The organism is Klebsiella sp. NPDC088457, assembly GCF_044900465.1.
GTDB lineage: Bacteria > Pseudomonadota > Gammaproteobacteria > Enterobacterales > Enterobacteriaceae > Klebsiella.
Map to the genome: position 1 here is coordinate 56,569 of NZ_JBJDNH010000014.1, position 56,497 is coordinate 113,065.

The 56,497-nt window shown below is 58.5% G+C and carries 56 protein-coding genes and 1 pseudogene (2 of these 57 running past the window's edge); 21 read left to right on the forward strand and 36 right to left on the reverse strand.

Annotation, left to right across the window (positions count from 1 at the left end; genetic code table 11):
- From ACI2JR_RS11105 to ACI2JR_RS11120, 4 genes are all read right to left on the reverse strand, one after another.
- Positions 1-93: the 5' portion of an ABC transporter ATP-binding protein gene (locus ACI2JR_RS11105; RefSeq protein WP_132724958.1), read on the reverse strand. 744 nt of this gene lie to the left of the window's left edge; only the first 93 of its 837 coding nucleotides appear in the window; its start codon is at positions 91-93; its stop codon lies off the left edge, out of view.
- Positions 94-97: 4 nt separating this feature from the next.
- A complete protein-coding gene (locus ACI2JR_RS11110; protein ID WP_132724960.1) occupies positions 98-517 on the reverse strand; it encodes a TraR/DksA C4-type zinc finger protein in 420 nt (139 codons plus the stop codon).
- A 47-nt stretch (positions 518-564) separates the two neighbouring features.
- Positions 565-1,758: a CobW family GTP-binding protein gene (locus tag ACI2JR_RS11115; protein WP_132724962.1), complete on the reverse strand. Its 1,194-nt coding sequence runs from the start codon at positions 1,756-1,758 to the stop codon at positions 565-567.
- Positions 1,759-1,936: 178 nt separating this feature from the next.
- Positions 1,937-2,917 carry an AraC family transcriptional regulator gene (locus ACI2JR_RS11120; RefSeq protein ID WP_132724964.1) on the reverse strand — a complete coding sequence of 327 codons (981 nt, stop codon included), beginning with the start codon at positions 2,915-2,917 and terminating at the stop codon, positions 1,937-1,939.
- Between the two features lie 79 nt (positions 2,918-2,996).
- Here ACI2JR_RS11120 and ACI2JR_RS11125 point away from each other — a divergent pair, with 79 nt between their 5' ends.
- Positions 2,997-3,956, forward strand: a complete 960-nt coding sequence (locus ACI2JR_RS11125) for an oxidoreductase (protein WP_462478545.1) — start codon at positions 2,997-2,999, stop codon at positions 3,954-3,956.
- Positions 3,957-3,981: 25 nt separating this feature from the next.
- Entirely contained in the window at positions 3,982-5,049 is a 1,068-nt protein-coding gene (locus ACI2JR_RS11130; RefSeq protein ID WP_132724968.1) for an aldo/keto reductase, read from the forward strand.
- Between the two features lie 52 nt (positions 5,050-5,101).
- Here ACI2JR_RS11130 and ACI2JR_RS11135 read toward each other — a convergent pair whose 3' ends face one another.
- The 5 genes from ACI2JR_RS11135 to ACI2JR_RS11155 all read right to left on the reverse strand — a co-directional run bounded on the left by ACI2JR_RS11135 (position 5,102) and on the right by ACI2JR_RS11155 (position 8,950).
- Positions 5,102-5,851, reverse strand: coding sequence for an anti-sigma factor family protein (locus tag ACI2JR_RS11135; RefSeq protein ID WP_132724970.1), 750 nt, complete (start codon positions 5,849-5,851; stop codon positions 5,102-5,104).
- On the reverse strand, positions 5,848-6,354 hold the full coding sequence (locus tag ACI2JR_RS11140) for an RNA polymerase sigma factor (RefSeq protein ID WP_132724972.1): 507 nt from the start codon (positions 6,352-6,354) through the stop codon (positions 5,848-5,850). Before ACI2JR_RS11140 ends, ACI2JR_RS11135 begins: the two co-directional genes overlap by 4 nt.
- Positions 6,355-6,357: 3 nt before the next feature.
- The gene (locus ACI2JR_RS11145) at positions 6,358-6,909 is read right to left on the reverse strand and encodes a cytochrome b (RefSeq protein WP_132724973.1); all 552 of its coding nucleotides are present in this window, start codon (positions 6,907-6,909) and stop codon (positions 6,358-6,360) included.
- Positions 6,906-7,964 carry a catalase family peroxidase gene (locus ACI2JR_RS11150; RefSeq protein WP_462478546.1) on the reverse strand — a complete coding sequence of 353 codons (1,059 nt, stop codon included), beginning with the start codon at positions 7,962-7,964 and terminating at the stop codon, positions 6,906-6,908. Before ACI2JR_RS11150 ends, ACI2JR_RS11145 begins: the two co-directional genes overlap by 4 nt.
- A 116-nt stretch (positions 7,965-8,080) precedes the next feature.
- Positions 8,081-8,950 carry a LysR family transcriptional regulator gene (locus ACI2JR_RS11155; RefSeq protein WP_462478547.1) on the reverse strand — a complete coding sequence of 290 codons (870 nt, stop codon included), beginning with the start codon at positions 8,948-8,950 and terminating at the stop codon, positions 8,081-8,083.
- A 116-nt stretch (positions 8,951-9,066) separates the two neighbouring features.
- Here ACI2JR_RS11155 and ACI2JR_RS11160 point away from each other — a divergent pair, with 116 nt between their 5' ends.
- A complete protein-coding gene (locus ACI2JR_RS11160) occupies positions 9,067-10,596 on the forward strand; it encodes an MFS transporter (protein WP_462478548.1) in 1,530 nt (509 codons plus the stop codon).
- On the forward strand, positions 10,589-11,368 hold the full coding sequence (locus tag ACI2JR_RS11165; RefSeq protein ID WP_462478549.1) for a metallophosphoesterase family protein: 780 nt from the start codon (positions 10,589-10,591) through the stop codon (positions 11,366-11,368). The genes ACI2JR_RS11160 and ACI2JR_RS11165 overlap by 8 nt, the downstream gene beginning before the upstream one ends.
- Positions 11,369-11,375: 7 nt before the next feature.
- On the opposite strand, the gene ACI2JR_RS11170 is transcribed toward ACI2JR_RS11165, so the two are convergent.
- The 5 genes from ACI2JR_RS11170 to ACI2JR_RS11190 are packed head-to-tail and all read right to left on the reverse strand — an operon-like array spanning position 11,376 to position 15,730.
- Complete coding sequence (locus ACI2JR_RS11170) at positions 11,376-12,119, reverse strand: ABC transporter permease (RefSeq protein ID WP_462478550.1); 744 nt, start codon at positions 12,117-12,119, stop codon at positions 11,376-11,378.
- Entirely contained in the window at positions 12,116-13,306 is a 1,191-nt protein-coding gene (locus ACI2JR_RS11175) for an ABC transporter substrate-binding protein (protein WP_462478551.1), read from the reverse strand. The genes ACI2JR_RS11170 and ACI2JR_RS11175 overlap by 4 nt, the downstream gene beginning before the upstream one ends.
- A complete protein-coding gene (locus ACI2JR_RS11180) occupies positions 13,290-14,090 on the reverse strand; it encodes an ABC transporter ATP-binding protein (protein WP_462478552.1) in 801 nt (266 codons plus the stop codon). Before ACI2JR_RS11180 ends, ACI2JR_RS11175 begins: the two co-directional genes overlap by 17 nt.
- Positions 14,087-15,145 (reverse strand): acyl-CoA dehydrogenase family protein, encoded by a 1,059-nt coding sequence (locus ACI2JR_RS11185; protein ID WP_462478553.1) that lies wholly within the window; start codon positions 15,143-15,145, stop codon positions 14,087-14,089. Before ACI2JR_RS11185 ends, ACI2JR_RS11180 begins: the two co-directional genes overlap by 4 nt.
- Before the next feature lie 33 nt (positions 15,146-15,178).
- Positions 15,179-15,730, reverse strand: a complete 552-nt coding sequence (locus ACI2JR_RS11190; protein ID WP_132724990.1) for a carboxymuconolactone decarboxylase family protein — start codon at positions 15,728-15,730, stop codon at positions 15,179-15,181.
- A gap of 109 nt (positions 15,731-15,839) precedes the next feature.
- Here ACI2JR_RS11190 and ACI2JR_RS11195 point away from each other — a divergent pair, with 109 nt between their 5' ends.
- Together ACI2JR_RS11195 and ACI2JR_RS11200 are read left to right on the forward strand one after the other, a co-directional pair.
- Positions 15,840-16,778 carry an AraC family transcriptional regulator gene (locus ACI2JR_RS11195; RefSeq protein ID WP_462478554.1) on the forward strand — a complete coding sequence of 313 codons (939 nt, stop codon included), beginning with the start codon at positions 15,840-15,842 and terminating at the stop codon, positions 16,776-16,778.
- Positions 16,779-16,872: 94 nt separating this feature from the next.
- Positions 16,873-17,136: a hypothetical protein gene (locus ACI2JR_RS11200; RefSeq protein ID WP_132724994.1), complete on the forward strand. Its 264-nt coding sequence runs from the start codon at positions 16,873-16,875 to the stop codon at positions 17,134-17,136.
- A gap of 58 nt (positions 17,137-17,194) precedes the next feature.
- Here ACI2JR_RS11200 and cyoD read toward each other — a convergent pair whose 3' ends face one another.
- Genes cyoD through cyoA form a run of 4 tightly spaced genes read right to left on the reverse strand, consistent with a single transcriptional unit; the run spans position 17,195 to position 21,029 of the window.
- The gene (gene cyoD / locus ACI2JR_RS11205) at positions 17,195-17,530 is read right to left on the reverse strand and encodes a cytochrome o ubiquinol oxidase subunit IV (protein ID WP_132724996.1); all 336 of its coding nucleotides are present in this window, start codon (positions 17,528-17,530) and stop codon (positions 17,195-17,197) included.
- A 1-nt stretch (position 17,531) separates the two neighbouring features.
- Positions 17,532-18,137 carry a cytochrome o ubiquinol oxidase subunit III gene (gene cyoC, locus ACI2JR_RS11210; RefSeq protein WP_132724998.1) on the reverse strand — a complete coding sequence of 202 codons (606 nt, stop codon included), beginning with the start codon at positions 18,135-18,137 and terminating at the stop codon, positions 17,532-17,534.
- 3 nt (positions 18,138-18,140) lie between these two features.
- The gene (gene cyoB, locus ACI2JR_RS11215; RefSeq protein WP_462478555.1) at positions 18,141-20,114 is read right to left on the reverse strand and encodes a cytochrome o ubiquinol oxidase subunit I; all 1,974 of its coding nucleotides are present in this window, start codon (positions 20,112-20,114) and stop codon (positions 18,141-18,143) included.
- A 3-nt stretch (positions 20,115-20,117) separates the two neighbouring features.
- Positions 20,118-21,029 (reverse strand): ubiquinol oxidase subunit II, encoded by a 912-nt coding sequence (gene cyoA, locus ACI2JR_RS11220; RefSeq protein ID WP_462478556.1) that lies wholly within the window; start codon positions 21,027-21,029, stop codon positions 20,118-20,120.
- A 276-nt stretch (positions 21,030-21,305) separates the two neighbouring features.
- Here cyoA and ACI2JR_RS11225 point away from each other — a divergent pair, with 276 nt between their 5' ends.
- The 4 genes from ACI2JR_RS11225 (at position 21,306) to ACI2JR_RS11240 (ending at position 25,972) form a co-directional block, all read left to right on the forward strand.
- Entirely contained in the window at positions 21,306-22,703 is a 1,398-nt protein-coding gene (locus ACI2JR_RS11225) for a PLP-dependent aminotransferase family protein (protein WP_462478557.1), read from the forward strand.
- A 216-nt stretch (positions 22,704-22,919) separates the two neighbouring features.
- Positions 22,920-23,297 (forward strand): helix-turn-helix domain-containing protein, encoded by a 378-nt coding sequence (locus ACI2JR_RS11230; protein ID WP_132725006.1) that lies wholly within the window; start codon positions 22,920-22,922, stop codon positions 23,295-23,297.
- 262 nt (positions 23,298-23,559) lie between these two features.
- The gene (cysI, locus tag ACI2JR_RS11235) at positions 23,560-25,254 is read left to right on the forward strand and encodes an assimilatory sulfite reductase (NADPH) hemoprotein subunit (protein WP_462478592.1); all 1,695 of its coding nucleotides are present in this window, start codon (positions 23,560-23,562) and stop codon (positions 25,252-25,254) included.
- A 1-nt stretch (position 25,255) separates the two neighbouring features.
- A complete protein-coding gene (locus ACI2JR_RS11240; protein WP_462478558.1) occupies positions 25,256-25,972 on the forward strand; it encodes a glutamine amidotransferase in 717 nt (238 codons plus the stop codon).
- 21 nt (positions 25,973-25,993) lie between these two features.
- Here the strand turns inward: ACI2JR_RS11240 and ACI2JR_RS11245 are convergent, their stop codons facing one another.
- The 16 genes from ACI2JR_RS11245 to ACI2JR_RS11320 form a co-directional block, all read right to left on the reverse strand.
- A complete protein-coding gene (locus ACI2JR_RS11245) occupies positions 25,994-27,310 on the reverse strand; it encodes a PQQ-dependent sugar dehydrogenase (protein ID WP_462478559.1) in 1,317 nt (438 codons plus the stop codon).
- A 3-nt stretch (positions 27,311-27,313) separates the two neighbouring features.
- Positions 27,314-27,748: a DUF2231 domain-containing protein gene (locus ACI2JR_RS11250; protein ID WP_132725012.1), complete on the reverse strand. Its 435-nt coding sequence runs from the start codon at positions 27,746-27,748 to the stop codon at positions 27,314-27,316.
- A 95-nt stretch (positions 27,749-27,843) separates the two neighbouring features.
- Positions 27,844-28,767 (reverse strand): TIGR03571 family LLM class oxidoreductase, encoded by a 924-nt coding sequence (locus ACI2JR_RS11255; RefSeq protein WP_462478560.1) that lies wholly within the window; start codon positions 28,765-28,767, stop codon positions 27,844-27,846.
- 362 nt (positions 28,768-29,129) lie between these two features.
- The gene (locus ACI2JR_RS11260) at positions 29,130-29,915 is read right to left on the reverse strand and encodes an ABC transporter ATP-binding protein (RefSeq protein WP_462478561.1); all 786 of its coding nucleotides are present in this window, start codon (positions 29,913-29,915) and stop codon (positions 29,130-29,132) included.
- The gene (locus ACI2JR_RS11265) at positions 29,900-30,697 is read right to left on the reverse strand and encodes an ABC transporter permease (protein ID WP_462478562.1); all 798 of its coding nucleotides are present in this window, start codon (positions 30,695-30,697) and stop codon (positions 29,900-29,902) included. Before ACI2JR_RS11265 ends, ACI2JR_RS11260 begins: the two co-directional genes overlap by 16 nt.
- The gene (locus ACI2JR_RS11270) at positions 30,694-31,530 is read right to left on the reverse strand and encodes an ABC transporter permease (RefSeq protein ID WP_132725020.1); all 837 of its coding nucleotides are present in this window, start codon (positions 31,528-31,530) and stop codon (positions 30,694-30,696) included. Before ACI2JR_RS11270 ends, ACI2JR_RS11265 begins: the two co-directional genes overlap by 4 nt.
- Positions 31,527-31,889 (reverse strand): 4Fe-4S dicluster domain-containing protein, encoded by a 363-nt coding sequence (locus tag ACI2JR_RS11275; protein WP_132725022.1) that lies wholly within the window; start codon positions 31,887-31,889, stop codon positions 31,527-31,529. Before ACI2JR_RS11275 ends, ACI2JR_RS11270 begins: the two co-directional genes overlap by 4 nt.
- Entirely contained in the window at positions 31,890-33,503 is a 1,614-nt protein-coding gene (locus tag ACI2JR_RS11280) for an FAD-binding protein (protein ID WP_462478563.1), read from the reverse strand.
- Positions 33,487-34,578 carry an ABC transporter substrate-binding protein gene (locus tag ACI2JR_RS11285; RefSeq protein WP_132725026.1) on the reverse strand — a complete coding sequence of 364 codons (1,092 nt, stop codon included), beginning with the start codon at positions 34,576-34,578 and terminating at the stop codon, positions 33,487-33,489. The genes ACI2JR_RS11280 and ACI2JR_RS11285 overlap by 17 nt, the downstream gene beginning before the upstream one ends.
- A gap of 329 nt (positions 34,579-34,907) precedes the next feature.
- Positions 34,908-35,267 (reverse strand): hypothetical protein, encoded by a 360-nt coding sequence (locus ACI2JR_RS11290; protein ID WP_462478564.1) that lies wholly within the window; start codon positions 35,265-35,267, stop codon positions 34,908-34,910.
- A gap of 130 nt (positions 35,268-35,397) precedes the next feature.
- Positions 35,398-35,649 (reverse strand): hypothetical protein, encoded by a 252-nt coding sequence (locus ACI2JR_RS11295; protein WP_132725030.1) that lies wholly within the window; start codon positions 35,647-35,649, stop codon positions 35,398-35,400.
- Between the two features lie 340 nt (positions 35,650-35,989).
- Positions 35,990-37,333 (reverse strand): fimbrial protein, encoded by a 1,344-nt coding sequence (locus tag ACI2JR_RS11300; RefSeq protein WP_462478565.1) that lies wholly within the window; start codon positions 37,331-37,333, stop codon positions 35,990-35,992.
- Entirely contained in the window at positions 37,330-38,046 is a 717-nt protein-coding gene (locus ACI2JR_RS11305; protein ID WP_462478566.1) for a molecular chaperone, read from the reverse strand. Before ACI2JR_RS11305 ends, ACI2JR_RS11300 begins: the two co-directional genes overlap by 4 nt.
- 37 nt (positions 38,047-38,083) lie before the next feature.
- Complete coding sequence (locus tag ACI2JR_RS11310) at positions 38,084-40,690, reverse strand: fimbria/pilus outer membrane usher protein (RefSeq protein WP_462478567.1); 2,607 nt, start codon at positions 40,688-40,690, stop codon at positions 38,084-38,086.
- 102 nt (positions 40,691-40,792) lie between these two features.
- Positions 40,793-41,374 (reverse strand): fimbrial protein, encoded by a 582-nt coding sequence (locus ACI2JR_RS11315; protein ID WP_462478568.1) that lies wholly within the window; start codon positions 41,372-41,374, stop codon positions 40,793-40,795.
- Positions 41,375-41,409: 35 nt separating this feature from the next.
- Positions 41,410-42,030, reverse strand: coding sequence for a hypothetical protein (locus tag ACI2JR_RS11320; protein WP_462478569.1), 621 nt, complete (start codon positions 42,028-42,030; stop codon positions 41,410-41,412).
- Between the two features lie 1,249 nt (positions 42,031-43,279).
- On the opposite strand from ACI2JR_RS11320, the gene ACI2JR_RS11325 reads away from it, so the two are divergent.
- From ACI2JR_RS11325 to ACI2JR_RS11360, 8 genes and pseudogenes are all read left to right on the forward strand, one after another.
- On the forward strand, positions 43,280-43,777 hold the full coding sequence (locus ACI2JR_RS11325; protein WP_462478570.1) for an RNA polymerase sigma factor: 498 nt from the start codon (positions 43,280-43,282) through the stop codon (positions 43,775-43,777).
- On the forward strand, positions 43,774-44,817 hold the full coding sequence (locus ACI2JR_RS11330) for a FecR family protein (protein WP_462478571.1): 1,044 nt from the start codon (positions 43,774-43,776) through the stop codon (positions 44,815-44,817). Before ACI2JR_RS11325 ends, ACI2JR_RS11330 begins: the two co-directional genes overlap by 4 nt.
- A 73-nt stretch (positions 44,818-44,890) precedes the next feature.
- Entirely contained in the window at positions 44,891-47,233 is a 2,343-nt protein-coding gene (locus tag ACI2JR_RS11335; RefSeq protein ID WP_462478572.1) for a TonB-dependent siderophore receptor, read from the forward strand.
- Positions 47,233-47,418 carry a hypothetical protein gene (locus tag ACI2JR_RS11340; protein ID WP_462478573.1) on the forward strand — a complete coding sequence of 62 codons (186 nt, stop codon included), beginning with the start codon at positions 47,233-47,235 and terminating at the stop codon, positions 47,416-47,418. The genes ACI2JR_RS11335 and ACI2JR_RS11340 overlap by 1 nt, the downstream gene beginning before the upstream one ends.
- A 39-nt stretch (positions 47,419-47,457) precedes the next feature.
- Entirely contained in the window at positions 47,458-48,120 is a 663-nt protein-coding gene (locus tag ACI2JR_RS11345) for an ABC transporter substrate-binding protein (RefSeq protein WP_462478574.1), read from the forward strand.
- On the forward strand, positions 48,117-50,036 hold the full coding sequence (fhuB, locus tag ACI2JR_RS11350) for a Fe(3+)-hydroxamate ABC transporter permease FhuB (RefSeq protein ID WP_462478575.1): 1,920 nt from the start codon (positions 48,117-48,119) through the stop codon (positions 50,034-50,036). The genes ACI2JR_RS11345 and fhuB overlap by 4 nt, the downstream gene beginning before the upstream one ends.
- A gap of 112 nt (positions 50,037-50,148) precedes the next feature.
- The gene (locus tag ACI2JR_RS11355) at positions 50,149-50,541 is read left to right on the forward strand and encodes a VOC family protein (RefSeq protein ID WP_462478576.1); all 393 of its coding nucleotides are present in this window, start codon (positions 50,149-50,151) and stop codon (positions 50,539-50,541) included.
- A 191-nt stretch (positions 50,542-50,732) separates the two neighbouring features.
- A pseudogene (locus ACI2JR_RS11360) lies at positions 50,733-51,005 on the forward strand (nucleoside recognition domain-containing protein); the annotation flags it as partial.
- A 498-nt stretch (positions 51,006-51,503) separates the two neighbouring features.
- On the opposite strand, the gene ACI2JR_RS11365 reads toward ACI2JR_RS11360, so the two are convergent.
- The gene (locus tag ACI2JR_RS11365; RefSeq protein ID WP_462478577.1) at positions 51,504-53,171 is read right to left on the reverse strand and encodes an alpha/beta hydrolase; all 1,668 of its coding nucleotides are present in this window, start codon (positions 53,169-53,171) and stop codon (positions 51,504-51,506) included.
- A gap of 171 nt (positions 53,172-53,342) precedes the next feature.
- Between ACI2JR_RS11365 and ACI2JR_RS11370 the strand changes: the two genes are divergently transcribed.
- The 3 genes from ACI2JR_RS11370 (at position 53,343) to ACI2JR_RS11380 (ending at position 56,165) form a co-directional block, all read left to right on the forward strand.
- Positions 53,343-53,588: a histidine kinase gene (locus tag ACI2JR_RS11370; protein WP_132725058.1), complete on the forward strand. Its 246-nt coding sequence runs from the start codon at positions 53,343-53,345 to the stop codon at positions 53,586-53,588.
- Positions 53,589-53,727: 139 nt separating this feature from the next.
- Positions 53,728-55,182 (forward strand): AMP nucleosidase, encoded by a 1,455-nt coding sequence (locus tag ACI2JR_RS11375; RefSeq protein ID WP_132725060.1) that lies wholly within the window; start codon positions 53,728-53,730, stop codon positions 55,180-55,182.
- Between the two features lie 179 nt (positions 55,183-55,361).
- Positions 55,362-56,165 (forward strand): HAD-IIB family hydrolase, encoded by an 804-nt coding sequence (locus tag ACI2JR_RS11380; protein WP_462478578.1) that lies wholly within the window; start codon positions 55,362-55,364, stop codon positions 56,163-56,165.
- 89 nt (positions 56,166-56,254) lie between these two features.
- Here ACI2JR_RS11380 and ACI2JR_RS11385 read toward each other — a convergent pair whose 3' ends face one another.
- Positions 56,255-56,497: the 3' portion of a MerR family transcriptional regulator gene (locus ACI2JR_RS11385; RefSeq protein WP_462478579.1), read on the reverse strand. Its footprint extends 183 nt past the window's final position; only the last 243 of its 426 coding nucleotides appear in the window; its start codon lies off the right edge, out of view; its stop codon occupies positions 56,255-56,257.

Here is a 56,497-nt window from a genome sequence, read left to right on the forward strand (position 1 = left end):
GGGCCGCAGTAGCGATGAAATGTTGACGCGCAGAACCTTCTCCGGGAGCGCGCCGGGAGTGACCGAGGGTAAAAGACGCAAACCTTCCTCCATGCCCTTAGCGGCGATATAACGTTTCCAGCCGTTCCTGCCTGGCCCGCGCATCGACGCTCAGTTCGGCGGTCGGCCGCAGCATTAACCGTGGGAGGCCAATAGCTTCCCCCGTTTCCCGGCAGTAGCCATACTCGCCATGTTTCAGGCGCTGCAGCGCCCGATCGCATTGCAGCAGCAGCCTGCTGTGGCGTTCGATGTGGCGTAACAGCAGCCGCAGAGTTTCTTCCCGCGCGGCCATATCGCCCTCATCGCCCGGGTCATCGGCTAACTGCAGCTGCTTTTTCAACCCGGCAATATGTTCCAGCAGTTGCGCACGCTCATCGTGCAGCAGCGCGGCGAAGAACGCCCGCTGCCGCGCGTTCATATACTCCTCTGGCGGCATGGCCAGGATCTGCTTTTTCTCTTCCGGTAATGGTTTACTCATTGTGTACTCATTCATCTCTCCCTCCGGGTCACGCTCCTGCATATCGCTTACGCCTGTAGTCGCGCCACACGCCTGGGCCAGGGGTCGGCGAAGGTGCCCCCCGCCGCCCAGTGGTCAATTTCCGCCTCCGTCAGAAAACAGCGTTTCAGCGCCGCGACAAAGGGCTCGAGCTCGCTGCGCTGTCCGATCACCGTCAGCCGGCAGCGTCGGTCGCCGAAACGGCCCGGCCACTGCTGGTGTAACTGCCGGCGCAGCACCTCCCGTTCTTCTGCCGTCAGCCGCGGATCCGCATGCGTCAGCACCCCGGCCTTCCAGTAGCTGACAAACCCCAGGCTGATGCTGCCCGCCGCCTGATTCCACAGCAGCGCCAAATCATCCCGGCTCGGTAGCCAGAAGAAGCCTTTGCTGCGATGTATTCCGGTGCCCAGGAACCGGTGGTAGGTATCCCATAGACGCTGGGGATGAAAAGGCCGGTCGTCTTCCAGCACCCGCGCTGCTATGGCGTGAGATTGTTCCCCCCCGCTTTCGAGGTCGTCCTCCAGCTCGGCAATCAGCGTGGCGACCCGCTCAAAATCATATTCCGACGCGGCGAATACGTCGGCGAGCGGTAAATTGCCCCAGGGTACGGCCAGGACGGAAACATAGGGGTTGATGACATGCAGGCTCTTCGCCATGGCGGCAATGTGTGCAAAAGGCAGGCGATCGTTTTTGGTCAACAGCAGGTGACTACAGAACAATACCTGCTCCGCCAGCAGGTTTTCGGTTCCCCGGCGCCCGCGCCGCAGATTCTCCTGCCACGCGGTGAGCAAGGTCTCGCCGTCAGCAAAATCATCGTGCAGCATCACGGAATCAACCAGCGTGAACAGCCCTTTCAGGCTGACCCGCGGATGGTCGCGCAGGTACTTCACCAGCGGCAGCGGATGGCTGCTCCCTGAAGTTTCCAGCAAAATATGAGCGGGCCGGCGGTGGGATAGCAGCTGTTTCAGCGCGGCGTCCAGTTTCTGTATGCCGCTGGCGCTACTGATGCTGTCGGCGGAAATAGTGACGAAATTGTGCCGATCCGCGCCGACAATGTCGGTACCGGCAATCAACACGCCATCGATATCCAGTTCACTCATGTCGTTAACAATGACGCACACCGAAAGCTGCCGCCGGTGCGCCTGCGCCAGTAAACGAGTTAACAGCGTGGTTTTCCCCGCGCCGAGAAAACCGTTCAGGATCGTCAGGGGGACTCTTTCCATGCATTTCTCTCAACCGCAAACCGGCGCTGGCGCGTCCAATCCCGCCAGCCGCCGATAAGATTTCATATGTTATGATATAACATAACATTTAATAATGAGAGAGAGCAACCATGGCGCAGGAATGGCGGTCATCACGAGAAAAGTGCCATCACCCGGCGTCAGCCCGGCCGCGCGGCGATTAAAAATCGCCGCTATCCGATGCGGCGGAGGGCGTCTGTTCAGGCGTTTCACCCGATGCGCCCCGGCGATAATAGCCGGGCGCCACGGCCATCACCCGCTTAAAGGCGCTGCTGAACGCGCTTTCGGAAGCGTACCCGACCTTCATCGCCACCTCGGCGATCGCCTCCCCCGCCAGCAGCTCGCGGCGCGCCAGATACATGCGCCACCGCGTCAAATAGGCCAGCGGCGGCATCCCCATCTGTTCACGAAACCTCACCGCCAGCGAGGTTCTCGACATTCCGGCGTGCTTCGCGAGGCTGTGCAGGCTCCAGCGGCGGGAGGGCTCGCCATGAATGCAGCTGAGCGCCAGGGAGAGCCGCGGGTCGGCAAAACCTTTCAACCACCCCTTATCGTCCTCCGGGGCGTGAGCAAGCCAGGCCCGTAATGTCTGGGTGAAGAGCAGCTGCGTCAGTCCGGCGATCGCGCTTGCTCGCCCTGGACGGTGGCTGGCCATTTCGCTCACCAGTTGCCTAAGCAGCCAGGAGAGCGGCTCGGCTTCAACGGCGCCGCCGCGAACGTGGATCAGCGGCGGCAGCCCGCTCAACAGCAGCGCCTGGCGGTCGGCATCCAGCCGGACTTTGCCGCCCAGCATGGTGAAATCCTGCCCGTGGCCCAGGCAATACCGATCGTCGTCGTCTCGTGCGATCGGCGCCGTCCCGGCGCCGGGTATCAACCCGGCGTCACTGGCCAGCGTCAGGGTACGCGTACCGTTGGTAATCAGGACGTCGCCGGTCTCCGCCAGCCGCGGCGGGGACGTATCGTCCAGCGAATACCAGCAGCGCCCTTGGGTTAGCGCACAGAACTTAATCGCATCCAGATTGGCAAAACGGCGCGCCCACGTCCCGCCGGCCACCAGTCGCCCGGACAGATCACACTCAACCTGCAGGAAATCCAGCAGATCGGAGAGCGGGTCGGGGGGTAAATTTGAACTATCACGCATAAAAATTGCACTTTCACGGCTTCATCGTTCAGTGAGGACACTCTAGCATGTGCTAACCCCTTCGTCCCGGAGAATCATTATGTCCACCCCGCAATCGCCTATAGCTTCAGGTTTTAGCGCTACCTCCACCCCCGAGGAGGTGATGCGTCACATTGACCTTCGCGGGAAATACGCCATCGTGACCGGCGGTCACTCAGGCATTGGCCTGGAAACCGTCAGGGCGCTGCGCGCCGCTGGCGCCAGAGTGATGGCTCCCGCCCGCGATGTCGCCAAAGCGCGGGCTGCCCTTGCCGATATGCCGGACGTCATGGTGCAGCCGCTGGATCTGATGGACCCGGCCGCTATTGACCGTTTTGCCGATGCGGTGCTCGCCGGTACCGATACCGTCGACATTCTGCTGAATAATGCCGGTATCATGGCTCCGCCGCTCACCCGCGACGCGCGCGGCTACGAAGCGCAGTTTTCCACCAACCATCTCGGGCATTTCCAGCTGACGCTGCGGCTCTGGCAGGCGCTTGCCGCCGCGGGGAACGCGCGCGTCGTCGCCTTATCTTCTTTGGGTCACCGCTATTCGCCGATCTGCTTCGAGGATAGCCAGTATACGCAGCGGCCCTACGATCCCTGGCGCGCCTATGGCCAGTCCAAAACGGCCAACTCCCTGTTTGCCGTCCATCTCGACAGACTGGGGCGCGAGTCCGGCATTCGCGCTTTCGCGGTGCATCCCGGCAGAATCCCCGCCACGCAGCTAAGCCGCTTTATGACCCCGGAGGAGAAGGCGGCGGTGGCCCAGGCGGCGCAGGTTGGCCCGGACTTTGTCCCCTCGCCGCTGAAAACCCTTGCCCAGGGGGCGTCCACCAGCCTGTGGGCCGCCACCAGCCCGCAACTGGCCGGAATGGGCGGCGTCTACTGCGCCGACTGCAATATTGCGGCGCGGGTTGCCGACGATAGCCCCGACGTCAGCGGCGTGCGCCGCTGGGCGATAGATCCCCGGCAGGCCAAGCGCCTGTGGGATCTGTCGCTGACGCTGATCGGACAATAATTTTCTACGCACACAGGAGAACGTTATGCCTCTCAATCACTACATTACGTTGGGGCGTTCCGGGCTGCGGGTCAGCCCATACTGCCTCGGAACCATGACCTTTGGCGAAGACTTTGGCTGGGGAGCCAGCCCGCAAGAGTCGTTTGCCATGCTTGACGAGTACAGAAGCCGCGGCGGCAACTTTGTCGACACCGCCAATATCTACACCGCCGGCCACTCGGAGCAGATTGTCGGCGACTACATTAAGCACCGTGCGCTACGGCGCGATGAGCTGGTGCTGAGCACAAAATTCTACTGTAACCTCTTTCCCGGCGACCCAAACGGCGGAGGCGCGGGGCGTAAAGCGCTGATCCAGCAGTGCGAAGCCTCGCTGCAACGCCTGCAGAGCGACTATATCGATATCTACTGGCTGCATAACTGGGATCGCGCCGCGCCTGTTGAAGAAACGCTGCGTGGGCTCGACGATCTCGTTACGGCCGGTAAAATTCGCTATGTGGGATTCTCAGATATTCCGGCGTGGAAGACGGCACAAGCGCAGACGATTGCCCGCTTTCGCGGCTGGGCGCCGATTATTGCCCTTCAGCTTGAATATTCTCTGCTGGAACGCACGAGCGAGGGAGAGCTGTTCCCGCTGGCACAGGAGATGGGCATGGGGATCCTGCCCTGGTCGCCGCTGAAGAGCGGCTTCCTGAGCGGCAAATTCCGCCGCGACGGTGAAGGCAACGTCGATACCCGACGCACTAACATGGTTGGCGTGCCCGCCCCGGCGGATTACGCGGTGATTGACACGGTGGCCGATATCGCCTCGGCGCTTAACGTCAGCCCGGCGGCGGTGGCGCTGGCCTGGGTCCGCTCGCAGCCGGGGGTCAGCTCGACGCTGATCGGCGCCCGGCGGCTCGATCAGCTGCAAACTAACCTCGATTCGCTTGAGGTGACGCTGTCGGCAGAACAGCTCACCCGGCTCAGCGAGATCTCAAGACCCACGCTGAATTTCCCGGCCGACAACAACGCCACACTGGCGCCGATGCTCGCCTTCTCCGGCATGACGGTAGACGGTCAAACGGTGCCTTCGTTCACCCCGCACGCCTCCTGAGCGAGGGCGTAAGCCAATCCACCGGCGCGGCGGACCAACCGCGCCGGTGGGTTTAGCCCATTTCGCTGCTAATGGCCTCGCGTAACGCCGGTAAATTTTCCCCGCTAACCGGGCTCACCACCGCATAGTTGTAATGGCTGTCGCTCCAGTATTGCGCGACCAGACCATCGCTCTGCCGCGCCCCTTTGCTCAGGTGGGTCGCCTGATGGCGAATATACCAGGCGATCCGCTCCCCACCGGCGGTTTCATAAAGCACTAACGCCGATGCCCCCTGCTCGCTGGCCATCAGCCGGGCGCCGATCAGCGTAAAGCCATAGCGTTCAAGATTCGGCGGGAGCGTGCCGTTGATAAAGTAGCGCCGCAGCCAGTTTTCCAGCATCGGCGGCTGGCTGGTGCGGATATCCATACTGGCGAGCTGCGGGCGATCGCCAAACAGTTTATAGGCCTGTACCGCGTCTTCCATCGGCAATGCCCGCGATTGAACGTGTTCTTTAAGCTGCCAGCCGCCGAAGCTTCCCGTCCCCAATGCCATCACCAGGGCAAAGGCCAGCGTAAGGCGCTGAATACGCCGCTGCCGCAGACGAAAACGCAGTATCGTTGGGTCAGAATTGACTGACAGATAACGGATATCGGTTCGGTTCACGGCGCGTTGCAGACGCAGCTTATCCTGTCGCCATCCTTCCACCTCCCGGGCCATGGCGGGATGCTCGCGTAGCCAGGCTTCTATTTCCCGGTTGGTCCGTTCGTCGGTTTCACCATCTAACCAGGCGTGAAACAGGCTTTCATCAGGCAGATTGCTCATTTTAATCTCCTTAGCACTACCGGCGCCGCGTGCTCCTCAGTCAACTTCCGCAGCTGCTTGCGGGCTCTGGATAGGCGCGACATCACCGTTCCGGGAGGGATATTGAGCGCCTCGGCGGCATCCCGGTAGCTCATCTCCTCCACGCTGACCAACAGGAGCAACGCCCGGCTCTCCGCGGGTAAATGCGCAAACAGCGCCAGCATTTCATCAGCCATCACGCTGTTTTCACCGGTGATCTCCGTTTTATCTTCCCCCTGAAAAAACGTCAGCAGCTTTTGCCAGCGCTTGCGCCTTCGCTCTCCGTCAACAAACTGGTGCCAGAGAATCGAGAACAGCCAGGTGCGCAGATGCCGCACCTCATCCCTGTGAGCCGGGCCATCCAGCGCTTTGATCAGCGTATTCTGCACCAGATCCTCCGCGGCCATGACGTCCCGCGTCAACCATAGCGCAAAGCGCTGCAAATGCGGGAGCAGTTCGCGAATATCATCATCGCTAAGCAGCATCGTTCACCCTCCCGGGCGCCGACGAACGCCGCTCATGCTGCTGAATACCCCGTCACGCAGGATCAATCCATGTAGCAGCGCCGCCGCGACATGCGCCAGCACAACGGCGAACAAAGCAAACGCCAGCAGGGTGTGTAAAGGACGCAAAATGACGTACAGATCGATATTCACCGGCAGCAATGCGGGTAACACGACCCCACTCCACAGCGTGACGGGATAGCCGGCGGCGGAAAGCATCGCCCAGCCGACCAGCGGTTGGGCAACCATCAATAGATAAAGCGCCAGGTGGGAAAGATAGGCCATCCTTTTTTGCCAGTGGGGCAAAGTGCCCGGCAACGCCGGCGCGCCATAGCGCCAGCGGAGAAAAATACGCAGCAGCACCAATACGCCGATGGCGGCGCCAAGGGGTTTATGCACGGCAAGTAATAGCGAGTGGCTGGATGACACCGTTGAGACCATCGCCACGCCAATAAACAACATCGCCAGTATCGCCAGCGCCATCAGCCAGTGAACAAGGCGCAGCAGCGGATGAAAGGTCGTCGCCTGAGTTTTCATGAACGCTTCTCCTGACCCTGACGGGCTTCTTCGGTCATACGCAGATTAAACGATTTGGCATAAGCCGCAGAGCGGGCGTTGAGCAACGGATCGTCGGAACCGGCAATCCCGTCCGGCAGGATCAGCGGGTCGTAATTAATATTGTTACACGCGCCCCCCTGCTGATCTTCAGCCTGGTGAATCACCACGGTCCCCGCCACCAGCGAGGGATTCTCCTGCGGCCAGGCTTTCGTCGCATCGTTTATCGGGTCTCCCGGCTGAGCGACGGTAATCAGCAGATCCCAGGATAACGGTCCCGCGGCCAGACGGGTTTTCAGATCGCTGGCAAGATAGTTTTTATCCTCTTTGTCCTGCGCTGAAACAGGCTGCCACGGGGAGTGCGGCACCAGGCTCCAGCGCACAAAGTGGCTTTGATTCTGCGCATCAATAAAGCGGAACGCATTTAAGCTATTGTATCGTTCCTGCGCCCAGCTGGCGGCCAGGACATGCGTTTTAGCCCACTGGAAGAAGGGTTTCGCTTCCGGGTGCGCCTGCATAAAGTGCTGCATTTTCTGTGGATCGGGTTTTCCGCTCGCCGCCTGCGGGCGGGTAGCGATTTGTTGGTCATAAAATCCCTGCGGGGTGGAGACGCTAAAGAAAGGCAGCGCATTCATGCCGCTGCGCCACTGCTCGCCATCCGGCAGGTGGAACGCCAGGGCGAAACTTCTCACCGGCACAGCGTAATCCGGCGCACCCGGGTTACCACCAGCGATCGCCAGCCGGCCGGTCACCGGCACGTTTCCCGGGCGAAAGACGACCGCTCGCGAAAGCGTTGCGGCCTTGCCGTTGGAGATAAACTCGCCGCTCACACAAACGCCTTTGGCATGATTGCGGCGAAAACCGGGATGCACGCCGCCATTTTTTTCCAGCACCTCGATGAGCGTATTCGCCGAGAGCCGGTTCGGCGTCAGCCAGCCTCCGGCCCAGACAAAGAGCAGCAGCAGGGCCGCAGGTATGGCGCCGACGAGCAGCAACAGGAGAGTTTTATGAGCAAAAACGCGGTCGGGTGTTTTCATCTTAGAAGCTCGGTTACGATAGAGTCTCCATAAGACGAACGGGGAACGGGTTTATTCCCCCGGGACGCAATTTTTTTATCCCGGCATCTCGCCCCCTGCCACGCCGCCGCGCTCCGCTATGCCGTTTGCGCCATCGCCATAAACTTTTTAATGACCGGCGCACGTTCGCGTTTGCGATACAGCAGCCAGATTGCCGAGGGAATATCCGGTGCGGCGATCTCCCGATAGACCACTTCGCGCAGAGAGATTGCCTGGCTGAGGATCACCGGCACCACCGCCACGCCGTTGCCGAGCGCCACGTTGGCCAGCACTTCCGTCAGGCTGCCCGCCCGCAGAGTGTTGTTCAGCATAAATCCGCCGCGGCGCGCCACCTCCCGGGTACCGGAGACCTGCTCGGGTAAAATAAAGGTTTCTGCGCCCAGGTCGGCAGGGTCAACGCTGGCTTCACCTGTCGTCAGCGGATGGGTCGCCGGCAGAGCCAGGCAAAAACGGTCCTGCTGTATATTAATATGGGCCACCTCGGCGGGTAGCGCGACCGGCGCACGCACCAGCGCCACATCAATTTTTCCCTCGACCAGCGCGGAAGCCATACCGTCCATCGCCATTTCATGAGCCTGGACAAAGACATCGGGATGACGCTGTCGAAAATGAGCGACCTTCTGACTCAGGCTACCCGACATCAGCGCCGACGCGACGTAACCGACGCGGATATAACCCCGTTCGCCGCGCGCGGCGCTAAGCGTTCGCTCCCGGGCCTGGTTGGCATGGGCCAGCGTCATCTGAGCCTCTTCAAGGAGCACCTCACCAGCCTGGGTCAGCTGGACGCGTCTTTTGCTGCGTACAAACAGCGGCGCGCCGAGCTCTCGCTCCAGCTGGCTTATCTGCACCGAAAGCGTCGGCACCGCAATATTCAGTGACTCCGCCGCCGCGCCAAAATGCAGCGTATTAGCCACTTCGACAAAATAACGCAGATGACGAAGCTCCATATTCTCTCCAGATTATTAGGTATTACCTAATAATAATCCCATTCTGTGAAATTGATACTGCGGGCGGCGCGGGCGATCCTGAGAGCCTTCATTCCCCTCTCATTTCAGGAGTCCTGATGGCCCATCACTCTTCCGTCGAAGCGGTTAAATCGCCGGGTTCGGTTCTGCTGGTCGCCTCGCTCGGCTGCGCCATCACGGTGGTCGATACCAATATCGTCGGCGTAGTGCTGCCGACGATCGCCCAGGGGCTCGGCGCCACTTTCTCCGCGATGGAGTGGGTTATCGGCGCCTATGTCCTCTGTTTCTCCTCGCTCCTGCTGCCCGCCGGTTCGCTGGCGGATCGTTTTGGCCGCCGGAAAGTGCTGTTGTGGGGGATCGCGCTTTTTACCCTGTCATCGCTGGCCTGTGGGGCCGCGCCAACGGTGAGGTGGCTCAATTTTGCCCGCGCGGCGCAGGGCGTCGGTTCGGCGCTCCTGCTCGCCCCCGCCCTGGCGATTATCGGTCATACCTATCGCCTCCCCGCGGAGCGCAACCGCGCGTGGGCCATCTGGGGAGGGATAATGGGCATCACTATGGTGCTGGCGCCCCTGGCGGGCGGCGTTATCAGCGCCCTGCTTGGCTGGCGATGGGCCTTTTATATCAATATCCCCATCTGCCTGCTGCTGGCCCTGCTGGTCTTGCGGGTGATTGAGGAATCGCGTCACCCTGATGCCGGAAAACTGGATATCCCCGGCATCGTGCTATTTATCGCCGCGATGTTTATGCTTACCTGGGCCTTCATTCTCGCCCCGGAACGCGGCCTGCTCAGCCCTGAAACGCTGCTGCGCCTCGCCTGCAGCCTGTGCTTTTTTGGCGGTTTTGCCTTCGTCGAAAAACGGCAACGCGCGCCAATGCTGGATCTGCGCCTGTTTCGTTCCCTGCCCTTTATCGGCGCGGTGCTGGCGATGTTCGCCTACGCCGCCACCGCCCAGGTCATGACCTCGCTCTTGCCGCTGCTGTTACAAAATGTCGAAGGTAAATCAGCGCTCCACGCCGGTATCGGCATGCTCCCTTTCGCCCTCGCGATGCTGGTCTTTCCCGTCGTGGGGCGCTGGTTGGCGCATTACCTCGCCGCCCGCTGGCTGCTGGCGATCGGGCTGCTGCTGGTGGCGACAGGAAATCTGCTGATCGCCTTCGCCGTCCAGCAGCAGATGAGCGGGCTTGTCGCCGGCGGGATGATGCTCCTCGGCAGCGGCGGCGGAATGCTGAACGGCGAAACGCAAAAGGCGATTATGGGCACCGTCCCACACCAGCGGGCCGGGATGGCTTCCGGGATCAGCACCACGGCGCGATTTTCCGGGATCCTGCTCGGGTTCGCCATTCTGTGCGCTATCCTGGCCAGCAGCCTGCGCCACATGCTGATCGCCTCCCTGCAGGCAAATCACCTGCCCCTGCATCAGGAGGCGCTAGCCCGGCTGGTTACCGGCGATATCGCGCGGGCGCTGGTGAGCTATCCTCCGCAGCAGGCCGGGATGCTGCGGGAACTGATGCATAACGCTTACCGCAGCGGCTTTGCGGCGCTGCTGATCGGCGCGGCGCTGTTCGCGTTCTGCTCGGCGCTCTTTGTGATGTGGTCAATGAACATGAAGGGGAAAGCCCATGGTTGATTTTACCTTCGCCGCGTTCAGCGATGTACATGCCAACCTGCCGGCGCTGAAGGCCGTGCTTGATGATATCGGACAGTACCGTGTCGATGCCCGCTACTGCCTCGGCGATCTGGTGGATTTTGCCCCGTGGCCCAATGAGACCATTGCGCTCCTGCGCCAGCAGAATATCCCGGTGGTACTCGGTAACCATGACCGCCGCGTCGCCTGCAACGAACCGCTGAAGCCGCTCCCCTGGCATAGCGCGGCCGAGCGTGAGGCTCGCCGTCTGGCCGTCAGACTCAGTAAACGAACGCTAAGCGAAGAGAACCGACGCTGGCTGCAAAACCGCCCCACCTCCCTGCGTCTGAATATTGGCCCGCGCCACGCGCCGCTACGGATCCTGTTGGTCCACGCCAGCCCGCGTTCGCTGTCAGAGTATTTGACGGCGGAGGTCAGCGATGCGCAGCTGATGGTGTACCGGCAACAATATGCTTTTGATGTGCTGATGGCCGGGCATACGCATCGCGCCGGGGTCAGAACCGTGACGTCAGAGCAAGGTCAGTGCATTATCGCCAACCCGGGGGCGACCGGGCGAATCAAACCCGGTCAGCCGCAGGCAAGCTGGCTTTTAGCCCGCTACCAGCGGGGAACGCTCACCCTGGACGTCAGGAGCGTACGCTACGACGTTACCCGCACGGCCCAGGCGATCCGTGAAAGCGCCGTACCCGACTTCTACGCCGATGATTTAATGCGCTACGGCATGCCGGGCACGTTTGCCCTCGGCGGAGGTTAACCGCTATTCAGGCGCTCACCGCCTGAATCAGATATCTGGCCAGCCAGTCCATCAAAAAACCGATCGCACCGATGGTCACAATCACCGCCATCAGCGCGGAATAATCCAGCCGGTCGCGGGCATCGAGAATGGCATACCCCAGCCCTGAGCTGACCCCCAGCATTTCACAAGGCACCAGCACAATCCACAGGATACCGATGGCCAGCCGGACGCCGGTGAGAATGTGGGCGCGCACGCCGGGCAGAATAATATGCCAGAGCGTTTCCCTGCGCGTGGCGCTCAGCGAACGGGCCAGCAGCAGCCAGCCGGGCGGCAGTTGCCTGACGCCGCTGGCGGTATTAAGCAGAACCGGCCATACCGCGGCAAAGCTGAGCAAGAACCAGATCGGGCGATCGCCGATCCCCAGCAGCATTACCGCCACAGGCATCCAGGAGAGCGGCGATACCATACGCAGAAACTGCATCGCCGGCATCGCCAGACGCTCGCTTGCCGGCGAGCAGCCAATCAGCAGACCGAGCGGAATGCCGACCATCAGCGCCAGCCCCAGTCCAACCGCCACTCTCGACAGGCTGATCGCGATATTCCGCGTCAGCTCCCCCTGGATGAGCATATCCCCCAGGCTGCGGAAGGCGTTTTCCGGCGCGAACAGCCCGGCCATACCTCCGCCAAAGTGCGCGACCAGCCACCAGACCAGCAGCAAGAGCGCAAGGCCGGGCAACGCCCAGCCAATACGAATGAAAAACAACTTCATGGCGCGATCGTTTCCTTGCGGTCAAAAGCCTGGTCGGCCAGACCAAACGCGGTCATGCCGCCGGCGCGAGCAATACTCTGACGAACAAACTCCGGCTCCACCAGCTCGGCGGCGACCTGCTGTACGTCCAGCTGTTCGAGGAAATCGCGGTTCCCCTCCATCACCGTCAGCTTTAGCTGCTCGGTCAGCGAAGCGAAATAGCTGCCGTAAGGCCAGGGCTGGAAATCAATCCGCTGCTGGTGCCAGTCTTCATGGCGGATCGCGCCGTCCTTTTGCCAGCCGGCCTGCATCGCCGGGGTGGGCAGCAATACCTGACGGAGCACCTCGGCGTCGTGCGGCGTATAGTGATGCTCGTCGCCGCGCCCCAGCAGTTGCGCTGTTTCCGCCCGATGCTGGCGGATCCATAGCTGCGCGTTAACCAGCGCATCGGTCACGCTCTGGCTCCACGCCGGGCGCGTGGTCAGGTCGCTTTCATGCATCATCACCACGCAGCAGGCATGGTTTTGCCAGACATCGCCGGTAAAGCGCAGGATGCGCCCGACATGGCGCGCTTCCGCCAACGCGTTAAACGGTTCGGCGACGATAAAGCCCTGAATCTGCCCGGCCGCCAGCGCGGGCACCATATCCGCAGGCGGAAGCACCAGCAGACGGACCTGCTTTTTCCCCGGCGTGCCGGTGACCGCCTGCAACCCGGCGCTGCGCAAGATTTGCTGAAGCACCACGTTATGTATTGAATACCAGAAAGGTACGGCGACGGTTGTCCCTTCCAGCTCTTCCGGACGGCTAATCTGCGGCGCAACGGTCAGCGCCGAGCCGTTGGTATGGTTCCAGGCCACCACCTTTGCCGGTAGCTTCGCCTGGAAACGCGCCCAGATAGTGACCGGAGAGAGCATATGGATAACATTCACCCGGCCGGCGATAAACGCCTCTGTCAGCTGTGACCAGCTGCGAAACATCACCGGACGTTCAGCCTTCACCCCAGCCTTGTCGAACAGGCCCAGCCCGTGCGCCACCAGCAGCGGCGCCGCGTCGGTAATCGGCAGATAGCCGACTCTGACCGGCGCATCCGGTTCGGCGGCGGCGCGGGCCTGCTGCTGCATAATCAGCGGCAGAGCGGCTCCGGCGCTCATCAGCGCGCTCAGTTTCAAAAAGTCGCGGCGCGACACCGCATCACACATCAGGCACATAGCGTTTCTCCGCATCGGTATCAGAGCGCACATCGCGCAGTTTTTTCAAAATATCCAGGCGCAGGGCGGCCAGCGCCTCCAGGGCATTATCGCGTGGCTGGGGAATGTGCGGGCGCCATTCGCCCATCAGCCGCCCCGGGCTGCCGCCCAGTAAAACGACCCGGTCGGCCACCAGCAGCGCCTCATCAATGTCATGGGTAATCAGCAGCGCCGACATCCGGTGTTGATTGAGCACGGCGATTAACAGCCGCTGCATATCATGACGGGTGACTTCATCCAGCGCGCTGAACGGTTCGTCAAGCAGCATCACCTTCGGTAGCCGAGCCAGACACCGGGCTAACGCCACGCGTTGCGCCATTCCGCCGGAAAGCTGGGCCGGCAACTTGTTGCGATGTTCGCTCAGGCCAACCGCTGCAATCGCGTGCCGCACGCGTTCCCGACGTTCCTGCGCGTCAAGACGCGGCTGATGGCGAAAATCCAGACCAAAAGCGACGTTTTGTTCCAGAGTACGCCAGGGCAACAGCGTGGCATCCTGGAAAGCCACCGAAAGATGGGGGTGCGGGCCGTTCAGCGGCAGGCCGAGGTAACTCACCTGGCCGGCCAGCGGCGTTTCCAGCCCGGCCAAGATCCGCAGCAGGCTGGATTTCCCGACGCCGCTGGCCCCCACCACGGCGACAATTTCATTTTCCGCCAGTGAAAAGCTGAAATCCTGCAGCAAGCGGGTCGTCGTCTGCCGGCGGCGATACCCCACCTCAAGGTGGCTGGCATGTAGCAAAACGCTCATGATGGCTGCCCTGCCAGCTGCTGTTTTAGTTGAACAACGCTGGGCGTGACCAGCGGCAGGAAGGCGCATTCGCGCCAGCGGCGCGCAATCTGATCGCCCTGCGGCGACAGGTAGGCCCGGCCTCCCGCCAGCATTAATTCCAGCTGCATGACGCTCATCGCCAGTTCGACCAGTTCGATGCGCAGCCGGAACAGTTCACCAGGCTGCTGCACAAACCGCTGGCATGCCACGCCGCCGCAGAGGGCGGAGCGGATCTGGTGATAGCGCTGGGTCAGCGCCTGCCATTCGCCGCGCAGCACATGGCCGTCGCTTAATCTGTCGCGGCACTCGTCAAGGATGCGTTCGCTCAATCCCAGCGCCATACCGCACTGCAAACCGAGAAAACGCGGGCGCACAGCGGGCAAGAACGTCCGGGCGGCAGGATGAATCACGCACTCTTTCTCCAGCACGACATCGTTGAAACGCAGCGCCGCCGTGGCGCTGCCCTGCATCGCCATCAGGGCAAGATCGTCGGAGCGCGCCACGCCAGCGAGCCCGGAGCCGATACTGGCGATAAACGGCTCGCCGCCCGTCTCAGGCAGAACCACCGTCACCGCCTGGAAACCGCTGGTTTGTAAATTGGTGACCCAGTACAGCTGCCCGGAAACCCGCCAGCCGCCCGCCTTGTCAGGAACGCCGCCGACCTGAAGCTCTTCCAGTCCGCAAAGGAATTTCATCGCGTTGGATAAGCCGGTCGCCCCCGCCAGCCGGCCGGCCAGCAGTTCGGGTAATAGCCGCGCGCATAACGCGCTCTGCGGCGCCTGCGTCAGAATGTCGATATAGGTACGATGTCCCCAGAACATAAACGCCGCCGTCAGCGAATGGCGGGCCACCGCGCTGATGGCGTCGATCGCGTCCAGCAGCGTACCGCCGCTGCCGCCGACCGCTTCCGGTACCCCGATGCGAAATAAGTCCGCCTCGGCCAGCTTTTGCAATAGCGTATGGCTGAGCTCGCCGGAGCGATCCAGCTCCACAGCCCGGTCGTCAAGCCACTCGCGTAATGGGTGATGTAGCATTCGCACTCTCCTTCAGCAGACGATACGCCAGGTTCAGTCGGACCAGGCCCATTGGCTTAACTCGGTATTCAGCGGCGTTTGCGCCAGGCTGTTGGCGAAGTTGCACAGCGTGGCCAGACTGACGCCGAGGATCACATCCAGCGCCTGCCGCTCGCTGTAACCCGCCTCGCGAAACGCCCGCCATGCCGCGTCGCTAACCGCGCCGCGCGTAGCGATGACTTCGCGGGTGAAGCTGGCGATAGCCTCAAGATGCGAATCAGGCAGGGTCTGCCGCTCGCGTAGCGCCTGCAAATCGGCCTGTGCCATAATATTTTTCTTTTCTACCGTCGCGCTGTGCCCCGCCACGCAAAAACCACAACCGTGAACGGTGGCGGCAATCAGCTGAACCGTCTCTCTTTCCGCTGCGGATAAACTGTTATTATTATTTATACCGCCAACTGTTATATATGTTTCCAGCGCCTGCGGTGAATTAGACAGCGCCAGTAATAAATTAGGAATAAAGCCGGAAGCACGCCGGGCATTTTCCAGATACGGTTTTGATTGCGCTGGTGCGCTTTCCAGAGACTGCAAGGTAATTCTTGACATAATTATCCTCCCGTTAAATTCCAACCAGTATGTTTTTATTGCACACCAGGAGCAACACTGATAAAAAGTTGATTATTGTTCATTCGTCCTTTATTTATTCTTTTTTACTATGCTAAATAACGAATGGTTATTAGATAACCTGAGTATTGAGAGCACCGTTTACCACGTGGGTAAATATTGCGGGTCGTGGAAAGGCGGCACTGCCGGCAGCGGTAAGGCCAGCTATCATCTGGTGATGGAGGGTCACTGCTGGCTGCATCTGCCCCCTCTTCCCACACCGACGCGGCTGGAAAAAGGCGATATGGTATTTATTTTACAGGATTGTCCATTCGTTCTTTCCTCGCAGGCCGATGCGCAAAGCGCATATCGGGCGCCGATCCGGGAAATGCAGCCGCTCTCTTATAAAGACGAAACCAGCACGGCATTAACCTGCGGTTTTATTATCTTTAAAACTGCCATTAGTCAGATGGTGCTAAGTTTTTTACCGCCGGCGATCGTATTTAAGGCAGAGGATGACCTCTCCGGCTCAATCAGCAAACTGGTGGCGGTGATTAATCAGGAGGCGACGCAGACGCACTATGCCAGTGAAAAATTCATCGCCTCGCTGACCGAATTGCTGTTTTTCATGGTAATCCGCCACTATTTATCCTGCCATACGATTAAGACGCCGCTGGATAAGGTTCCTGTGGCGACGGAGTTTCTCCATCTGATGGCGGAGATCGTCCTGTTTCCGGCACGCTGCTGGACCGTGGAGACGATGGCGCGTACGTCGGGCATGTCCCGTTCGTGGTTTATTCAGCGTTTTAACCAGGTCTCGCCGCTGCCGCCGGCGGAGATAGTGCGCCATATTCGCATGGCGATCGCCTGCCAGCACATCAGCAACGGTGTGAGCCTGACGCAGAGCGCGGAACGCGTCGGCTATCAGTCCCAGGCCGCGTTTAACCGCGCGTTTCAACGTGTCACCGGCGTCACGCCTGGCCGCTACAGCCAGCATTGCCGGGACAACGCCGCAGCTCAGCAGGCGCTCTCCCGATCTCCCGCCGTATGAACCATACAATATCGCAATTGTATGGTTTATTGTATGCATACAATATTTTATAATACCGCTCTCTTCCCTCGCCATCAGAATCGTAAGGTACACCATGAAGCTCAGATCGGGACCGCGCGGCTGCCTGCTGTTAATGGGGCTTGCGCTACTGTTCATCGTGGCGGTCTACGCCATAATGATCGCCTGCATGACCCTGTGGACGAACCACAACGCGGAAAATAACGCCCGTGAGGCGATACGCCAGTGCCAGCTTGCCTCGCAGCCGGAGTCCGGGCGCAACATCGTCGGCTATTTCAATGATGAAAGCTGCGCGGAAATGCAAAAGCAGTTTGTTGCGCGTTTCCACCGCCAGCCTTAAAACAACGGCCCCGACAGATTCCCTGCCGGGGCCGCGGTGTTCGCATCTCCGTCCTGCCTCAGGCGCGGATCAGCATGTGGTAATGCATACTCCAGATAATCCAGATCGACAGGCCGATAATAATCAGCAGAATCAACAAGGTGAAGGCAAAGCTCGCCAGGTTCCAGCCATTTTCCGTTTTACGGTTCAGGTGCAGGAAGAACACCAGCTGCACCAGTACCTGCAGCACGGCGGTGATAACGAACAGCGCCAGGGTAACGTTGCGCGGCGCCCAGGGCCAGAGCACCAGCGAAAAAGGAATCATCGTCAGGATCACGCACAGCACAAAGCCCACCAGGTAGGACGCCAGCGTCCCGTGCGCCTCGTGTTCGCCGACGTGGGTTATTTTTTCCATCTCAGTACACTCCCAGCAGATAGACCACGGTAAATACGCAAATCCACACCAGATCGAGGAAGTGCCAGAACAGGCTCAGGCAGGAGAGCCGCCCGGACATCTTGCCGCCGATCCCTTTGGTCAGCACCTGGTGAAACAGCACCGCCATCCAGATCAGGCCGAAGGTGACGTGTAAACCGTGAGTGCCCACCAGGGTGAAGAACGCGGAGAGCCAGGCGCTCTTATCCGGCCCGGCGTGGATGGCGATCAGATGATGAAATTCGAACAGTTCCATGCCGACGAAGATAGCCCCGAAGGCAAAGGTGACCGCCAGCCACAGCAGCACCTGTGCGCGACGCTGCCTGCGCAGCGCCAGCATCACAAAGCCGTAGGTAATGCTGGACAGCAGCAGCATAAAGGTTTCCGTCAGGACATACGGTATCTCAAACAGCTCTTTCGGCGTCAGCGCATCGGCAAAGGCGTTGCTCAGCACCGCATAAGTGGCGAAAATAGAGCCGAACAGAATGCAGTCCGACATCAAATAAATCCACAGTCCTAACTGGGCGCTACCGTCGTCGTGACCGTGTGCTTCATGCCCCGCCGCGGGCGCAAGTGTATGGCTACTCATGATTTATACCTTGTTAACGTTAAGACTCAGGCGCTGGCGTTCGATCCGTTCCACTTCGCTGACGGGAACAAAGTAATCGGTATCGTCGTTATAGCTGCGGGCAATGACGCCGACGGCAATCGCCAGCGCGCAGCCAATCACCAGCCACCAGATATGCCAGATCAGACCGAAGCCCATCACGGTGCCCAACATGGCGATAATGAACGGACCGCCGGTATTGCGCGGCATATGAATCGGTTCGTAGCGCTCGCCGAAATTGTGTTTCCCGGCCTTTTTCGCCTCATGCCAGGAGTCAATGCTTGCCACATGGGGAACAATGGCGAAGTTATAGAACGGCGGCGGCGATGAGGTCGCCCATTCCAGAGTGCGACCATCCCACGGGTCGCCGGTCAGATCGCGGTTCTGATGGCGATCGCGGATGCTGACATACAGCTGGGCGATAAAGAACAAGATCCCGAACAGGATAAAGAACGCCCCCACTTCGGCCACCTTCAGATACGGCGCCCAGTCCGGGTTGTCGTAGTGATTAAGACGGCGGGTCATGCCCATAAAGCCGAGGATATACATCGGCATAAAGGCCAGATAGAAGCCGATAATCCAGCACCAGAACGAGTAACGCCCAAGCTTCTCATTCAGCCGGAAGCCGAACGCTTTCGGGAACCAGTAGGTAAACCCGGCCAGGTAGCCGAACAGCGCACCGCCGATGATCACGTTATGGAAATGCGCCACCAGGAACAGGCTGTTATGCAACAGGAAGTCGGCCCCCGGTATTGCCAGTAGCACGCCGGTCATGCCGCCGATGGTGAAAGTGACGAGGAAGCCGAGCGTCCACAGAATCGGCGTGGTGAACTCCAGCCGCCCGCGGAACATGGTGAACAGCCAGGTAAAGATCTTCACCCCGGTCGGGATGGCGATAATCATCGTCATAATACCGAAGAAAGCGTTGACGTTGGCGCCGGACCCCATGGTGAAGAAGTGGTGCAGCCAGACCAGGAAGGAGAGAATGCCGATCGCCAGCGTCGCGCCGACCATCGACTTATAGCCGAACAGCTTTTTACGCGCGAAGGTCGGCGTCACTTCGGAAAACACGCCGAAAGCGGGCAGTACGAGGATATACACTTCCGGATGCCCCCACGCCCAGATCAGGTTGACGTACATCATCGCATTCCCCCCCAGTTCGTTGGTGAAGAAATGCATATCGAGATAGCGATCGAGGGTCAGCAGCGCCAGCACGGCGGTGAGGATCGGGAAGGCGGCGACGATAATCGCGCAGGTGACCAGCGTGGTCCAGGTGAAAATCGGCATTATCATCAGCTTCATCCCCGGCGCGCGCATCTTGAGGATGGTGACGAACAGATTCACCCCGGTCAGCAGCGTGCCGAGTCCCGAAAGCTGCAGGCTCCAGATGTAATAATCCACGCCGACCCCGGGGCTGTATTGAATACCGGAAAGCGGCGGATAGGCAACCCAGCCGGTCTGGGCAAATTCCCCTACCCCCAGCGACAGGTTAACCAGAATCACCCCGCCGACGAACAGCCAGAAGCTGAGCGCATTCAGCCACGGGAAAGAGACATCGCGCGCGCCGATCTGCAGCGGCATCACGATATTCATCAGGCCCGTAAAAAACGGCGTGGCGACGAAGAAAATCATGATCACGCCGTGGGCGGTGAAAATCTGATCGTAGTGGTGCGGCGGCAGAAAACCTTCACTCCCGCCGCTGGCCACCGCCAGCTGAGTACGCATCATAATGGCATCGGCAAAGCCGCGGACCAGCATAATCAGCGCCACGAAGATGTACATAATCCCGATACGCTTGTGATCGACGGTCGTTAGCCAGTCGCGCCACAGAATCCCCCACTTTTTAAACGCCGTTAGCGCGACGAGAACCGCCGCACCGCCCAGCAAAATGGCGGCAATGGTTACCATGACGATAGGTTCATGGTAAGGAACGGCCTCCAGAGTCAACTTGCCAAACATATTTTACTCCCTGGAACTGGTTGAATTGTCCGAACTCATGTCATGCATATGGCTGCCCATATCCATCCCGGAGTCCATAAACTGGTCGATAACGCGCTGGAACAGACCATGCTCGACGGCGGAGAAATACTCCGGCGGGTGTTTCTCGCTGGGGAGCGCCAGCTGTTTGAAGCCGTTGAAATCCAACGGATGATTCCCTTCTTTCACCTGCCTGACCCAGGCGTCAAACTGCGCGGCGCTGGTGGCGTGCGCGACAAACTTCATATCGGAAAAACCCGGGCCGCTGAAGTTGCCGGACATCCCGGCATAATCGCCCGTCTCATTGGCGATCAGGTTCAGCTGCGTGCGCATCCCGGCCATCGCGTAGATTTGTCCGCCCAGCTGCGGGATGAAAAAGGTGTTCATGGTGGCGTCGGAGGTGATCTGAAAGGAGACCGGGCGATTCACCGGCAACACAAGGTCGTTCACCGTCGCGATCCCCTGTTCGGGATAGATAAATACCCATTTCCAGTCGGTGGCCACCACCTCAACGGTCAGCGGCGGCTGGGATGATTCCAGCGGACGATAAGGATCGAGGCGATGGGTGCTGACCCAGACGACGATCGCCAGTACCACGATAATGCACAGCGGAACGCCCCACACGATGATTTCTACCTTGTTGGAATGCGCCCATTCCGGGGTATATCGCGCGTGGCGATTGCCCGTCCGATAGCGCCATGCGAAAAGAAAGGTCATCACGATTGCCGGTATGACGACAATCAGCATCAGCATAATCGCGGTGATAATCAGATTGCGTTGCTCAATTCCCACCGCGCCTTTGGAATTGAACAATGCCCAGTTGCAGCCGCTCAGCAAAGGCAAAATACCCAGCGCCAGCGGCAGCCTGAGTGATTGACAGACTCGTTTTAACATCACATTGCGCCCTAAGATGCATGAATCACGCGGCTAACCGCATGGCCGGGTTTGAGGCTGGTCGAGAAAGTCGCTAAGCTGGGAAGGTTTAGCGCGGCATTGATACTCTGACGCGGCCGGTTACATTCGGGGAATCTGTTCATAGGCTCCTTTTCCGCATGGGTCGGTAACTCTCATGATTTACGCTCGAAAAAAACATACAAGTTAAAGATGTATGCATACATTTAATTTGTATTAATTAATTTATACTAATTTGTATGCTTTTATCCAGAGGGATGTATGAAAAATACGTCGGAGAAAGAAAAGACAAGTTTTCCTGACGCGACGTGGCTTCGCCCGCTGTCGCCCGCAGGCGGTCCCCGATACAAACAGATCGTCACGCAGATCGTCGAGGCGATAAATAACGGCATTCTCCAGCCAGGCGACCGTCTGCCGGCGCAGCGCGAGCTGGCGGCATGGCTGGCGGTCGATCTCACCACCGTGACCCGCGCCTATACCGCGATTCGCCAGCGCGGGCTGCTGCAGGCGGCCAGCGGACGCGGCTCTTTTATCGCCTTACCGCAGCAGATCCAGACCCATCTTGACCTCAGCATGAATATCCCGCCGGGTAACGAGCGGATTCTGCCGCTGATTGGCGAAGCGATGACCCGGATGCAGCTGAGCCCCGACGCGACCTCGCTGATGAGCTATCATCCTGGCGCCGGCGAACCGGCGGAGCGCGCGGCCGGCGCGCTGTGGCTGACGCCGCTGCTGGGACCGCTGGACAGCGCCAGGGTGGTGGTCAGCTCCGGAGCACAGGCGGCGATTAGCGCGCTGTTACTGCTGCTAACCCAGCCGGGGGAAGTGATTGTGGCGGACGAGCTCACCTATCCCGGTTTTATCGCCGCGGCCAGGCAGCTCGGGCGCAACGTGGTGGGGGTGAAGGGCGATGAGCAGGGCATGCTGCCTGAGTCGCTGCAGCAAGCCTGCCGCCAGCATGGGGCAAAAGTGGTTTATCTCAACCCGACGATCCACAACCCGACCGCCGTCACCCTCTCCGCAGCACGACGCCGGGAGATCGCCCGCCTGGCGACGGAAAACGGCTGGACGCTGCTTGAGGACGATCCCTACGGGCTGCTGCCTGCCGAGCCAATGACGCCGCTCTCCGCCCTCGCCCCGGCACACACCTGGTATATTGCCACCCTCTCCAAATGCCTGACCCCGGGGCTGCGTATCGCCTGGGTCGTCGTCCCCGAAGGGATGTCGTACGAGCCGCTGGCCCACGCGCTGCGCTCGCTGACCCTGGTGGCCAACCCGCTGATGTCGGCAGTGGTGACGGACTGGGTGCATACCGGTATCGCAGCCGAGCTTCTCAGCCAGCTGCGGGAGGAGAATCGCCGCCGCCAGCAGCTGGTGGCGTCGCTGCTGAGCCACCCTCTACAGGCACATCCCTACGGGCTGCACGTCTGGCTGAGGCTGCCCGCGCACTGGGATCCCTACAGCCTGACCAACACCGCCTCCCGGGCCGGGCTGGGGATTGCCCCTTCGCATGTTTTCAGCCCTGAAGGCCGGGGGCCGGGAGCGGTAAGAATCTCTCTTGGCGGCGCCCGCGATTGCCGCGAGTTGCAGCAAGGGCTGCGGCGTCTGGATACCGTGCTTAACGGCCAAAATTATCATCAATTGAACGAAATCGTTTAGTGAACCGCCTTCCAGCATGGCTGCCTCCTGCCAGCCATGCTTAAGGCATTTCCCCGCCGTGCGGCAGGGATGATGTGCAGAAAACGTCTGCGCCAAAGTCCCGGTAATACCGACTGCCGCAATACTGTTATCCATAAAAACCGCAATATTGTATATTTTGTTGTGTCTTAAATCGCATACGATGAAAACGGTATATCAAGAAAAGAACCAGTATCTATGCAACACCAGGCTCAATTACCCGACAACAAAAAACCTAACGAACAGGCGTTGATTAACGTTGCCATCCAGTATATTTATCAAAATATAAAAAATAACATTTCTGTCTATGATATCGCGGAATATTTAAATGTTTCCAGACAATATGTCCATCGTATTTTTAAGAAACGTACCGGGATGACCGTCGGCGCCTTCGTCACGAATAAAAAGATTGAATATGCGATGACGGATATCATCCTCGGGATTGAAGATACCGCCTCAGCCTACCTTAAGTATAATTTCAAAAGCAAACACGCATTTATCGGGCAGATTCAGCACTATATGCACGCCGCGCCTGCCACCTATAACCCGCAAACGTTCACCGCCCCTAAAAAATAAACGCTCTTGAGCGGTGGCGGATAAATATAAAGCCGGCCTCTCATGCGATGCCTCGCCTTCTGCTCTCGCGCCGTTAGCAAAATAATCGTTAACGCATATCGGAAAAACCGTTCAACAACGCATAATTATTAATTAGAACCGTAGGTTATAACAACTGTTATATCGATTAACAAACTAACTGTGCCTGTCGGTTAATTACCCGCTGTGATGTAATCCGCCCGTATTCTGGGTGAATTAACCCGCACATTTTGAGAACAATATGATGAGCAATGATAAACTTTCGGATAATGAGCGATTAAAGCAGCAGAGCCAGCTTCTGCGCGGCACGATTAAAGAAGATCTACATAACGAATTAACCGGCGGATTTCTCGGCGATAACTTTCAGCTGATCCGCTTTCACGGCATGTACCAGCAGGACGATCGCGATATTCGCCAGGAAAGAGCGGCGCAAATGCTGGAGCCGCTGCACACGGTGATGCTGCGGGTACGGTTACCCGGCGGGATCATCAGCCCGCAGCAGTGGCTGGGGATCGACGAGTTTGCGTCACAGCATACGCTCTACGGCAGCATCCGCATCACCAACCGCCAGGCGCTGCAGCTGCACGGCGTGCTAAAGCGCAATATCAAGCCGGTTCATCGGCTATTGCATCAGCTGGGTCTGGATTCACGGGCGACGGCGGGCGACGTCAACCGCAACGTGCTGTGTACCTCGAATCCGGTGGAATCCGGGCTCCATCATCAGGCATACGAATGGGCCAAAAAGATATCGGAGCACCTGCTGCCCAAAACCAATGCCTATGCTGAGGTCTGGCTGGACGGTGAAAAGATCAAGCAGCCGGAAGACGAGACCATCCTGGGCAACAGCTATTTACCGCGCAAATTTAAAACCGCGGTGGTCATCCCGCCGCAAAACGACGTCGATTTGCACGCAAACGATCTTAACTTTGTCGCTATCGGCGAGCACGGGCAGTTAACAGGCTTCAATGTGCTTGTCGGCGGCGGCCTGGCGATGACCCACGGCGACCATAGCACCTATCCACGCCTCGCGACGGCGCTAGGCTATATCCCCTTGAACGCCACCCTGGCGGTTGCCGCCGCCGTTGTTGCCACCCAAAGGGACTGGGGAAACCGCTCAAATCGACGCAATGCCAAAACGAAATATACGATCGATCGGGTAGGCATTGAGGTCTTTAAAGCGGAAGTCGAGCGGCGGGCTGGCATTGCATTTCAGACGCTGAAACCCTACGCCTTTAGCAGCCGCGGCGATCGTATCGGCTGGGTCGAAGGGATCGACGGTAAGCACCATCTTACCCTGTTTATCCCCAGCGGGAGATTGATTGATAAACCGGGCAAACCGCTAAAATCGGGGCTCGCCGCCATCGCCGCAGTCCATGACGGCGATTTTCGCTTAACGCCCAATCAAAACATCATCATTGCGGGCGTCAGCGAGCACAACAGAGCGCGGATTAACCAACTGGCGCAGCGGTATTGCCTGATTGATGAAACGGTATCGCCGCAGCGTAAAAGTTCGATGGCCTGCGTCTCTTATCCCACCTGTCCTCTGGCAATGGCTGAGGCCGAACGCGTGCTGCCAGGCATCATCGATCGCCTTGATGAGATCTTATTGCGTAACGGTATTGCCGATCGGTTGATAATATTTCGCGTCACCGGCTGCCCGAACGGCTGCGGCAGAGCGATGCTGGCCGAAATCGGTCTGGTGGGCCGCGCGGTGGGCCGCTACGATGTCTACCTCGGCGGCAACCGCGAGGGTACGCGTATCCCTCGCCTCTATAAAGAGAACCAGCCGCTTGAAGAGATTATCCACGAGGTTGACGCATTGATTAGCGCCTGGGCGCAGGCGGCTAACCTGGATGAGGCATTCGGCGACTTTGTGCTACGGACGAGGATTGTTCGCCCGGTGCTGAACTCCAGTCTCGACTTTTATCTGCAGGATTAAGATGGCCAGGCCGTTAGCGATTATTCAAATGGGCGAACCGCCGGCGGCCATCCGTCAGGCGGTCGGCGAGCAAAGCCAATGGTTGGTGCAGGCGCTCGCCTTAACGCGCGAGGAGTACCGGGTTATTCGCCCGGATCGCCACGATCCCCTGCCCGCCATCGGCGGGATCTGCGGCGCCATCATCAGCGGCTCCTGGGCGATGGTCACCGACCGGCTGGCGTGGAGCGAGGAGACCGCGCAATGGATACGCCGCGCCTACGCCCTGCATCTGCCGCTGCTGGGCGTCTGCTACGGCCACCAGCTGATTGCCCACGCGCTGGGTGGCGTGGTCGCAGATAACCCGCTGGGGAGCGAACGCGGGCTTCAGCTGATCCAGCTCGCCGAACACAGTACGGCCCCGCTGCTGAAGGCCTTTCCCGGACGTTTTTCGGCCTGGCTTTCTCACCAGCAAACCGTGCTGCGGCCGCCGGAAGGCGCCAGCGTGCTGGCGTTTTCCGCCCGGGACGCCTGCCAGATTCTGCGCTATAGCGACACGGCGTATTCGGTGCAGTTCCACCCGGAGTTTCACTGGGATATTATGGCCGCCTGCCTCAGCGCGTGCGACAAAGGGTTGGACATGGCCGAAATGCCCGGCGAACCGGGCTGGCCAAAAGCGCTGCTCAGGCGCTTCTATCATCTCTGGTGCAAGGACGAGGCGCCCCGCTTACGCCACTCATAATCGCGCATCGCGGGGGCCGGTCTATCTGGCGGCGGTGACGCGCCAGACGGTATTCCCCGCATCGTCCGCCACCAGCAGCGCGCCCTGTTTATCCATCGCCAGGCCTACGGGCAGACCGTGGGCTTCGCTGCCGCTGTCGTTGAGGAAACCGGTCACCACCGGCTCCGGATAGCCAACGGGTTTTCCCTCTTTGAAGGCGACCCAGGCGACGCGATAGCCATTTAAAGGCTTACGATCCCAGCTGCCGTGCTCGCTAATAAAAGCGCCGCCGCGATATTTTGCCGGTAAGCCCGTTCCGCTATAGAACCACAGGGCCAGCGGCGCGACGTGCGAGCTCAGGGCATAGTCGGGTTTAATGGCTTTGGCCACCAGATCAGGGCGCTGCGGCTGCACCCGGCGATCGATATGCTGACCAAAATAGCTATATGGCCAGCCATAGAACCCGCCCTCCTGCACAGAGGTGAGATAATCGGGGACCAGATCGGCGCCGATTTCATCGCGCTCATTGACGACCGCCCAGAGCTTTCCGCTCTGCGGTTCCCACTGCAGCCCCGTTGGGTTGCGCAAGCCGCTGGCATAAATACGGCTGGCTCCGCTCGCCACATCGACTTGCAAAACCGCCGCGCGCCGGTATTCCGCGCCGATGCCGTTCTCCGTGATATTACTGTTCGACCCCACGCCGACATACAGCGTCTTACCGTCCGGGCTGGCCAGCAGGGATTTAGTCCAGTGATGGTTAATCGGGCCTCCGGGAAGTTCCGTCAGCTCGACTCCCGGATCGTCGATCCGCGTCTGCCCGCTCTGATAGTGATATTTGCGCAGGCTATCGGAATTGGCGACATACAGATCGTTACCAATCAGCTGTACGCCGAATGGCGAATGCAGATTTTCCAGGAAGAGGTGTTTCTGCCACGTCACACCATCGCCATTGCTATTACGGAGCAGCGTGATGCGATTCCCGCCTTTGCCGCCCGCGCCGGAAAAGCTCTGCACCCAGCCCATGATCTTCTGTTTCGGCATGGAAACCGGATCGCCGGTACCGTTGGACTCAATCACCAGCACGTCGCCATTTGGCAATACGTAGAGCTGGCGCGGGTGCAGAAAACCATCGGCCATTTTCTCAATGTGCAGCCCGGCGGCGACTCTCGGTTTTTCCCCCTCTTTCCAGCCGACTCCCCGCGGTACCTTCATCGGCGGCAACAGGAAATTCTCCGCCGGCGGCAGCGTCGGTTCGGCGCCCATCTGTTGTTTCGGGTCCAGCGTGGAAGCATCGTCGCAGCCGGCCAGGCCGAGGGCCAAAGAGAGGGTCAGCAGGGAGAGGATATGTTGTTTTTTCATGGCTTATACCCCCGCCTTCTGGCGGCTACGAAGCGCCGTCTGAATATTGGCAATCGATAGCAGTAATACCACCAGCGTTGACAGTATGACTCCCTGAGGGACAACGGCATACGCATCCCGACTGTGGACGAAAGCATTAATAATCGCCAGCACAACGGCGGCCGCCGAGAGCCAAAAATCCACCTTCGGCGCTGAAAGCGCTGCGAAACCGCCTTTCCATACGTACACCAGGTTAATGAGCCGCGGAATAATCGCCAGCACCAGCCCAAAGCTAATCAACCACGCGGCGGCCAGGGTCCACAGAGAATTAAAGCTGGAGAGATAAATCAGATCGAAAATCCACGCGGCGGTGAAAAAGCCGACCGGTAGCGGGTTAAATAGCCCATATATCGCCACCGCCGAAGCGGCATGACGCGGAGAAAAAAGCGTATTTTGCATAGCACCTATCCTTTATTTGAATAATAAGGGGTATAACAAGCGATGAACCTTGCAGGTATAGTTAATCGCGTTACTGACACTGATATTTTATGCGGCTAAAGCGTTGGCTGATGGAAATGAGGCAAAACACTTTCGGCAATGTCGTGAAAAGTTTCTGCCAGCGGGCGCTGGTTATGCCGAAAATGCAGGCCAATATGATTCACCCCGGCCTGACGCATGGCATTTAATTCGGTGATTAATCCCTGCACGCCGGTCCGAATACCAAAATGGATGCGTTCAACGGGCGCATGCCGATCCGCCAGCAGATCAAGATGAATAAAGCTGATATAGGGTTTATCACCCGCCAGCTTGCGCCACAGCGCGACGCGGCGGACGTGTTCATTGGGTGTGCCGGGATAGGCCAGCCAGCCATCCATATGCTTGCCTACCCATTCCGGCGTCTGCTGCGCCAGGCCGGCAACAAGCAGGGGAGGATTCGGCGCCTGAGGTAACAGCTGCACTCCCTGCGGCAGCGCTTCGCCGTCGTCGGCGCGCAGAATCTCCACGCTGCGGCGAAAGCGTTCGCCGCGGGTGGCGTAATCGACATCAAAAATGGGATACTCCAGCGGCCGATCGCCGCTGGCGATCCCCAACAGCAGCCGATTGTGACTCAGGGTCTGGAGCGTGCGGGCCGCTTTTTTTACCAGCCAGGGCTGGCGTAAAGGCAGAACCACGGCGGCGGTCCCGAGTAAAATCGTCCGGGTCAACGCGGACAGATAGCCCAGATAGGTCATGGTTTCAAAGACCTGGGCCGCGTCAGCAAACGAGGGGTCGTAAAGCGGTACGTCTCTGATCCACGCCGCGCGAAAACCCAGCTGGTCGGCCAGGATAATAAGCTCTTCATGGCCTGAAAGATCGGGAATGCCGAAAGGACGCCCTTCCTGTACCCTTTTACGCTGTCCGCTGGCGGACCAGTCGTTATCCAGCGGAAGCTCAACCCCCACGGAAAAACCGCCTCGCGTTAATGCATCTAAACTCATGAACCGCTCCGTAACTTACCGATATATAAGGTGTTGGCGAGTGGCTGCAGCGCCCCATCGTGCGAGCGGGCGCTTTAACTGCGGGATAGTGCGGCGGATGCCGGAAGCGACCCGTACCGGGGTCAGGCATATGCTGACTTAGGGTGTACGCAGAGCCACTGACGTATGACTGCGGGTGAGTATGCGGCGCGTGACTTTTGCTATAAATACGCATTAACGCAAAATACTTTTGTCTTTAACGCAACAATGATTTTTACGGCGGTCAACCGGAGGGAAAATCAGCGGGATGGGCGTTTGCCGCCAGCCTCTGGGGGGCCGACGGGTTTCGCCCATTGCGCGGCAAGTCCATCTGCCGCCACCGCTCACACATCCAGCGCCCGCTGTATCTCACGCTTTATCTCCAGCAGCGCGGGATCGTCCAGCGATCTTGGGCGTGATAAAGCAACCTCATATTGGTTATGCAAACGGCCGGGACGCGGCTTCAGGACGATAATCCGGTCAGACAGATAGAGCGCTTCGTCAATATCGTGCGTCACCATGACCGTAGTAAGTTGATTTTTTTCCCAGACCTGCAGCAGCTCTTGCTGTAAACGACGGCGCGTCAGGGAATCAAGGGCGCCGAAAGGTTCATCGAGCAGCAATATTTCGGGGTTGGGCGCCAGGCAGCGCGCAATCGCCGCGCGCTGCGACATACCGCCGGACAGCTGATGCGGCCAGGCTTTCTCAAACCCTGACAACCCGACCAGCTCAATCAACCGGGCGACGCTCTGCCGGTTTTGCTCCGTCGCGCCTCCCTGGCGCTTGAGACTAAGCAGAATATTGTCTTCAACGCTGAGCCAGGGCAGCAGTCGATGATCCTGAAACACAATCCCGCGGGATAAGGACGGCGCATCAATCGGCACGCCGCTGACCAGAACCTGCCCGCTATCGGGCCGATCCAGGCCGGCCAGCATGCGCAATAGCGTGGATTTCCCGCAGCCGCTGGGGCCAATCAGGCTGACAAACTCCCCCTTTTTCACCGTCAGGGAGATCCGATCCAGCGCCTGAAAGATGCCTTCGTTAACAGTGAAATAACGCGACACGTCAACAATGTCGATGGTCTGCGTAGGGTTTGCTGCTGAAGCGACAGGAATTAATGCGTCAACCACGGTGTTATTCTCCGGGATAAAAGTGCAATCGCACGGTTTAACAGAATGCCAACGACGGCCAGCGTGAATACGCCCACAATCACCTTGTCCATATCACCGTACATACGGGCCGCCGCAAGATAGATACCTAAGCCATCGCCCAACCCATTAACGTAGCCGGTCCCGACTAAATATTCGGTGCCAATGGTCCCGAGCCACGCGATGGTGAAGGCGGTTTCCAGTCCGCTCACCATCGCCGGCAGCGCGGCGGGAAGCGTAATACGCGTCAATATCTGGATGGCGTTGAATTCAAGCAGGTAACCCACTTCGCGATATTTTTCCGCGACCTGACGGCAGCCTTCGCGCGTGCTAAGCAGCATCGGGAAAAAAGCGCCTAGCGAAATCTCGGTAATTTTCAATCCTTCGCCGGTGCCGACCCACGCGCTTAATAGCGGGATCCATGCGAACAGCGCAATCTGCTGTAGCCCGTTAAACGTCGGTGAAAACAGACGGTGGGAGAGGCCGTTGGTTCCCAGCAGCATGCCGACCGCCAATCCGGCCAGCCCGCCAATCAGCAAACCGGCCAGCGCACGCAGAACCGTGGCGCTAATCGCCAGCGGTAATGAGCCATCGCCAAGGCTTTGCCATAGGGTATGCACTACCTGAAGGGGAGAGACCATAATATTGGCATTCATCGCCCGGGCGTGGCTCAGCGCCGCCCACAGCAGCAGCAGGCCCAGTGGCAAAATCACGGCGCGCCAGCGGCGGGAAAACGCCACCTTGCGCCCTTGTATCTGGCTCATGACGCGCCCTCATCCGCCCAGCGCATCAGGCGTTTTTCCCAGCGCGATGCCAGGTAATCAATCAGCCAGCCGATCAGACCAATAAACACCATGGTGACAAACACCACATCGAGCTGGAAGGCTTTACGCCCCCACGTCATCAGATAGCCAATCCCGGCGGCGGAGGCGATCATTTCCACCAGAACGAGCGCTTTCCAGCCTTTGCTCAACGACAGGCGCAAACCGGTAAAAATAGCCGGGGCAATGGCGGGTAAATAAATAATCCGCAAGCGCTCGCTGCCGCTCAGCTCAAGCGCCCTGGCGACATCGCGGTATTTTTGCGGCAGATCGCGCGCGGCGTTATAGCTGGAAATCAGCACCGGCAGAAAGCAGGTTTTCGCGATGAGTACAAACTTCAGCGTTTCCCCGATACCAAAAATCAGCATAAAGAACGGCAGCCAGCCCAGCGACGGTACCAGGCAAATCGCGCGCACCGTCGGGCCAATATACTCGTCGGCAGCGCTGGAGGTGGCAAAAAGCAAACCACAGGCCAGCCCGAGCGTACTGCCGACCAAAAAGCCGCCCGTGAGACGAAGCAGACTGATGCGTAAGGCTTCCCCCAGCTCGCCGGAGTGAATCAACTCAATCGCCGTTTGCAGGGTGAAAGACGGCGCCGGCAGGATCTGCTCCGGCATCCATGCGAAATCGCTGGCGACCTGCCATAGCAGCAGGATAAACGCCGGAAAGACCAGCGCCAACAGGCTATTGAATAGCCACGGATAGCGTCTGGTTGCGACCCGCCGCGGCAGTTGTTCGGACGCCTTTAGCGTTTGAGGGATGACGATGCTTCTCATGATGACGACTCCCGTTGCCTCGATTGCTGCTGACGGTACAGTTCACGAATGCGATAGGTTTGATCGTTTTCCGCTCCGCCGGCGCGCCCCTGCTTCCAGCCAAGATTAAGCGCGTACTCGCCCATATGGCCGGCGCGAGACACCGTCTCCTCTCTCACCTGGGCGCTTTTTTCCGCATCCGGGGCGACGTACAGCGCATCCGTCGGGCAGTAGATTTCACACATAAAGCACGTCTGGCAATCCTGCTGACGGGCGATGATCGGCGCCCGTCCCTGAACGCTATCAAATACGTTGGCAGGACAAACGGTGACGCAGCGATCGCAGGCAATGCAGGATGCTGCAGAGATAATTTCAATCAATTACTCCCCCTCCGGTAACGCATGGCTGTCCCACGCGGGCGCATTCAGGCCATGAATAACGATGCGTTTAGCGAACGCCGGCTGGCTATGCGGACGATCCAACAGGCGATGAATGCCCCGACTCTCCTGCCGCAGCAACGCGGCTTTATAGGACCAGCGGGAGACCTTCAGCAGGGAACGAGCTTCGCGTCTGCGCAGCAGTTCAACCAGCGAATCGCTGGCGCTGTAGCCGTATAAGCCGAGTGATTTAGAAAGACCGTTCAGGCGGCTGAGCGATTGACTGATGCCCGCCGACGTGCGGAAGAAGTTCTTATTCAACGGCAGCATTTCGTCGCGAACGGCATCAAGAATGGCGGCCGGCTGCTGCGCATCGGCGCCCGCCCCGCTGCCGTACAGGTCGTAGCCCAGTCCGCCTACGTTCAGCAGCGGCGTCTGGCGATGCCTTTGCCGACGTGCGGCGGCCAGCGGTTTTAGTTTCCCGGCGGCGCGGGCCGCCGCGAGACCCGAGGCGCGCCCGCTGGCGATAGCCCAGGCGGCGTTGGGGCCGCCGCCGCCGCTGATCACGCCATTCATACCTTCACGGCTGGCGGCATCGCCGGCGGCGTACAATCCCGCAACGTCCGTCGCGCCGTGGCTATCCTGCAAGCGCAGTCCTCCCAGGCCGCGCACCGTCCCTTCGCAGCGCAGCACGACTTCAAACTTGTCGCTAAACGGGTTGATTCCCTGGCGGTCAAACGGCACAAAGCAGTTGGGCTGCGACTGGCGCAGGCAGGCCTGCAGCGGCGGGTCAGCACGGTCCAGACAGGCGTAAACCGGCCCGCTAAGTAAGGCCTGCGCCAGCGCCGTCTGGCGGTCGCCTTCAATCGCCAGCACATGACCATTGGCGTCGTAGAAGGTCGCCCACTGATAAATGACGCCTTTGTTCATGGAGGTATGGACCGGCGTAATCCCATACTGAGCGCTATATTCCATGCCGGACAGCGCCGCTCCCGCCTCCATCCCCATCACGTAGCCATCGCCAGTCAGCCCGGTTGCGCCTAAAATACGTTCGCCGAACGCGCAGCCGCCGGTAGCCAGCACCACGCTGGAGGCGGTCACGCGCCAGAAGAAGTTTTTTTGCCGGTTCAATCCCACCGCGCCCGCCACGCCATCGGCATCCTTCAGCAGCGCGAGCGCGGGTGAATGGTCCATAATCGTCACGCCCGCTTCACGTGCCTTCTGGCGCATAAAACGCATATAATCCGGGCCGCGCAAATTGGCCAGATAGGGGTTGCCGCCGTGGTCGTGCGGGAACGGATAGCCCCAGGCAAGCAGCTGTTGTAAACCTTCCCAACAGCCCGCCAGGGTACGCTGCATCACTTCAGGTGCCGCCAGCTCGCCGGTAAGCCGACGGCGCCGGGCGATCTCATCTTCCCGCTGCCCGGGCGGAACGCACCAGGTGCCGGTATTGGAGGGCGCCGTCGCGCCGCTGGTGCCGAAATATCCCTTATCGGCAAGGATCACCCGACATCCGCTACGCGCCGCTATCAGCGCCGCCCATGCTCCCGCCGGGCCGCCGCCGACCACCAGCACATCGGCGCTCTCCTCAACGATCTCGCTATTGGCTCTGGACATCAGGTTCTCCGTTCGCCGCTTTTTTGGTCCACAGGGAGGTATAGCCGTACTTTTCAATGGCGCGATTCAGATAGCTCGGGTCGACCCAGGTCGATACATCAATGTCGCGGCGAATCAGCTTACTCTGCTTCGCAAACGCAATCCCGCGGCGCAGGTTCGCCAGATAGTAATCATCCAGCAGCGGGCTGAGACGATCCTTTAACAAATCCCCTTTATAGTCCGTCTCCAGACTGTTGGCCGGAACTTTGGTCAATGCCCACCAGGCGAAAACCTGCGGGCGATTCTTCTCGTCAGCGACAAACGCGGCGGCTTTGACGAAAGCGTCGACAACCCGCTGAGTGGCCTGCGGATACTGTTTAAGGAAATTATTTGTCACCACCAGCGAGCCAAAAATATTGGCAGGGTCGGATTTGCCTTTGGTGGTGTAGATCTGCGTGGCGATGCCTTTATCCAGCAGCGTCAATACGTCAGAGGTGCCGACGATGACGTCAATATCGCCGGAGGTCAGGGCGGAAATTTGGTCGGCGGATTTTAAGTCGAAGAGCTGAATATCGTTTTCCGTCAGCCCCTGTTCCGACAACAGCGTCGCCAGCGATAACTCCAGAATCGTCCCGCGCGAAACCGAGACTTTTTTTCCTTTCAAATCCTGCAGGCTTGTGATCGGCGAATCTTTACGCACCACCACGTAAATGGGGCTACTGCCGTAAGAGGCAAGTACAGTGGTGCCTAAACCCGATCCCCGCCCGACGATGTTAGGTAAGCCGCCGTAATTAGCGAAATCCAGCTGTCCGTTGGCTAAAGCTTCATTAATTGCCGGACCGGTTCCCTGTGGAAACTGCCAGTCAATTTTGACGTTGTCTTTAGCAAATTCGTCTTCCAGATAGTGCCCCGCGCGCACCACACCGATGACCGCCGAGCCGTACGGCGTGCCGTAGGGATTGCCCTGCCCCGCAATATGGATAACCGATGGCAGTTGTTCTTCGGCATACAGAGGGCCTGAAAATCCGAGCATCAAGGTGAACGTACCCAGCAATACCTTCGTCAGATAGTGTTTTTTTATCGTATTTATAAACAATTGCCATCCCTCTGGTGGTGACCGATTGATTGGTTAAAAAATGATAATAAGGCATAACATTTGTGTTACATATGCCAATAAAATGAATGTAATTGGGATTTATTGATAAACAGGCAGGCGGTTGTTTACCTGGATCGCGGCGGGATCGCCGCGATCTGACGAGGGAGAAGGAGAAAAAGAGGGTAAGGCTGGCGAGGTTCTACGCTCTATCCTGCAGCTATGCCATCAAGGCGTGTATTCCAGTCGCGGCGGCTAACCCCTGTATGGCGTTTGCGCCATACAGGATATTTGTACGCTCAGAGACTGACCGTGTGGGCAAGACCGTAAAGCTAATCCAGGTCGCGGTGGCATTGATGAATGATGTCAGTCAACGCGCTTTTTACCTGCGGGTCTCTTTTATCGTAGAAGAAACTGACCAGCGTCTGTTTGCCCGATTTTCGCATATCCATATTTACCACCGCCTCATCGCCTCTGAGAAGGTGATACCTTTTATTGCCGTTGGGCAGCGGATCGTCTTTTTCAACATAAAAATGCTGGCGGATGGACTGATACTGAATACATTCGTGGGTGCGTTCTACGCTGGCGGAGAAATATTCCTCTTTCAGTTCGGTGTTTTTTACCTTATCGACAAGGCCAGAACACCCTGACAGCATAGCCAGCGCGGCGGACAGATAAATTATCTTAAACATCAGCTTTCTCTTTGGGTTAAAAAGCGGCTCATACAACTCGCTACCGGCATGATTGTCCGGGAGCCAGCATCAACCGACCATCAACAATAACCACAAAGATACTGCGGCAAACCGTGGACGACCGGCGTATTTACGCCCCGCCGCGCAGCATCGTGCAGAAGGCGCAATGGCAGCCGGGAACCGGGGTCGCGCTACAGGTGCCTAAGGTGGAAGTCTGGAAGCCGGCGTCATTGTGGCTATAAAAATTGCTGACGATGTTATCTTCCGATTTTTTCAGCTGTTCTGCGCTGACCTCTGCGATGGTCACGTTTTTTGCCTGGAAGGCAAAGGCCGCCGGGGAACTGAAGGCCACGGATAAAAGTACCAGACGATAAATTTTCATAATAAGAACGCATCCCGAAGCAATGATTAAGCAATAAACCCTACCACAGCGCCTCACCCGTGCCAGCGTAACGTTTCACGGAAAAACACATTGTTACAATATAACACAACAGGTCGACATTCCGTCATGACCTCAGCACTTTTTAGCCCGGCAGGCTCTCCTTCCCTCAGTCAGGGTGGTCTGAAGAAAAAAGATGTTCTTCATTTAATAATATCAATCGATGAGCAATATTTATTCTGTAATGGATATTCGTCTTCAGGCTCCCCGCCGGCACAAGCGGGATCTCCGCGGTAAAACAGGAGTCATCCCGGCTGGAGATAACAATCTCCAGCCCTTCGCCTCAGTCATACACCATAAACAGGTTGACCGTTCCGGTGACCGGCCCGGTATATGGGATGTTCGATCGGGTGATCGCCGCTCGCTGGATATAGCGCGCCTGCAGGGTTGCCCTTGAATAGCTTGTCGACGTGAGCGTATAAACTTTATCACTCCCCGCTCCGGTAACCAGCACAGTACTTCCATGGTTACCAAGATTGATGGCTGGGCCGTTGATATCAACATGAGCGTCGCCGTACAGCAGTTCAATTTCAAGACCGTCGATCTTGTTCCCGGCGGCGGCGTCGTACAGGCTGATATTATGGGTAGCCAGAGGAGAAGCGCCGGCATCTTCAAAGCGCATCCGCACGTTTTCAGCCATCCCGACACATTCCAGATCTAACTGCAGTGGAATCTTTAGCCCGAAGGCCGGCTCGCCGGACTGAGCTATCGTATTGGCGGACCATTCTCCCATGTTAAGAGAGTAATGGGGTGAACGTTGAGTACTCAGTTTGCAGGTAGGACGCACCAGGGTGATCCCGCTTCCGCTGAGAAAATGCGTCGGCGGGTTAGTGTTTACGTTCGCCGGCGCCGGCGCCATCCAGGAGTTAAAAAGATGGCTGACGGATAAGGGGCCATACGCCGTCACGGGGCCGGTTTTGATCAGCTCGGCTCGTAAAGAGAAGGTGAGGCTCGAGGTTGGCATAAACCAGCGCGTGACGCCGCCTTCAGTACGCGTGTCCAGCATTCTTAATACCATGCCGGCCTGTCCTGACGTCGGGCCGCAGAACTCATGTTCCACTCCGGTGGCCGCAAAAATAGCCCCGCCGCAAACATCAAAGCCAGATAACCGAATATAGGGGAAATCGGCGGCGTTATTCCCCAGTAGCGACGTATCTGATTTGATAAAAAACTGAATTCCGACGCCTTCGACCGAGGTCTTAAGTATGCCGTTTCCCGCGTTCGCGCCTGCAAGGTTAAACCCTAATCCGGCAAGTGCGTAACTGGGATCCATTATGCTAACAGCAGCATCCGTGCCCGCGATTTTCCAGGTTTCACTCTCGATCCCACTGCCGCTACAGCTGATGGAAAAGGTGACATTGAAGTCCGCATAGCTCCACGCCCCGATAATGGAACCAAGGGGAACGGAGTTGTCCGCAATGATCGAACGCGGAACCGAGAACGGCAAACTATCAGGATAGGTATAGACGCAGGTTCCCGCGGACTGCCCGTTACTACTGCTCTGGCTGTCATTCCAGATATAGTGTCGGGATGTAGTCCAGGCGACGGCCCCAGGCGCAAAAGCCTGCAGCAGCAGTGCCAGCAGAACGCCCGCGAATACGCGCCCTCCGTTGTTGTATATCGTCATAATGCCAGTTCCACCCGGTGTTCCTCACCCGCCCCGCCCCAGTCATGGATACCGCTCCACGTCACGATGACCGGGCCGCTCCTCAGCGCCGACGGCAAACGATAGCGTTCGCTGCCGAACGGCGGCGGCATCCGGTGGCGATCCTCCAGCAAGGCGCCGTTGCCTTTCCCCACGGTCAAGCGCCCGAAGCTGACGTAATAGGGGGTCGGATTGGTCGCCCGCAGCCAGACGCTGGCGCCTTCCTTTTCAATACTCCAGCGAAGCTTCCCCGCGGCCTCGCGGGCGTCGGTCGAATTGAGGCCCTGCGGACGGACAAATACCTTCAGGCGGCTGCGGATGGCGATCACCAGCTTATTCGCCCCTTCCCCCTTCGGCGGGATCTCCTGCAGCGACAGCCAGTAGGCGGATTCTCTGTCCTGCGCAATGGCCCCAGGCAGCACCACGAGCCGGAATCGCCCCTGCTTTTTCCCCTCAAGTTTCATTACCGGCGGCGTCAGGACCAGCGGAATGTCATGGTCATTTCCCGCGAGGTCTTCCAGCCAGGCCTGCGCCAGGTAGGTTTCATCGCTGTCATTAACGACCTCAACCGGCGTTTCCCGATCCTGCGCATAGGCCACAATCCGCGTCAGCTTCGGCCTCACGGCCCCCTGAGCGGGCAGGCTAAGCAACATGCCGGCCAGAACGGCGGCAACCACTATGTTTACTGATTTCATCTGCTGACTCTTTCGTTTCGTTGTCTGGGGGGAATACTCAGAGGCATTCCAGCGTTATTTTCTGGTGTAAATTCTCAGGTTTAAGCTGCTCATTCGTCGGGGCCGGCAGGGTCGCCCGGCACTGCTCGCTCGCCGTGTTGCCCCATTTCACCCTCAGCGCCTGGGCCTGGCGGGTATCCAGCCCGGTCAGCCAGGTCAGCCCTTTCTGACCGACAATCCCGGCCTCTTCCGCTTCATTCTCCACATACACCAGCGCACCGATGGGAATACGCTTCTTACTGCCGATCGCCACCAGGGCGCGTCTGCCGCCGCGCGTGGCAAAACGCAGCCGCACGGCCGCGCCCTCTGACGGCACAACCTTACGGGAGGACTCCTGTAGCTCAGCGCCATCGGCGGCGCGGGTATCGAGGGTCACCTCGTTATAGCGATACGGCGTCAGCCAGGTCACCATCGCGCGGCCTTTACTATCCGTCCGCGCGCTACTGGCGCCTGAAACGCGAATGCCTTCCGCTCCCGGGGTCTCCACGATCGCCACCGTATTCCCCAGCGACGGCGACAGAATGACGCCACCTTCATAGAGCGTCAGGCCGCCCGTTATTCCGGCGGAGTACTGCCGGTAATCGCCGCCCCGGCTGAATCCACCGGTCAGGCTGGCTTTGCTGGCATTCCAGCCCAACGATAGCGCCTGGCTATAGTCGCCGCGCGGATCGCGCTGGACGTTTGCCGAATAATTCAAGGCATTGCCTGCGCTGGTGCCCGCATATCCCAGCGTCTGGCCGTATTGATTATCCCGGTTGCGGCTCAGGCCGTAGCTCAGGAAACCGGCATCCTGGCCGCCGGGGCGCCGTGACGATAGCGGCAGGCTGATGGACAGCCCGAGCTGGTTATCGCTGATATGATTGTTCCGGTTATAGGTCAGGGAGAGCGAAACGCTGGCATTGCCGACGGTGGTGCCGGTCCCGGCGCTCAGGGAGGTGTTTTTCTCCCGGGTGCCATAAAAACGCTCCTGGCTGAGCGTCAGATACAGGCTGCCGACGGCCTGCAAATTCTGGCTGACGGTCGCCTCCATCCGGTTACGGCGCCGCCGTTGCCAGAAGGCGCTATCCGGAGCATTGCCATCGATATCGCTCAGACTCTGGCGCGACAGAAACTCCGCGGGGTCGAGAAACGAGGCCGACTGATACTGGTAGCCAAGCAGCTGCAGCGAGGTGCCGGTGGCATCAAACTGACGGGCATAAAGCAGCCGGGCCGCAGCCCCTTCGCGTTGACGCTGGTCGCTCCAGGTTTCCTGATAGCGGGCATGCGCCACTTCAGCCGAAAAAGCGCCAATTGCGCCAATGTTCCAGGCCGCGCCGAGGGAGAGCATCTGGTATTTTTCCGCCACCAGCGCAGAGCTGTTCAGCGTGACGCGTTCAAGGCCATGCTCCAGCGTGGCGAACAGCAAAGGGGGTTCCGTTCCCGCGCCGTGCGGGTTGCGCCACCTCCCCGCCGCCAGGCTATAGCGCGTTGAGCCGGGGCGCAGCATTCCTGGCAGTGCGGTATAGGGGACGCGGAAAGTCTGAATCTGCCCGTCCGACTCCTCGACAGTAACATCCAGATCGGCCCCGACCTGCGCGGTATAAATATCTTCCAGCGCAAAGGCGCCCGGCGTCAGCAGCGTGCTGTAGATCACCCGCCCGCGCTGACGCACGCTCAGGCGGGCGTTGGTGCGGGCCACGCCGCGGATAACCGGCGCATAGCTGTACTGATTATCCAGCGACATCCGTTCGCTGGTGGCCAGCGAGATGCCGCGCAGCGGCAGCGAGCCGGCCATGGTCCCGTAGGTGCGGGTGTAAATTTCCCCGGCCTGCAGGCTGCTGCGCAGGGCGGCGATATCCCGGGCGAGATAGCTCCGGTCATGGTTCGCTGTCCAGCGTCCATCGTTATCGCGATTAAACGAGTCCATGCTGTACAGACGCCAGGGCCCGAGGCTACCGGTGGTGTTGAGGCTGAGCCAGGCGCTGCTGGAAGAGAGATCCTCCGTGCGCCACCCGGCTCCTGAGGAACCTTTGAGCCGTGAAGAGTAAAAATAGCCGCTGTACGAAGTGCGCAGGCTGGGCACGCCGTGATCCCATTCGGCAGGCGAAATCATGGTAAACCGCTGCTTGTCCACCGCCTCCTGAGGCACGGTAATGTTCAGCGTCTGATTTGTATTATCGTATTTCAGCGATGAAGCGGGGATTCTCTGCGGCAGATCTTCACAGCGGGCCTGAGCGGCCTCTGCGCGACCGGATGGAGTGATATTTTCCGTGTCGCGGGTGACCCATCCGGAATAGAGGCCGACACGGATGCCAAATTCCTGAAGCTGAGTTTGGGAAAGACAGGGAATCACCGCCTTCCCGGTATCCACAAAATCAATCTCAACCTTACTGTCGAAACGTTCATTGACCACAATATCCGTCAACCTGCGGCCGGGCAGCAGCGAATCCTGGTTAATAAAGACCGCCTGCGAGACACCGTTTTTACCCCGACGCAAAAAAGCCTGTTCAAATTCGGTTTCTCCCCACGCACCGTAGCTGAAGAACACCGGACAAATAACGAGTAGCCGACACCAGCGCAGCGGAGACTCGTTATTGTTGAAATAGCGCGGTAAATAACGATACATGCAATCATCTTCCCCGGCATTGGGCAACATACAGTCAAAATCAGTCGCCGAGAAAAGCCGGCACGCCGGCTTTTCTCATTGGCAGAACGGTTGTTACAGGCGTTAGAAATAGGAGATGACGTAGTCGGCAACGCCTGTCACCGGGCCGGACGTCACCGCGGTACTCAACGACTTATACGCCGCCAGGTAATTCAGGGTCACCGCCCCCGCAGAGCCGGTAGGCAACGCGACGCCAGGATCGATCTGCGTGCCGCCGTTCAGGTGAATCGGCGCACTTTGTGATGTGAGAATCGCCACCGCCACGTCGGCAGCGCCGCCGGATGTGGTATTACGCATTACCGTACTGTCGCCGACAGCCGGTGACCCGGTGGTAAATGTCGCGCGGATGCTGTTCAGCCCCCCGGCGGCCTGACAGCCGGTCAGTTGAATAGTAAACGCCGTATGGCCAGCGTAGGTGCCGGAGGCGTTATTCAGGGTATCGGCCGAGACCGGCGGAAGGTTAACGATAGTCGTGTGCCCCGGCGTGCCTCCGGCAGGCGCCACCCCCACATGGGTAGTACAGGCGCTGGAGGTTACCGTGCCCTGAAAAGTAATCGTGCCATCCACCGCGCTGGCATTCATTGAAATGCCCGCCAGAGCCACTGCCGCCGAAATGATCGCCATGCGTGTTGTCTGCTTTTTCATATATATCCCTTAACAACTGAAATTATAAATAGTCTTCATCCTGTAACGGATAACCGCTGAGTTGGAGAATTGGATTTCGTCTCGAAGTTAAATCTCCTTAATAACGATAGAATATCTCTGGATAACAGTACTTCATGATCTGTCGTCCGTGACAGACCCGTTTTTTTTAAAAGAACCGTGCGCTGATAGTAGAGTTTTTTTATATTCCACCCGGAGATCTCAGCCAGGTTGGTTATCTTTTCGCCTTGGGTCAAGAAATCCATCGCAACAAGATTTTCATAAGTAATACGTTTCCTCATAAAAACGGCTTTCTCGATCTGCCGCAGCACAACAAAGAACGCCTCTGCCGTGACATTGCTGGCCAGTATCCAGGGAAGCGCACCTGTGGTTTTCGCATTTACGGTGAAGAAGGGTATAAACAAAACCTTCGCCAGAAATACCTTTGGTAATTTCATCAGATCGCGCCGGATGTGGATATTACGGACGGCGATCACCAGAACATCCCCAGGTTTAAGCTGATTATTTATTTCACGCATCAACTCCACCATCGACATTTCATCGGTATGATATATAAATGCAAAAATTTCTTTCTGGTTAAACAACCCTCTTACGCCAAGGAGAAAATACAAATTATCTGATACGATATGATATTTCATTTTCTCTCTTAAAAAGCCACAGAAACACATGCATCGCGAGATACATTTTAATACATTCAGAACCGCTTTCTTACACCCCCAGTTAAAACACAGCGCCAGAAAATTTCCTAACAGTTTTTAACGCCGCTACGGAGTGGATTTAATAGATAAAACATATCATTTAGAAAGTCGCCCCACCCCATTAAAATTAAAATGATTAAATACATGGAAAAATAAATCTTATTTTTTAGTAATAATCCTATAAGCAGATTGACATAACGAATGACAACAATATGATTAGACACTGATTCCATAAAAAATATTGATATATATCAATTTAAAAACATCACATCATCTAATGAAAACGATCAGCCCGTAAAATTCATATCATCAATACCAACTACCGTCCTACGGCGATATTTTTCCGCCTGGACAAAAAATATCAAATGACAATCCCCCAGGGGAACAAAACGAAATAAGAAAACTTCCATACTCGAAAGCTGACAATCGAGAAAAATAGCCACTTAAGAAAATCATGCTGTGATTTTCATTTATTTTAGTTTTATTTAAATAACTTTATAATACTAACAGTTATTTTCATAAGAATAATAATTAAACTAAGAGAGAAAAATCTCAAAACAATAATAACTATCGAAGCAAAGAAAACAATCAGCGAAAACTATCAAGAATAGCCGGGCATTTACCTCGAACCAACAGCGCAGCAACATCAGAGAAATTAATATATAAATGATTCAATAGGTTTTATGCCTTGCCATTCAGCTAGCTGATGTTTTCAGCCCACGAAAACTTATTTCCTGCAATATTTACGCAACACCGAAAAATAAAGTTGTTTGCCTGGCGTTTAATTTCAGCCGTAAAAATAGCCAACCGGTTTGCGCAGCGTTACAGGAGAAATAACGATCGGCATAACAAATGACAACAACTCTTACTCATCGTACCTACATACAGGCAGCAGAAAATAAATAAGTATGCATAGCGGAGAAGGCGCGAAAAATTTATTCCTAGCGAACAGGCCGCAAACGGGCGCCTGCCACATCCTTTTATCTGCTGACGATTCCGCCCCGCGTCATGCTCCCGCTTCACCGTCACCCCGACGCTGGAGCCGCATCAGCGCGCAGGCGGCGAATGACGGACCGCTGGCGATATCCCTACAGTTTCCATCTTGATAACGATAACTATTTTCATTTAAATAGGGCAACCCCCTTTTCGCTAACCCCACGCAGAAATGCGCGGTCGTTGGGAAGCTATCTTGTCAGCGTTTGAGCGTTACTATACGGAACTGTTCCGCTTTCTCAGTCGGAAACTGCGGGACACACACCTCGCCGAGGAGCTTACCCAGGAGACATTCAGCCGCGCGTTGGCCTCTCCTGAAAAGGTTTCATCGCACCGCGGCTTGCTCTACCATATCGCCAGAAATCTTTTGGTCGATCGCTATCGCCAGCGCCACCACCACGCCCAGGAGATGGCGGCGGATGAACTGCTGGCGCCGGGTCATGAGCAGCCGGATAGCCTGATCGAGAAACAGCAGTATATCGACCGCCTCGTTGCCACCATTGAACAACTGCCGCCGCGCTGCCGTGAGGCATTTATCCTGCATCGAATTGACGGCCTATCGCAAAGCGAGGTCGCCAGCAGAATGGGCATTTCAACCAATATGGTAGAAAAGCATATTATTCGAGCCATGCTGGCCTGTCGCACCTGTCGCGACAGCTGGCGTGAAGAACCGCCCACAAGGAAGCCGCGATGACCCATCAAGATGAGCTGACTATTGCTGAACAGGCGATCCGCTGGCTGCTCCGCCAGCGGGAAGGTATGACGCCCGCCGAGAAAACCGATTTTCAGCGCTGGCTGCAAATTCCGGCGCATCAGGCTGAATACGACGACCTTCGCGAACTGTGGCAGGAGACGGCACGCCTGCCGCTTCGCGATGTCGCACATCGGCGACCGGTCACCGCGCGTCGTTCGGTCTGGCGTCCTCTGCGCTGGGGTTGCGCGCTCTTTTTGCTGGCGGCGATCCTCTTTTTCCCCCTGCGCCACGAGTTTGCTGCGCCGATCTATAGCGCCAGCTGGCACACCGGGCGCGGAGAGATCCGGCAGATAGACCTGCCCGACGGAAGCACCATCTCCCTTGATGCCGGGACGCAGTTAACCGTACGCTATTTTGCCCACCGCCGGGAGGTGGTGATGCCGCAAGGGCAAGCTTTCTTTAAGGTTGTGCACCAGCCGCAACGTCCGTTCGAGGTGCTCAGCGGCCCGACCCGGGTCACCGTGGTCGGTACCGAGTTCAGCGTACGCTATCTCCCACATACCCTGAGCGGCGACGGTACCGATATCGCCGTCAGCACCGGCGCCGTGCGCGTCGGCCCGCGCGGGATCTGGCAAAATCGCTGGTGGCGCGCCATGCAACATCTGCACTTGCCGCAGGCTGCTCGCTATCTGACCGTGCTGCGCACCTCTGAACGCGCTACCAGCGATGCGCAAGGTATGCTGGCTTCTCGTCCCCCGCTTCCGGCGGAAAATATTGCCGCATGGCGTGACGATCGCATCGTTCTGGAAAACATCCGCCTGGATATGGCGCTGGCGGAATTCGCCCGCTACACCGAGGTGCCTCTCACCCTTGACTCCCCGGCCGTGGCAGCGCTGCGCGTCAGCGGGAGTTTTGCGATCGCCCGGGTGAACAGTTTTGCCACCGCGCTGCCGCGCGTACTGCCGGTAAAAATAAAAAACAAGGATAATCAATATATTATTAGCTTATCTTCAGCGGCAGTAAAAAATAATCAAAACTGACGTCAGGGTTTTCCCGCGCGCTTCGTCTTCAGAAGAGAATGATTATTATTCGTCAAAACTCTGGGGATGAAGAATGGCCTTTTTTTCCGTTTCGCGTGCGTTTCGTACCTACCATATTGCGCTGGCGGCAGCGTTACCGGTTTCTGGCGTTTATGCGGCGGTAACGCTGAACGTCGCACTGCCTGCGCAGCCGCTGACGGCATCATTGAATCAGTTAGTCAAGCAGGCTAACGTTCAGCTGATTGCCGCCCCCGCCACCCTTTCCGGCAAAATCGCCCCAGCCGTTTCCGGCTCGATGACGCTTGACGCCGCGCTCGGCCGGCTGCTGGCAGGCAGCGGACTGAGCTGGACGTTAAACGGCGATACGGTTTCAGTGACACCGGTCGCCGCGGGCGAAGAGACGATCACCGTCACCGGGGGGAGCACCGCATCGGCGGCGGTGGCGCAGCAGACCACCAGCGGCACGAAAACGGACACCCCGCTACTGGAAGTTCCGCAGTCGGTTTCGGTGATCACACGTCAACGACTGGATCGCCAGAATGTGCAAAGCGTCACCGAAGCGCTACGCTACGTACCCGGCGTCAAGACGGAGACCTACGGCGTCGATCCTAAAGGCTATGACTGGATCTATATCCGCGGCTTCAACGCGCTGACCACCAATGATTACCGCGACGGCCTGCGCCAGCTCAACAACAGCTACAGCTATTTCCGTACCGAACCTTACGCGCTCGAACGTATCGATATCGTCCGCGGCCCCTCATCGACGCTGTTTGGTCTGGGGGACGCCGGCGGGATTATCAATCGGGTCAGTAAAATGCCGGATGCGCGCGGCGTTCACGAGGTGGAAATTCAGCTCGGTAATTTCAACCGCCGCCAGGCGCAGTTTGATGTCAGCGATAAGCTGGATGAGCAAGGCCAGTGGTTGTACCGGGTCGTGGGGCTCGCCCGCAATAGCGATACCCAGTTCCAGTATCAGGATGGCCCGCAGGTTGAAGATAACCGTCTGTACCTTGCGCCGACGCTGACGTGGCTTCCCTCCGCCGATACCAGCCTGACCCTTCGCGCGGATTATCTGCGCGATACCTCCGGCGGCACCATTGCCGTCCTGACGAAACCAGGCGGGAAAATAACCGACACGCTGCTCGGCGACTACAGCTATAACCGCTTTCGCCAGCAGCAGTTCACCGTCAGCTATGAGTTCAGCCAGCAGCTGACGGAAAACGTACAGTTTCGCCAGAACCTGCGCTACGGACAAACCGATACCATCCTCAATAACCTGCTGCCCGGCGATCCGGATTTCGCCGCCGGTACGCTGGCGCGCAACGCCGTGCGTTTTGACGAACACATGCATGCGTTCAACGTGGATAACCAGCTGCAGCTGGATTTCAACACAGCCACCCTTGCGCACCGACTGCTGGCCGGAGTGGATTACAGCTGGCTGGACGGGAACGCCAAACGCTTTGGCGCAGTCGCGCCGCCGCTCAATATCAACAACCCGGTCTACGGCGTGGATATCCCGGATCCGACCTATGCGCTCAACGATAACGATCAGACCACCGCGCAGCTTGGCCTCTACTTACAGGATCAAATCCACCTGACCGATAGCTGGCTGCTGACGCTGGGCGGGCGCCACGACGACGTCAGTATGCGCACGCGTAACAACCTGAACGACACGACTTCATGGGTAGATAAAGGGGCGTGGACCGGTCGCGCGGGGCTAACCTGGCTGTCGGGAAGCGGCCTCGCCCCTTACATCAGCTATGCCGAGTCGTTCGTACCCAACAGCGGGAGCGATAGCCAAAATCGAACCTTCGAGCCCAGCAAAGCGCGCCAGTACGAAGTCGGGGTGAAATATCAACCGGACAGCCGTCTGCTGATGACCCTGGCGGCGTTTAACATCAGCAAAACCAACGTCCTGACCAATGAAATCGTCAACGGCGTGGCAACCGGTTATCAGGTCGCCTCCGGAGAAGTACGCTCCCGCGGCATCGAGTGGGAAACCCAGGCGCAGATCGCGGAAAACGTCGATGTGCTGGCCTCGTATACCTGGACCGATGCTGAAATCAGCAAAAGCAACAATGGCGACCGGGGGAAACAACAGGCTAACGTGCCGAAACAGATGGCCTCAGCGTGGATGAACTACGCGTTTCACCAGGGGGCGCTGGATGGACTGCTGCTCAGCACCGGCGTGCGCTATATTGGCAGCATGTACGGCGATAACGCCAATACTCTGCCGGTTAAAAACGTCACCCTGGTCGACGCCGGAGTGAAATATCAGGTGAATAAGCATATCCAGCTGGGTTTCAACATCCAGAACCTGCTGGATCATCACTACGTCGGAACCTGCGATGGCGACACCAGTTGCTATCCCGGGCAGGAACGAACCTTCATCGGCTCACTGAAGCTTAACTTCTGATGTCAAAAGGAATCAGCCGCCGCGCCTGCCTGCAGGCGCTCATTATGCTACCGATGGTGGCGCATGCCGGGATGACGCGTCTGGATAGCCGCCGGATTGTCGCCATTAACTGGGCCGCGGCTGAAACGCTGCTCAGCATTGGCGTGACGCCGCTGGCGATTTCCGATAGCCGCTATTTTCGCTGACGGATAATCCAACCCGTTCTGCCGGCAAGCGTACTGGACGTGGGTCCTTTCTGGGAACCGAATATGGAAATGCTCGACGCCCTGCGCCCCTCGCTGATCCTCAGCGACGTGCTGCCCGCCGCCATCATGGCCAAAATGGCGACCATTGCGCCGGTGGAAACGGTCAGCGCCTACTCCACGCCCGGCGATTTGTGGCGGGGGTTGGGTGACTGGACGCGACAGCTCGCTCATCGTCTGGACGTCGGCCCTTGCGCAGCGCGCTGGTTGCAATATGCCGAGACGGAAATAGCGGCGTTACGCCGGCGTCTGGCCGCCCGTGAACGGGCAAAAATCCTGGTAATGGTCCTCGATCAGGATGGTAAGTACGCCACGGTCTATGGCCCCGGTAGCCTTGCCGATGCCGTTTTACGCCAGCTTGGCCTCACCAATGCCTGGCAAAAACCGGTCAGCGCAATCCACGTCGCGCGCGTGCGTATCGAAGCGCTGGCGGACCTCCCCTGCGACTGGCTTTTTTATACTGAGCTGCCGACGACGCTGACCCGCCTGATGTGGGCCAGACAAGCTAACGGTTTGTGGCAGCATCTGCCGATCGTTGCCGCGCGCCGCGTTTCCCGGCTGGAACACTTTTTCCCCTTTGGCAGTCTGGCCACCGCTCTTGGGCTGGCCGGACAAATAGCCCGGATCCTGGGAAGCGTCAAATGAGGCCCTCGCGCGCGATAGCCGGCTTTTTTATCTGCGCCGCGGCCGCCATCGTCTTAACCGGCGGGAATTATCTGGCGCTGGTGACGCGTTATCCCGCATCGCTGGCCTCGCTCCTGCTGGAACAAAGCTTCCTTCCCCGCGTCACCGTCAGCCTGCTTTGCGGCGCGGGGCTGGCGCTGGCGGGATTACTGTTCCAGCAGGTATTACGCAACCCTCTGGCCGAGCCGGGTACGCTCGGCGTTGCCGCAGGCGCTAACCTGGCGATGTCGGCTGCGCTGGTTTTCGCTCCGGGCCTGCTGACGCTCGGCTTGCCCACGTTGGCGCTGCTGGGTTCAACAGGGGTCATACTGATTCTTCTCTGGTTGACCGCGGGCCGTCAGTTCGCGCCGCTCAGCGTAATTCTGGTCGGGATGGTGCTCAGTCTGTACGGCAACGCGCTGAATACGCTACTGGTGCTATTCAACCACGATTACCTGAGCGATCTCTTTAGCTGGCAGGCCGGCGCGTTAACGCAAAGCGGCTGGGCCAGCAGTAAAGCGCTGGCCGTTGCGCTGCTGCCCGCACTCCTCATCAGCCTGCTTCTGCTGCGCCCGCTGACCATCCTCGGCTTATCCGGGCAACATGCCGGCGCATTGGGCGTTTCGGTCCTGCGGATTCGCCTCATCACATTAGGTACTGCGGTGGCGCTCAGCGCTATCATCACCAGCCAGGTGGGGATCATCAGCTTTATTGGTCTTGCGGCGCCGGCCATGGTCAAGGCCGGGGGGGGGCGCCGTTTAGGCCAGCAGCTTGGCGCCACCCTTGTCACCGGCGCGGTACTCCTGCTCCTGGTCGATCAGCTGGCCTTGCGTTACTCCCCCGCCGCCGGCGATATTCCGGCGGGAGCGGCCACCGCGCTGTTGAGTGCGCCGCTGCTGCTGATGCTGCTCCGTCAGCGCTTGACCGGCGGCGTAGTGTCTGTGAGCGACAGCCGGGCACGCCCGCCATTAAAGCGCCGCCATGTGCCGCTTCTGATCCTGCTGCTGGCGCTGGCGATACTCGCCTCTCTATGGCTCAACCGGGAGCCGCCGGGCGCCGTGGCCGCTCACCTGCTGGCATGGCGCTGGCCGCGAATGGTCGGCGCGCTATGCGCCGGAATGATGCTGGCATGCGCCGGGGTGCTGATTCAACGTCTGACCGGCAATGTCATGGCCAGCCCTGAGCTCACGGGTATCAGCAGCGGCGCCGCGCTGGCGGTGCTGCTGACCGTCCTTTTTACCCCTGCTCCGCTGACCCTCCTGCTGCCATCCGCGCTGTTCGGCAGCCTGATCACGATTGCTTTGCTGTTTTTATTTGGCTTACGTAGCCGGTTCAGCCGACAAAAAATGGTCCTCATCGGGCTGAGCCTGACCAGCTTCGCCGGGGCGCTAAATATGGTGCTGATGTTAAGCGGCGATCCGCGCGCGCTGATGTTGCTGAACTGGAGCACCGGCTCCACCGCCAATATTGACGCCGCGCTGGCCAGCGGCGCGCTGATCGCCACCGCCATCCTGTGCCCGCCGGCGCTGATGATGCAGCGCTGGCTGACGCTGCTCGGGCTGGGGCAGCTCACCGCGCGGTCTGCGGGCATGTCGCTGCGACGCAGCCAGTTACTCATTTTGCTGCTGACCGCGCTGCTTACGGCGGCAGGCACGCTGCTGGTGGGACCGCTCAGTTTTGTTGGTTTGCTTGCCCCACAGTGCGCGAGGGTGCTGGGAGCGCATGCTTTACGCCAGCAGTTGGTAACGGCCGCGTTAGTCGGTGGACTGTTAATGGTGCTGGCAGACTGGCTGGGGCGCAATATCGCCTGGCCATGGCCCGTTTCGGCAGGCTTGCTGACCGCCTTTATCGGCGCGCCGTGGTTTCTATGGCGGCTACGAAAAACCGCCACTCACTGATATAGTCATGTCGTCCGCCCCGGGCATATCCGTCCGGTCCGCACAAGGTCATCGCCCCCCACAGATAGCGCGTGGAGCGGGTTGACGAAAAAGTAACAAGAAAGGTGTTGCGATGAAAAAAGATATTGTTTACGTATTCCACCATTTTGGCATTCCCGTTCGGGACGGTGACACCAGCGGGACTTACAGTGAAAAAGCGGGGATGTATACCGCGGATAATCCGGGGAAATTCCGCGTGCAGTGGCATCGTTTTGATGCCGACTCGCCGCTTCATCCGCTGCTGCGAACGGTACCGCACGTGGCCTTTAAGGTGGATAATCTGCTTCAGGCCATCGAAGGCGAAGAGGTTATTCTGGGCCCCTATGAGCCAATTGATGATTACTTTGTCGCGGTCATTAACGATGCCGGGGTGCCGATCGAACTGATTCAGACCTCGCTGGATGATGATGAACTGTGGTCGCGGGCGCGCAGCGGCCGGGGAACCCTATATCGAAATAATGACTGAGCGGACATAAGTTTTCATTTAATCACCGGGCGGGGAATATGATTTTCTTATTTTCATCCTGAAACCGACCGATGCGAAACGGTGAACGGCGCGAAGCCATATCAATTCCTTCCGGCGGGGATTATGATTGACGTTTATTATTCTTTCGATATGCGGTGATTGAGAAATAAATGGATCTTATCGGCATTATTATGTCGGCGGGAAAATCCTCCGTTGATGTCGCGCTTTATACGTTGTTACCCATTATGGTGGTCATGCTGATCATCATGAAATATCTGGAAGTGCGCGGCGTACTGGACGTTATCGTCCGCTGGGTCGCCCCGCTGCTCAAGCCTTTTGGCCTCGGCGGCATGAGCGCATTTGCGCTGATTCAGATAAATTTCGTCAGCTTTGCCGCCCCGCTGGCCACCTTATCGATCATGGATAAACGCGGCGTCTCGGACCGGCAGATGGCCGCCACCCTCGCCATGGTTTTTGCCATGGGACAAGGCAACGTATTCTATCCTTTAACGCCTTTTGGCCTACACTGGATGGCCTCGATTACCATTTCAGTTATCGGCGGTCTGTGCGCCGCGGCGGCCACCTGGCACATCACCGGCCGCAGGCTCTCGGTTGTCGAAAACCCGCGGGCTGAAGCCCTGCCCAACGCCGAGCAAAGCAATCAGGGAATTATCGCCGTGATCAACAGCGCCGGTTCCGACGCGATCCGTCTGGCGCTTGGCGCCGTCCCAATGCTGATCCTGTCATTGACTATCGTCGGGTTGATGCAGGCGGCCGGCGTTATCGAACTGCTTCAGCGCCTGCTGATGCCGCTGCTGCTATGGTTGAATATCCCGGTTAACTTTGTCCTGCCGACGCTGGTGAAATGCGTCGCCGGCGGTACCGCCTATTTTGGCGTCATCTCCGAATTAATCCAGCAGGGGAAAGTGACCGTCAGCCAGATTAACGCCTCCGCCGGGCTATTAATTCAGACCTTCGATCTCCCCGGTATTGGCATCTTTCTCGGGGTCAGCTCCCGCTTTGTGCGCCTGTTCCGCTTTGCGGCGCCGGGCGCCATCGTGGGAATTCTTGTCCGCACCCTCATGCACGCGACGCTCTTCTGATGCCGCAGATTTAATGCATCGCGCCCGGTCGGGGCGCCCCTCGCAGGCGAGATCGCGATGAATACGCGCCATCATATAGGGAAAGAACGGGTTGGAGGTCACACGCATCAGGGTATCCAGCCCCACGCTCAGGGTTGAGGTTTCACCGCGGAGCGAAATGGTGCCGAGGCTAATGCCGTACAGATTTTTTTCCGTAGGCTCACGACCATACAGCGAATCGCTGAGCGGGAACGGCACCGCAACATGAGAGAGCGAATACATATCCTGCGGCCAGGCAATATCCAGCGGCGTCACGCGATCGGTCCGCTCCCCCGCCGGCGTCTCACGGGCCACCGTCTCGTAGGTGGTGGGCGAGGCATTGGTGATCACCGTAGTGTCGTAGCGCCGCGGCGGCGGCGGTAAGAGCGAGTTGACCGCCGAGTAGAGCGCCGGCCGGAACAGCGCACGGAGGTTCGCCGCCTGATTAATGTCAAACATCACCAGCTCGCTGCCGTTGTCGGGTAAATAGCGATACAGCGAATTGACCACCGCCCGGGTGCTGACCGTGGAGTCCATCACCGACTGGAAGGTCAAGACCGGCGGCAGCGCCGCGAGCCGCTGGCTGCGGTACGCCTGGCTAATTTGCTGCTGTAGCGCCTGGGTTAACAGCCACGATTGCCGGGCCGCTTTCACCGGAAATGAGTTGTACTTCCAGGGATTAAACTCCGGCACCACGTTCAGCCATGCCGCACGGGCAAAAGCCGGGAAGACCGAGGGCAGCCCCGCCAACCCGGCAAAGCGGGCAAATGCGGTAACGCCAATCATCGGCGACAGCAGAACCAGCTGCTGCGGCCGACGCAGCGTGCTATCCTCCAGCCCGTCGAGCGTATATTTCAGCGCCAGCGCGCCGCCGTTGGAATAGCCAACAAGAGACAGCGGGACATCCGGGCCCGCCAGCCGCGTGGCTTCCCTTACCGCCAGCCGGGTCGTCGCCATCCACTGTTCCCGGTCGACGTCGGTCAGCGCTCCCGGCGCCGTCCCATGCCCCGGCAGACGGGGGATCACCGCGACATACCCCTGGCGCTGATACTCCAGCGCCAGATAGCGCATACTGTAGGGCGAATCCGTCAGACCGTGCAGCAGCACGGCGGCGCCGCGCGGTTTGCCCGACGGCAGCAGAATCATTGAACGGTTCCAGTCGGGATTAAATTGCGCCGGGTAGACCTGACTGTGGGCGTAAAAACGGTTAAGCGGCGTTTTTTCATCATCGCGCAGCGTGTCGGTCAGGTTGCGGCGCATATCGCGGAAAATCGCCTCTTCGCGCCCCCGGTAATCGGCAAAGGTGGCGCGGTCGATCTCGTCGGCGGTCATTTCATCGGCCGACCAGGTATGCCAGCTGTGCAGCGCCGGGCCGCGCTGCGATTCGTAAATACGGCCAATAAAAAAGACGATAACCACCAGCGCCAGCCCAATAGCGACTTTTTTCACCGCGTTGATAATTTTTGATCGCGACTGATGCCGGAGTCGGATAAAACGCATTATGGTCATCTCACTTTCCATTTTTTATTACACAGCGTGGTCGTTAAACCGGGTTGCCCGTTCTATCAGAGGCAACGCGGGTCTTTTTAAACATAGATTAAACCAACGGGCTATTCTGATTGTCAGAAAAGAGATGAAGGGCAATTATCGCCGGGAATGTGGCAGCTCGGGGAAATACGGATGGAATGGTGGGTAAAAAAAGTACAATCAGGTCAGGAAGCGGAACCGCATTGCGTGGTATTACAAAGCGGTCAGTTAATGATTATTGCCGAAATTGCATCCCGCGATTGCGGTTTACAATGCGGGGATAAACTCACGCCGCTGGCAAACGCGCGCTACTGCATCAACAACGATACCGCCAGGACATTAAAAGTGATAAAAGCGGTCCATTTTAGCGCCGAACGCTGGGCGGACATCGCCCGTTGATACGAATAAACGCCAGCCCCCACCTCAACGATATTGAATACAATCGCTTTCCCCTCTATGCCGCTAAAATTCCCCTTCGCTCTTTTCTGCCTGTGACATACTATCGAACATGTCAGCAGACCTGAAACAAGGAGCGAAAATGAACCACAAGGCCGCCAGTCTGACCCCGGAACAAGCACTCACCCAACTGGAAGCGCAGTACGAACGTTCGGTCAATGCATTACGTAAAGCCATCGGCGAGTATATCGACCACAACGTTCTTCCTGATGACGAGGCCCGCGCTAACGGCTTATTTGTCTATCCGCAGCTGTCCGTTTCCTGGGACGGCACCGATCACAAGGCCCTGAAAACCCGCGCCTGGGGCCGCTTCACCCATGCCGGTTGCTATACCACCACCATCACCAATCCGAAACTGTTTCGCTCGTATCTGCTGGAGCAACTCACGTCGTTGTATCAGGATTACGGCGCGCATATTAGCGTCGAGCTGTCGCAGCATGAAATTCCCTATCCTTATGTAATTGACGGTTCCGCATTAACCCTCGATCGCTCGATGAGCGCGGGCCTGACCCGCTATTTCCCGACGACCGAGCTGGCGCAAATCGGCGATGAAACCGCGGACGGCCTGTTCCATCCGACCGAGCATCATCCGCTTTCGCATTTCGACGCCCGGCGCGTCGATTTCTCCCTCGCGCGCCTGCGCCACTATACCGGGACGCCGGTGGATCATTTCCAGCCGTACGTTCTGTTCACCAACTACACCCGCTACGTTGACGAGTTCGTGAGCTGGGGATGCAACCAGATCCTCGATCCCGACAGCCCCTATATCGCCCTTTCCTGTGCCGGCGGCATCTGGATAACGGCCGATACGGAAGCGCCGGAACAGGCCATTTCCGACCTGGCGTGGAAAAAGCACCAGATGCCCGCCTGGCACCTGATCACCAAAGAGGGCCAGGGGATCACGTTGATTAATATTGGCGTTGGACCGGCCAACGCCAAAAACATCTGTGACCATCTGGCGGTGCTGCGCCCGGACGTCTGGCTGATGATTGGCCACTGCGGCGGCCTGCGTGAAAGCCAGACCATCGGCGACTACGTGCTGGCGCACGCCTACCTACGTGATGACCACGTGCTGGATGCGGTATTGCCGCCGGATATCCCTATCCCCAGCATTGCCGAGGTGCAGCGCGCCCTGTACGACGCCACCAAGCAGATCAGCGGCATGCCGGGGGAAGAGGTTAAACAGCGGCTGCGTACCGGTACGGTGGTTACCACGGACGACCGCAACTGGGAGCTGCGCTATTCCGCCTCGGCGCTGCGCTTTAACCTCAGCCGCGCCGTGGCTATCGACATGGAGAGCGCCACCATTGCCGCCCAGGGCTACCGCTTCCGCGTCCCGTATGGCACGCTGCTGTGCGTGTCCGATAAACCGCTGCACGGTGAGATTAAGCTGCCGGGTCAGGCCAACCGCTTCTATGAAGGGGCGATATCTGAGCACCTGCAGATCGGCATCAAGGCCATTGATTTACTGCGCGCAGAAGGCGACCACATGCATTCTCGTAAGCTGCGCACCTTCAACGAGCCGCCGTTCCGCTGACCCCTCCCCCTCTTTGCCCGGCGCCACGGCGGGCAAAGAGGAAACAACCAGGCGGGCTTGTTCCCCCGGCGCCGGCCTTCAGCCGCGGTACATCCTGCCGCGGTATAACTCATCGCCTTCCGTTATAACGCCAGCTCATCAAAGCGCGATAAAATCGTTTTTTTATATTGGGAGTGGATATGCGACCGCTTGCGCAGGCATCACAGGCAATATTCTCCTCGGTAAAGTATGTTCTGACCGATATGGATGAGACGCTCACCTTTCGCGGGCGGCTTTCTGCCGCCACCTACGCGGCATTAGAGCGGCTGCAATCTGCCGACATCCGGGTGATCCCCGTCACCGGCGCCCCGGCAGGATGGTGCGATCAGATGGTCAGAATGTGGCCTGTCGATGGCGTCATCGGCGAGAACGGCGGCCTGTTCTTTCAGCGCTCCGCCGCGGGGCAGACGATAGACCGCCACTTCTGGCACGCGGAGCGGCAGCGCGACGTGCTGGAAAAACTCAATGGCATCGCAGAGGAAATCGCAGAAACATGCCGCTGGGCGACCCTTGCTGAAGATCAGCCGTTTCGCCTGACCAGCCTGGCCTTTAACCTGCCGGAACGAACGGCGCAGATCGACACGCTGCGTTCGTCGCTGCACGCGGCCGGCTTACAAACCACGGTCAATAATTTATGGCTGCTGGGCTGGTGCGGGGAATACGATAAACTGACGATGAGCCGCCACGTTCTCAGAACGTTTTATCACCTGGACGAACCGGATGCGCAGGACAGCGTCTTTTATTGCGGGGACTCTGAAAATGATGCCCCGATGTTCGCCGGATTCAGGCATACCCTCGGCATGAGCACCCTGCGCCAGCACCTGACAACCATTCCGGCGCTGCCGACGTGGATAAGCCAGGGTCCCGGAGGAGAAGGGTTTGTCGAGGGGGTGGATAAAATCCTGGAGCACAAGAAACGCGCGAGCGCCGCCGGCGCTCTCTGAGGCCGCAGAAAATCAGCAAAAGCCCGCCAGCGGGCTGTTTAAGCCAGCGGCAATCGCGTTAAGCGGACCGTTCGCTGCCTGACCCGGTGTTACCGTTCCCCTTTACCGGCGGCGGGTTCCTGCAACTGCCCGATCAGCCTCTGCATGTTCTCCTCGCACGAAATCCCTTCAGGCCGATCCGCGATGCTGGCGATCAGATTCAGCAGTTCCAGCTTGCTCTTCGCAAGCTGCTGTTGCATCAGTTCGATCTCCGATACCCGCGTCTTCAGCGACTGTACCAGCTCCTCATGATCCCACTTTTTCTGTCGTTGCGGCAGAAAACGGCGAATTTG

Coding starts and splice junctions, on each gene's coding strand:
- ACI2JR_RS11265 (WP_462478562.1), bottom strand. CDS start 30,697: ATGAGCCAGATACAAGGGCGCAAGGTGGCGTTTTCCCGCCGCTGGCGC.
- cyoC (WP_132724998.1), bottom strand. CDS start 18,137: ATGAGTAGCCATACACTTGCGCCCGCGGCGGGGCATGAAGCACACGGT.
- ACI2JR_RS11175 (WP_462478551.1), bottom strand. CDS start 13,306: ATGTGCCTGATGTGTGATGCGGTGTCGCGCCGCGACTTTTTGAAACTG.
- ACI2JR_RS11170 (WP_462478550.1), bottom strand. CDS start 12,119: ATGAAGTTGTTTTTCATTCGTATTGGCTGGGCGTTGCCCGGCCTTGCG.
- ACI2JR_RS11270 (WP_132725020.1), bottom strand. CDS start 31,530: ATGAGAAGCATCGTCATCCCTCAAACGCTAAAGGCGTCCGAACAACTG.
- ACI2JR_RS11300 (WP_462478565.1), bottom strand. CDS start 37,333: ATGACGATATACAACAACGGAGGGCGCGTATTCGCGGGCGTTCTGCTG.
- ACI2JR_RS11125 (WP_462478545.1), top strand. CDS start 2,997: ATGTCCACCCCGCAATCGCCTATAGCTTCAGGTTTTAGCGCTACCTCC.
- ACI2JR_RS11365 (WP_462478577.1), bottom strand. CDS start 53,171: ATGACCATAATGCGTTTTATCCGACTCCGGCATCAGTCGCGATCAAAA.
- ACI2JR_RS11140 (WP_132724972.1), bottom strand. CDS start 6,354: ATGCTGCTTAGCGATGATGATATTCGCGAACTGCTCCCGCATTTGCAG.
- ACI2JR_RS11145 (WP_132724973.1), bottom strand. CDS start 6,909: ATGAAAACTCAGGCGACGACCTTTCATCCGCTGCTGCGCCTTGTTCAC.
- ACI2JR_RS11255 (WP_462478560.1), bottom strand. CDS start 28,767: ATGAGTTTAGATGCATTAACGCGAGGCGGTTTTTCCGTGGGGGTTGAG.
- fhuB (WP_462478575.1), top strand. CDS start 48,117: ATGAGGCCCTCGCGCGCGATAGCCGGCTTTTTTATCTGCGCCGCGGCC.
- ACI2JR_RS11135 (WP_132724970.1), bottom strand. CDS start 5,851: ATGAGCAATCTGCCTGATGAAAGCCTGTTTCACGCCTGGTTAGATGGT.
- ACI2JR_RS11165 (WP_462478549.1), top strand. CDS start 10,589: ATGGTTGATTTTACCTTCGCCGCGTTCAGCGATGTACATGCCAACCTG.
- ACI2JR_RS11155 (WP_462478547.1), bottom strand. CDS start 8,950: ATGGAGCTTCGTCATCTGCGTTATTTTGTCGAAGTGGCTAATACGCTG.
- ACI2JR_RS11185 (WP_462478553.1), bottom strand. CDS start 15,145: ATGCTACATCACCCATTACGCGAGTGGCTTGACGACCGGGCTGTGGAG.
- ACI2JR_RS11120 (WP_132724964.1), bottom strand. CDS start 2,917: ATGCGTGATAGTTCAAATTTACCCCCCGACCCGCTCTCCGATCTGCTG.
- ACI2JR_RS11375 (WP_132725060.1), top strand. CDS start 53,728: ATGAACCACAAGGCCGCCAGTCTGACCCCGGAACAAGCACTCACCCAA.
- ACI2JR_RS11290 (WP_462478564.1), bottom strand. CDS start 35,267: ATGTTTAAGATAATTTATCTGTCCGCCGCGCTGGCTATGCTGTCAGGG.
- ACI2JR_RS11200 (WP_132724994.1), top strand. CDS start 16,873: ATGAAGCTCAGATCGGGACCGCGCGGCTGCCTGCTGTTAATGGGGCTT.
- ACI2JR_RS11115 (WP_132724962.1), bottom strand. CDS start 1,758: ATGGAAAGAGTCCCCCTGACGATCCTGAACGGTTTTCTCGGCGCGGGG.
- ACI2JR_RS11310 (WP_462478567.1), bottom strand. CDS start 40,690: ATGTATCGTTATTTACCGCGCTATTTCAACAATAACGAGTCTCCGCTG.
- ACI2JR_RS11380 (WP_462478578.1), top strand. CDS start 55,362: ATGCGACCGCTTGCGCAGGCATCACAGGCAATATTCTCCTCGGTAAAG.
- ACI2JR_RS11150 (WP_462478546.1), bottom strand. CDS start 7,964: ATGAAAACACCCGACCGCGTTTTTGCTCATAAAACTCTCCTGTTGCTG.
- ACI2JR_RS11240 (WP_462478558.1), top strand. CDS start 25,256: ATGGCCAGGCCGTTAGCGATTATTCAAATGGGCGAACCGCCGGCGGCC.
- ACI2JR_RS11225 (WP_462478557.1), top strand. CDS start 21,306: ATGAAAAATACGTCGGAGAAAGAAAAGACAAGTTTTCCTGACGCGACG.
- ACI2JR_RS11335 (WP_462478572.1), top strand. CDS start 44,891: ATGGCCTTTTTTTCCGTTTCGCGTGCGTTTCGTACCTACCATATTGCG.
- cyoD (WP_132724996.1), bottom strand. CDS start 17,530: ATGGAAAAAATAACCCACGTCGGCGAACACGAGGCGCACGGGACGCTG.
- ACI2JR_RS11330 (WP_462478571.1), top strand. CDS start 43,774: ATGACCCATCAAGATGAGCTGACTATTGCTGAACAGGCGATCCGCTGG.
- ACI2JR_RS11315 (WP_462478568.1), bottom strand. CDS start 41,374: ATGAAAAAGCAGACAACACGCATGGCGATCATTTCGGCGGCAGTGGCT.
- ACI2JR_RS11110 (WP_132724960.1), bottom strand. CDS start 517: ATGAGTAAACCATTACCGGAAGAGAAAAAGCAGATCCTGGCCATGCCG.
- ACI2JR_RS11245 (WP_462478559.1), bottom strand. CDS start 27,310: ATGAAAAAACAACATATCCTCTCCCTGCTGACCCTCTCTTTGGCCCTC.
- ACI2JR_RS11130 (WP_132724968.1), top strand. CDS start 3,982: ATGCCTCTCAATCACTACATTACGTTGGGGCGTTCCGGGCTGCGGGTC.
- ACI2JR_RS11355 (WP_462478576.1), top strand. CDS start 50,149: ATGAAAAAAGATATTGTTTACGTATTCCACCATTTTGGCATTCCCGTT.
- ACI2JR_RS11250 (WP_132725012.1), bottom strand. CDS start 27,748: ATGCAAAATACGCTTTTTTCTCCGCGTCATGCCGCTTCGGCGGTGGCG.
- ACI2JR_RS11195 (WP_462478554.1), top strand. CDS start 15,840: ATGCTAAATAACGAATGGTTATTAGATAACCTGAGTATTGAGAGCACC.
- cyoB (WP_462478555.1), bottom strand. CDS start 20,114: ATGTTTGGCAAGTTGACTCTGGAGGCCGTTCCTTACCATGAACCTATC.
- ACI2JR_RS11180 (WP_462478552.1), bottom strand. CDS start 14,090: ATGAGCGTTTTGCTACATGCCAGCCACCTTGAGGTGGGGTATCGCCGC.
- ACI2JR_RS11295 (WP_132725030.1), bottom strand. CDS start 35,649: ATGAAAATTTATCGTCTGGTACTTTTATCCGTGGCCTTCAGTTCCCCG.
- ACI2JR_RS11280 (WP_462478563.1), bottom strand. CDS start 33,503: ATGTCCAGAGCCAATAGCGAGATCGTTGAGGAGAGCGCCGATGTGCTG.
- ACI2JR_RS11320 (WP_462478569.1), bottom strand. CDS start 42,030: ATGAAATATCATATCGTATCAGATAATTTGTATTTTCTCCTTGGCGTA.
- cysI (WP_462478592.1), top strand. CDS start 23,560: ATGAGCAATGATAAACTTTCGGATAATGAGCGATTAAAGCAGCAGAGC.
- ACI2JR_RS11160 (WP_462478548.1), top strand. CDS start 9,067: ATGGCCCATCACTCTTCCGTCGAAGCGGTTAAATCGCCGGGTTCGGTT.
- ACI2JR_RS11305 (WP_462478566.1), bottom strand. CDS start 38,046: ATGAAATCAGTAAACATAGTGGTTGCCGCCGTTCTGGCCGGCATGTTG.
- ACI2JR_RS11370 (WP_132725058.1), top strand. CDS start 53,343: ATGGAATGGTGGGTAAAAAAAGTACAATCAGGTCAGGAAGCGGAACCG.
- ACI2JR_RS11340 (WP_462478573.1), top strand. CDS start 47,233: ATGTCAAAAGGAATCAGCCGCCGCGCCTGCCTGCAGGCGCTCATTATG.
- ACI2JR_RS11230 (WP_132725006.1), top strand. CDS start 22,920: ATGCAACACCAGGCTCAATTACCCGACAACAAAAAACCTAACGAACAG.
- ACI2JR_RS11190 (WP_132724990.1), bottom strand. CDS start 15,730: ATGTCAAGAATTACCTTGCAGTCTCTGGAAAGCGCACCAGCGCAATCA.